This window comes from Streptomyces kaniharaensis, assembly GCF_009569385.1.
Classification (GTDB): domain Bacteria; phylum Actinomycetota; class Actinomycetes; order Streptomycetales; family Streptomycetaceae; genus Kitasatospora; species Kitasatospora kaniharaensis.
This window is the reverse complement of sequence record NZ_WBOF01000001.1, coordinates 5,978,523-6,036,193: the sequence shown is the minus strand read 5'-3', so window position 1 is coordinate 6,036,193 and position 57,671 is coordinate 5,978,523. Positions and strand designations below refer to the sequence as shown.

37 protein-coding genes (2 of these 37 cut by a window edge) are annotated in these 57,671 nt (G+C 73.8%); 12 read left to right on the top strand and 25 right to left on the bottom strand.

Annotation, left to right across the window (positions count from 1 at the left end; all coding sequences use genetic code 11):
* From F7Q99_RS26915 to F7Q99_RS40500, 17 genes are all read right to left on the bottom strand, one after another.
* Positions 1-1,541, bottom strand: partial view of a serine/threonine-protein kinase gene (locus F7Q99_RS26915; RefSeq protein ID WP_153465507.1) — the 5' portion only. 127 nt of this gene lie to the left of the window's left edge; the window shows 1,541 of its 1,668 coding nt (coding positions 1-1,541); it begins with the start codon at positions 1,539-1,541; its stop codon lies beyond the left edge, outside the window.
* Positions 1,542-1,789: 248 nt separating this feature from the next.
* Positions 1,790-1,954, bottom strand: a complete 165-nt coding sequence (locus tag F7Q99_RS41535) for a hypothetical protein (RefSeq protein WP_230210330.1) — start codon at positions 1,952-1,954, stop codon at positions 1,790-1,792.
* Complete coding sequence (locus F7Q99_RS26910; RefSeq protein ID WP_230210329.1) at positions 1,951-3,045, bottom strand: MFS transporter; 1,095 nt, start codon at positions 3,043-3,045, stop codon at positions 1,951-1,953. Before F7Q99_RS26910 ends, F7Q99_RS41535 begins: the two co-directional genes overlap by 4 nt.
* Complete coding sequence (locus F7Q99_RS43300; protein WP_153465505.1) at positions 3,045-10,205, bottom strand: amino acid adenylation domain-containing protein; 7,161 nt, start codon at positions 10,203-10,205, stop codon at positions 3,045-3,047. The genes F7Q99_RS26910 and F7Q99_RS43300 overlap by 1 nt, the downstream gene beginning before the upstream one ends.
* A 39-nt stretch (positions 10,206-10,244) precedes the next feature.
* Positions 10,245-18,113 carry an amino acid adenylation domain-containing protein gene (locus F7Q99_RS26900; protein ID WP_153465503.1) on the bottom strand — a complete coding sequence of 2,623 codons (7,869 nt, stop codon included), beginning with the start codon at positions 18,111-18,113 and terminating at the stop codon, positions 10,245-10,247.
* A gap of 26 nt (positions 18,114-18,139) precedes the next feature.
* A complete protein-coding gene (locus F7Q99_RS26895) occupies positions 18,140-19,843 on the bottom strand; it encodes a condensation domain-containing protein (RefSeq protein ID WP_153465501.1) in 1,704 nt (567 codons plus the stop codon).
* 36 nt (positions 19,844-19,879) lie between these two features.
* Complete coding sequence (locus tag F7Q99_RS26890; RefSeq protein ID WP_153465499.1) at positions 19,880-21,400, bottom strand: AMP-binding protein; 1,521 nt, start codon at positions 21,398-21,400, stop codon at positions 19,880-19,882.
* A gap of 37 nt (positions 21,401-21,437) precedes the next feature.
* Positions 21,438-22,742 (bottom strand): aminotransferase-like domain-containing protein, encoded by a 1,305-nt coding sequence (locus tag F7Q99_RS26885; RefSeq protein ID WP_153465497.1) that lies wholly within the window; start codon positions 22,740-22,742, stop codon positions 21,438-21,440.
* On the bottom strand, positions 22,739-23,842 hold the full coding sequence (locus F7Q99_RS26880; RefSeq protein ID WP_326847147.1) for an alpha-hydroxy acid oxidase: 1,104 nt from the start codon (positions 23,840-23,842) through the stop codon (positions 22,739-22,741). Before F7Q99_RS26880 ends, F7Q99_RS26885 begins: the two co-directional genes overlap by 4 nt.
* Positions 23,839-24,900, bottom strand: a complete 1,062-nt coding sequence (gene hppD / locus F7Q99_RS26875) for a 4-hydroxyphenylpyruvate dioxygenase (protein WP_153465496.1) — start codon at positions 24,898-24,900, stop codon at positions 23,839-23,841. Before hppD ends, F7Q99_RS26880 begins: the two co-directional genes overlap by 4 nt.
* Positions 24,901-24,914: 14 nt before the next feature.
* Entirely contained in the window at positions 24,915-25,685 is a 771-nt protein-coding gene (locus tag F7Q99_RS26870) for a thioesterase II family protein (RefSeq protein WP_326847146.1), read from the bottom strand.
* Entirely contained in the window at positions 25,682-27,409 is a 1,728-nt protein-coding gene (locus F7Q99_RS26865) for a non-ribosomal peptide synthetase (protein WP_326847145.1), read from the bottom strand. Before F7Q99_RS26865 ends, F7Q99_RS26870 begins: the two co-directional genes overlap by 4 nt.
* Entirely contained in the window at positions 27,402-28,457 is a 1,056-nt protein-coding gene (locus tag F7Q99_RS26860) for a TauD/TfdA family dioxygenase (protein ID WP_326847144.1), read from the bottom strand. Before F7Q99_RS26860 ends, F7Q99_RS26865 begins: the two co-directional genes overlap by 8 nt.
* Positions 28,454-29,296 carry a dimethylargininase gene (gene ddaH, locus F7Q99_RS26855; RefSeq protein WP_153465494.1) on the bottom strand — a complete coding sequence of 281 codons (843 nt, stop codon included), beginning with the start codon at positions 29,294-29,296 and terminating at the stop codon, positions 28,454-28,456. Before ddaH ends, F7Q99_RS26860 begins: the two co-directional genes overlap by 4 nt.
* A gap of 4 nt (positions 29,297-29,300) precedes the next feature.
* On the bottom strand, positions 29,301-29,513 hold the full coding sequence (locus F7Q99_RS41530) for an MbtH family protein (protein WP_326847143.1): 213 nt from the start codon (positions 29,511-29,513) through the stop codon (positions 29,301-29,303).
* Complete coding sequence (locus F7Q99_RS41525; protein WP_230210328.1) at positions 29,510-29,833, bottom strand: hypothetical protein; 324 nt, start codon at positions 29,831-29,833, stop codon at positions 29,510-29,512. Before F7Q99_RS41525 ends, F7Q99_RS41530 begins: the two co-directional genes overlap by 4 nt.
* An 11-nt stretch (positions 29,834-29,844) precedes the next feature.
* Positions 29,845-30,024: a hypothetical protein gene (locus F7Q99_RS40500; protein WP_195911272.1), complete on the bottom strand. Its 180-nt coding sequence runs from the start codon at positions 30,022-30,024 to the stop codon at positions 29,845-29,847.
* Between the two features lie 250 nt (positions 30,025-30,274).
* Here F7Q99_RS40500 and F7Q99_RS26845 point away from each other — a divergent pair, with 250 nt between their 5' ends.
* Positions 30,275-31,252, top strand: coding sequence for a helix-turn-helix transcriptional regulator (locus tag F7Q99_RS26845; protein ID WP_153465491.1), 978 nt, complete (start codon positions 30,275-30,277; stop codon positions 31,250-31,252).
* Between the two features lie 116 nt (positions 31,253-31,368).
* Complete coding sequence (locus tag F7Q99_RS26840; protein WP_326847142.1) at positions 31,369-34,344, top strand: AfsR/SARP family transcriptional regulator; 2,976 nt, start codon at positions 31,369-31,371, stop codon at positions 34,342-34,344.
* Positions 34,345-34,492: 148 nt separating this feature from the next.
* Here F7Q99_RS26840 and F7Q99_RS26835 read toward each other — a convergent pair whose 3' ends face one another.
* Positions 34,493-34,678, bottom strand: coding sequence for a hypothetical protein (locus F7Q99_RS26835; RefSeq protein WP_153465489.1), 186 nt, complete (start codon positions 34,676-34,678; stop codon positions 34,493-34,495).
* A gap of 292 nt (positions 34,679-34,970) precedes the next feature.
* Positions 34,971-36,200, bottom strand: coding sequence for a serine hydrolase domain-containing protein (locus tag F7Q99_RS26830; RefSeq protein ID WP_153465487.1), 1,230 nt, complete (start codon positions 36,198-36,200; stop codon positions 34,971-34,973).
* Positions 36,201-36,670: 470 nt separating this feature from the next.
* On the opposite strand from F7Q99_RS26830, the gene F7Q99_RS26825 reads away from it, so the two are divergent.
* Entirely contained in the window at positions 36,671-38,569 is a 1,899-nt protein-coding gene (locus F7Q99_RS26825) for a glycoside hydrolase family 5 protein (protein ID WP_407697876.1), read from the top strand.
* A 75-nt stretch (positions 38,570-38,644) separates the two neighbouring features.
* Here the strand turns inward: F7Q99_RS26825 and F7Q99_RS26820 are convergent, their stop codons facing one another.
* Both F7Q99_RS26820 and F7Q99_RS26815 read right to left on the bottom strand, forming a co-directional pair.
* Positions 38,645-39,550: a hypothetical protein gene (locus F7Q99_RS26820; protein ID WP_153465484.1), complete on the bottom strand. Its 906-nt coding sequence runs from the start codon at positions 39,548-39,550 to the stop codon at positions 38,645-38,647.
* Positions 39,551-39,730: 180 nt separating this feature from the next.
* Complete coding sequence (locus F7Q99_RS26815; RefSeq protein WP_153465483.1) at positions 39,731-41,389, bottom strand: PLP-dependent aminotransferase family protein; 1,659 nt, start codon at positions 41,387-41,389, stop codon at positions 39,731-39,733.
* Between the two features lie 156 nt (positions 41,390-41,545).
* On the opposite strand from F7Q99_RS26815, the gene F7Q99_RS26810 reads away from it, so the two are divergent.
* From F7Q99_RS26810 to F7Q99_RS26780, 7 genes are all read left to right on the top strand, one after another.
* On the top strand, positions 41,546-42,037 hold the full coding sequence (locus F7Q99_RS26810) for an Lrp/AsnC family transcriptional regulator (RefSeq protein WP_153465481.1): 492 nt from the start codon (positions 41,546-41,548) through the stop codon (positions 42,035-42,037).
* A 111-nt stretch (positions 42,038-42,148) separates the two neighbouring features.
* Complete coding sequence (locus F7Q99_RS26805; protein WP_326847141.1) at positions 42,149-45,751, top strand: DUF4132 domain-containing protein; 3,603 nt, start codon at positions 42,149-42,151, stop codon at positions 45,749-45,751.
* Positions 45,748-46,833, top strand: coding sequence for an ATP-binding protein (locus F7Q99_RS26800; RefSeq protein ID WP_326847140.1), 1,086 nt, complete (start codon positions 45,748-45,750; stop codon positions 46,831-46,833). Before F7Q99_RS26805 ends, F7Q99_RS26800 begins: the two co-directional genes overlap by 4 nt.
* Positions 46,833-49,184 carry a DUF5682 family protein gene (locus F7Q99_RS26795; RefSeq protein ID WP_153465477.1) on the top strand — a complete coding sequence of 784 codons (2,352 nt, stop codon included), beginning with the start codon at positions 46,833-46,835 and terminating at the stop codon, positions 49,182-49,184. The genes F7Q99_RS26800 and F7Q99_RS26795 overlap by 1 nt, the downstream gene beginning before the upstream one ends.
* Positions 49,181-50,344 (top strand): VWA domain-containing protein, encoded by a 1,164-nt coding sequence (locus tag F7Q99_RS26790; RefSeq protein WP_153465476.1) that lies wholly within the window; start codon positions 49,181-49,183, stop codon positions 50,342-50,344. The genes F7Q99_RS26795 and F7Q99_RS26790 overlap by 4 nt, the downstream gene beginning before the upstream one ends.
* A complete protein-coding gene (locus F7Q99_RS26785; RefSeq protein WP_153465474.1) occupies positions 50,341-52,350 on the top strand; it encodes a hypothetical protein in 2,010 nt (669 codons plus the stop codon). Before F7Q99_RS26790 ends, F7Q99_RS26785 begins: the two co-directional genes overlap by 4 nt.
* Positions 52,347-52,493, top strand: coding sequence for a hypothetical protein (locus F7Q99_RS26780; RefSeq protein WP_153465472.1), 147 nt, complete (start codon positions 52,347-52,349; stop codon positions 52,491-52,493). The genes F7Q99_RS26785 and F7Q99_RS26780 overlap by 4 nt, the downstream gene beginning before the upstream one ends.
* 75 nt (positions 52,494-52,568) lie before the next feature.
* On the opposite strand, the gene F7Q99_RS26775 is transcribed toward F7Q99_RS26780, so the two are convergent.
* A complete protein-coding gene (locus F7Q99_RS26775; protein ID WP_153465470.1) occupies positions 52,569-53,474 on the bottom strand; it encodes a tetratricopeptide repeat protein in 906 nt (301 codons plus the stop codon).
* 231 nt (positions 53,475-53,705) lie between these two features.
* On the bottom strand, positions 53,706-54,725 hold the full coding sequence (locus tag F7Q99_RS26770; protein ID WP_153465468.1) for an ArsR/SmtB family transcription factor: 1,020 nt from the start codon (positions 54,723-54,725) through the stop codon (positions 53,706-53,708).
* Positions 54,726-54,867: 142 nt separating this feature from the next.
* Between F7Q99_RS26770 and F7Q99_RS26765 the strand changes: the two genes are divergently transcribed.
* The gene (locus tag F7Q99_RS26765) at positions 54,868-55,431 is read left to right on the top strand and encodes a hypothetical protein (protein ID WP_153465466.1); all 564 of its coding nucleotides are present in this window, start codon (positions 54,868-54,870) and stop codon (positions 55,429-55,431) included.
* 41 nt (positions 55,432-55,472) lie between these two features.
* On the opposite strand, the gene F7Q99_RS26760 is transcribed toward F7Q99_RS26765, so the two are convergent.
* The gene (locus F7Q99_RS26760) at positions 55,473-56,615 is read right to left on the bottom strand and encodes an erythromycin esterase family protein (protein WP_153465464.1); all 1,143 of its coding nucleotides are present in this window, start codon (positions 56,613-56,615) and stop codon (positions 55,473-55,475) included.
* 90 nt (positions 56,616-56,705) lie between these two features.
* On the opposite strand from F7Q99_RS26760, the gene F7Q99_RS26755 reads away from it, so the two are divergent.
* On the top strand, positions 56,706-57,428 hold the full coding sequence (locus tag F7Q99_RS26755; RefSeq protein WP_153465462.1) for a TioE family transcriptional regulator: 723 nt from the start codon (positions 56,706-56,708) through the stop codon (positions 57,426-57,428).
* Between the two features lie 93 nt (positions 57,429-57,521).
* Here the strand turns inward: F7Q99_RS26755 and F7Q99_RS26750 are convergent, their stop codons facing one another.
* Positions 57,522-57,671 carry the 3' end of a carbohydrate ABC transporter permease gene (locus tag F7Q99_RS26750; RefSeq protein ID WP_153465460.1) on the bottom strand. The gene runs 765 nt beyond the window's last position, so only the last 150 of its 915 coding nucleotides appear in the window; the start codon falls outside the window, past its right edge — the gene reads right to left on this strand; it ends in the stop codon at positions 57,522-57,524.

Below are 57,671 nucleotides of genomic sequence, written 5' to 3'. Positions count from 1 at the left end.
TTGAGGAAGCGCATGGTCGGGTTGGGGACGTTGAGGGTGTCCTGGGCCTTCTGGAGCAGGGACGGGATGACGTCCCAGTTGTAGGCCTGCAGGTCTATGGGCTTTTCATCGCGAATGTTCTCGCCGCCGGGCTTGCGGGTGGCCTTGCCGTCCCGGTACGTGATGTCGTCGTAGAGCTTGGCACCGACGGGCACCTTGGCGGTGGCGAAGTCCGGGTAGATGACGAGCTCGTAGACCTTGCCGTCGGAGGCGTAGGGCTGGAGGGCCTGAATCGTACGGCGGACGCCGTCCGGGGTCATCAGGTCGCCCTTGGCGGTGGAAGCGGCCGCGGACGGCACCTTGGACGGCAGCCCCGCCGCCGAAGGCAGCGCCGCGGCAGGCGCGACGGACGTGGTGACAGACGCGGTGGCGCCGGAGGTGGCTGTCCTGCCGTCGGGCCTCAGGAGTACGAAGGTGCCGGCGCCCACCACCGCCACGGCGGCGACGGCCGCCACCACCGCGACCGTACGGCCCCGGCCGGAGGTCGGCGGTGCGGCGTAGCCCGTGGGAATCCCGTCGACCACTGGCACGGGCGCGGCGTAGCCCGTGGGTATGCGGTCGGCCACGGGCACAGGGGCGGCATAACCCGTGGGAATCCGGTCGGCCACGGGCCCAGGGGCGACGTAGGCCGTGGGAGTGTGTTCGACCGCGGGCACGGGGGCGTCCTGCTCGGCCGCAGCGAGCAGCCGGTCGAGCTGGTCGGCGTCCGGGCGGGTGGCCGGGTCCTTGGCGAGCAGCGCGGTCAGCATCGGACCGAGTCGCCCGGCCCGCTCCGGGTGTGGCAGCGGTTCGTCGAGGACGGCGGCGAGCGTGGCGAGGGTGGTCGCGCGGCGCAGCGGGTGGCGGCCCTCGACGGCGACGTACAGCAGCATGCCGAGCGACCAGAGGTCTGAGGAGGCGTTGCCCTCCTGACCGCGGATCCGTTCCGGGGCGATGTACTCGGGCGAGCCGATCAGCGCGCCGGTCGCGGTGAGGGCGGTGGCGTCCTGCATCGCGGCGATGCCGAAGTCGGCGAGCACCGGCGTGCCGTCGGGCCGCAGCAGCACGTTGCCGGGTTTGACGTCCCGGTGCTGGATGCCGACGGCGTGTGCGGCGCGCAGGGCGGCGAGCACGCCGCGGCCGATCCGGGCGGCCTCGGCGGTGCCGAGGGGGCCCTGGGCCAGGCGGTCGGCGAGGCTGCCGCCGGTCACCAGCTCCATGACCAGCCAGGGGTGCGGGTGCTCCGGGCTGTCGACGATGTGGTGGATGATCACCACGTTGGGGTGCTGGAGCCGGGCGAGCGCCTGCGCCTCGCGCAGGACGCGCTCGCGCAGTTCCCGCGCCGCGGCCGGGTCGGCGGCCGCCATGGCCGGGTCCATCGGGCGGACCTCCTTGAGGACCACCTCGCGCTTCAGCGCGGTGTCGCGCGCCCTCCAGACCAGGCCCATGCCGCCGCCACCGAGCTGCTGGAGCAGCTCGAACCGGCCGTCGATGAGGCGTCTCTCCGCCTCCGCTGAATTCATGGCGGTCATCGTAGGAGACGCCGGGGACAGCCGTGTACGCACCCCGATCGGCATGCGGTCCGCCCCCTGGGCGGCCGCTGCCGGGCGGTCCCTCAGATCACGTGCGCTCCCCCGGTTCCGGGATGTCCGGCCGGGGCACCGGGGCCGGTCGAGCAGGACTCGACCGGTACCCGGCAACCGTGCCTTCCGCTTCACGTCGGGGCGGGCCCGGGACGAGGCGGCCATGGCGCCCGTTCGGGCCCCTCGCCTCACGGCACCGGCAGCTCCCGTCGGGTGCGCAGGGGGCCCATGAGGAGCAGCAGCGCGCAGAGCGCGTTGCCGGTGTAGAGGAGCCACAGGGCGCCCCGGACGCCGAGGACGGTGCCCAGGGTTCCGCCGAGGAGGCTGCCGATCGGAATCGTCCCGTACATCACGAAGCGGATGCTGGAGCTGACCCTGCCGAGCATGTCCGGGGGCAGTAGGCCTGACGGAAGCTCACGATGATCACGTTGCCCGCGACGACCCCGGTCATCAGGCAGAAGTCTCCGACCAGGAAGGCCAGCAGGCCCGTGCCGTCCGTGGTGAGCGGGATCAGCAGTCCGAACGGGCCGCTGCAGAAGGCGCAGAGGACGACCGCTCGGGCGGTGCCGACCCGGCGGGCCAGGCGGGGCGAGATCACCGCGCCCAGGACGCCGCCGAGGCCGGTCAGGGCGATCAGGACGCCGATGACGCCGCCGCCGGCGCCGACCGTGCGGCTGAGGAAGACGATCGCCAGGCACTGGGCGCCGCCCAGGAACAGGTTCATCGCCGCATCGCACGCCAGGATCGTCCGCAGAAACGGGTCCCGGGCGAGGAACGCGAGGCCCTCCCGGATCTCGGAGACCAGGGACCGGTCGGCTCCCGACCGCTCCTCGCCGCCGGGCGGGCTCTCGCGGGCGCGGATCCGGGTGAGGAGCACGGCCGAGAGCAGGAAGCTCAGGCCGTCGGCGAGGAAGCCCAGGGCCGCGCTCGCCGTCTGGGCCAGCACGCCGCCCACTCCCGGGGCAACGACCTCGGCGGCGGACTCGCTGGTCTGGAGCTTCGCGTTGCCGTCCGCCAGTTCCTCCTGGGGCAGGAGCGCGGGGAGGTACGCGCTGTAGGCCGCACGGAAGAACACGTCGGCGGTGCCGGACAGGAGGGCGACGAGGAGGACCTGACCGGTCGTGAGGAGGTCCAGCCAGTCCGCCGCCGCCAGGGAGAGCATCAGTACCGCCGACACCGTGTTGCACACGATCATCACCGGTCGGCGTCGCATCCGGTCCGTCCAGGCTCCTACGGGCAGGCCGATCAGGAGCCACGGCACCCAGGCCGCGGCGCCCAGCAGGCCCATGGTGAAGGAGTCGGCGTCCAGTGTGTTCACCGCGATCAACGGCAGGAGCACGCGGGTGGTCGCACTGCCGAACTGACTGACGGACTCGCCTGCCCACAGGAGGCGGAAGTCGCGGCGGCGCAGGGCGCGGGGTGTCGTGCTCGTCGTCGTGCTCATTAGAGGACCGCGCCCTCGCACAGCAGCGCGGCGATCTGCGAGGCCGGCTTCGCGGCCATCATGTCGCCGTGCGTGCACGGTGCCTCGTGGTGGTCGATGCGGCCCGAGGCGTAGGGCTGCCAGGTTCCGGGCTCCGGTGCGTCGGCCTCGTGTGCGGCGCCGACGAGCGTGAGGTCGCCCCGGAAGACGCCCGGGCGGTGGGCGGTGGCGAGCGTGTCGTGATGGACGTACGCCTCTCCCAGCGCGGCGATGGTCTCCTCGTCGAAGGCCGCCAGCGGGCCGTCCGCCGTACGGGCCACGCGGACGAGGTCGGCGAGGGTCATCGGAGCGGGCCCCGTCGTGCCGGACGGCTCCTGCACCGGGTAGCCGAGCGAGTCCAGCAGGTCCCGCAGGGGGTCCGCCGCGGCCGTCCCGGTCGGTGGCTGCGCCTCGGTGGCCGGGTAGCCGTCCAGGAGCACGAGTTGCGCCACGTCCTCGCCGTCCGCCTGGAGCCGTACCGCCACCTCGTGGGCGACCAGCGCGCCGAACGACCAGCCCAGGAGGTGGTAGGGGCCGCTCGGCTGGACCGTGCGGATCAGGGTGGCGTAGTCGTCTGCCATCTCCGCGACGCTCGCGGGCCGCGCCCCGGGCTCGCTGAGGCCACGGGCCTGCAGCGCGTGGACGGGCCGGGCCGGTTCGAGGTGGTCGAGGAGGGCCCGGTACACCCAGCCGGTGCCGGCGCCCGGGTGGACGCAGAACAGGGCGGGCTCGCCGGCGGCGCCGGACCGCAGGGTGATCAGGGGGGCGAGCGCGTCGTCCGTACGGCCGGGCTCCGCGGTGCCGCGCTCCGGTACGCGGGCGGCGAGGCCCGCGACGGTGGGGGCCGCGAAGAGGTCCTGGACGCCCAGGTCCTCGCCCAGGGCCTGCCGGACGCGGGACATCAGCCGGGCGGCCAGCAGGGAATGGCCGCCGAGGTCGAAGAAGCCGTCGTCGGCGCCGACGGCGTCGCGGGGCAGGCCCAGCGCTTCGGCGAACAGGACCGCGAGGACTTCCTCGCGCCTGGTCAGGGGTGCCCGCGGTGCCGTTGCCGCCGTGTGGGACGGCTCCGGTGCCGGCAGCGCCGCGCGGTCGAGCTTGTCGTTGGGTGTGCGCGGGAACGCGTCGAGCACGACGATCGCGGACGGGACCATGTGGGCCGGCAGGGCCTCCGCCACGTGGGCGCGGAGCGCGGCGGGCTCCACGGCCGCGCCGCCCTGGCCCGGGACGACGTACCCGACCAGCCGCTGGCCGCCGCCCGGACCGTCGGACCGCAGGGTCACGGCGGCCCGGGTGATGCCCGGGGCGGCTGCGAGCACCGCCTCGACCTCGCCGAGTTCGACGCGGAAGCCACGGATCTTCACCTGGTCGTCGGTGCGGCCGAGGTACTCCAGGCGCCCTTCGCGGTCCCAGCGCACCAGGTCACCCGTGCGGTACATCCGGGCGCCCTCCTCGAACGGGCACGCCACGAACCGCTGGGCCGTCAGCCCCGGCCTGCGGTGGTAGCCCCGCGCCAGTCCGGCGCCCGCGAGGTACAGCTCGCCCCGCACGCCCGGCGCCACCGGGCGCAGCTCCGCGTCGAGGACGTACGCGCGGGTGTTGGCGACGGGGCCGCCCACCAGGGGGCGTTCGCTGCGGGCCGTGTCCCACCACAGAGCGTCGACCGTGCACTCGGTGGGGCCGTAGAGGTTGTGGCAGAGCATCCCCGGTGTGGCGCGCAGGCGGCTCCACAACTGTTCGTCGGCTGCTTCGCCGCCGATGAGCAGCATGCGTGGCGGGGCGTCGAGCAGTCCTTCCTCCACCAGTTGGGCGGCGTGGGTGGGGGTCACGTCGACGACGTCGAGGGCCGAGTCGCCGATGTACCGGACGAAGGCTGCGGCGTCGCGTCGGACGTCGTCGCCGATGAGGTGCAGCTCGTGCCCGGCGACCATCCACATCAGGGCGTCCCAGGAGGCGTCGAACGACAGGGACGCGGTGAGCGCCACGCGCAACTGCCTCGCGTCGACGGCTCGTTCGGCGACGGCTCGTTCGGCGGCGGCGATGGTGTGGGCGCGGTGGAAGGCATGGAGGTTGCGCAGGGCCGCGTGGTCGACGACGACGCCCTTGGGGCGGCCCGTGGATCCGGAGGTGTACACCAGGTACGCGGCGTCGGCGGGGCGGGGCACGCGGGCGGGGCTCTCGCAGGACTCGGCCGCGGTCGCGTTCTCGTCGTCGGTGAGGACGAGGGGGACGTGTGCGGCGGCGTCCAGCGGGAGCCGGCCGGTGGTCTCGCCGTCGGTGACGAGGAGCGCCGGGGCGCAGTCCGTCAGGATGTGTGCGATCCGCTCGGCGGGCTGGTCCGTGTCGACGAACACGAACGCCGCGCCCGTCCTGAGAACGGCGAACAGGGCGCACACTGCCGCGGGCGAGCGGGGCAGAGCGAGCGCGACCACCTGCTCGGGGCCCGCGCCGGCCCGTGCGAGGCGGTGGGCCAGGCGGTTCGACCGGGCGTCGAGGTCGGCGAAGGTGATCTTCGTGGCGCCGTGCACGAGGGCGGTGGCCTGCGGGGTGCGGGCGCACTGGGCCTCGAACAGTTCGGGGAGCGTGGCGGGCAGCACCGGCAGTGCGGTGTCGTTCCACTCCGTCAGCAGGCGCTGCCGGTCGGCCCGCGTCAGGGGGTCGGCCGCGCCGACGGGCCGGTCGGGTTGCGTCGCGAGCAGGTGCAGCACCCGTTCCAGGGCGGCGGCGATGTCCTGGGCCGTGGCGTGGTCGAACAGTTCGGCCGCGTACTCCAGGAAGCCGCCGATCCCGGCGGGCGCGCCGTCTGCAGCGCGGCGCTCCTGGAGGTCGACGGTCAGGTCGAACTGCGCGACTTCGAAGCGGAACGGCTCGCTCCGGACGTCCAGCCCGGCGAGTTCCAGCGCGGCGTCGGCCCCGTCCTGCACCTGGAGCAGGACCTGGAAGAGGGGGTGGCGGGCGAGCGAGCGCTCGGGGTTGAGCGCCTCGACGACCCGCTCGAAGGGGACGTCCTGGTTCTCGTACGCGGCGAGGTCGGCCTCGCGTACGCGGCGGAGGAGTTCGCCGAACGTGGGATCGCCGGAGACGTCGGTGCGCAGCACCAGGGTGTTGACGAAGAAGCCGACCAGGTCGTCCAGCGCCTCGTCCGGTCGGCCGGCGACCGGTGTGCCGATCGGGAGGTCGGTGCCCGCGCCGAGGCGGGACAGGAGGACGGCCAGGCCCGCCTGGAGCACCATGAACAGGGTGCAGCCGTGTTCCCGTGCCAGGCCCAGCAGGCGGGCGTGGAGGTCGGCGTCCAGTTCCACCGGCACCGAGCCGCCCGCGAAGGTCGCCGTCGCCGGCCGGGGCCGGTCGTAGGGCAGGGCGAGTTCCGCCGGTGCTGCGATCAGCTCCTCGCGCCAGAAGGCGAGCTGGCGTGAGATCAGGCTTTCCCGGTCGTCCTCCTCCCCCAGGACCTGCCGCTGCCACAGGGTGTAGTCCGCGTACTGCACCGGAAGCGGCGACCAGTCGGGGGCGCGTCCCTCGGTCCGGGCCCGGTAGGCGTCGGCCACGTCACCGAAGAGGGGGCCCCAGGACCAGCCGTCGAGCGCGATGTGGTGGACCACCAGCACCAGCACCCACTCGTCCGCGCCGACGGCCAGGAGCGCCGCGCGTACGGGCGGGCGCCCGGCCAGGTCGAAGGGACGGGCCACCAGGGCGTCGAGGGCCTCGGCGGTGCCCTCGGGGCCGCACGGCACGACGTCGAGGCGCACTGCGGCCTCGGCCGGCAGCACCTGCTGGTAGGGCTCGCCGTCCTGCTCCGGGAACACCGTCCGCAGTCCTTCGTGGCGGGCGATGACGTCGGCGAGGGCCCGGGACAGCGCGTCGGTGTCCAGCCGCCCGCGCAGCCGCAGGGCGAACGGGCAGTGGTAGCCGGTGCCCTGGCCCGCGCGGCTCAGGAACCACAGGCGGCGCTGGGCGGGCGACAGGGGCAGGGTGTCCGGGCGGTCCGGGGCCGCGGTCAGGGCGGGACGGGCGCGCCCCGGGCCGTCGGGGTCGCCGAGGCGGGCGGCGAGCCCGGCCACGGTGGGGTGCTGGAAGAGGTCCCGGATGCCGAGGTCGTCGCCGAGGGTCGAACGGATGCGGGAGAGCAGACGGGTGGCCAGCAGGGAGTGTCCGCCGAGGTCGAAGAAGCCGTCGTCGGCGCCGACGGCGGACAGGCCGAGCACCTGTGCGAAGAGCTCCGCCAGGATCTCCTCGCGGGGCCCGCGCGGCGCCCGGGAGGAGGCCTGCGCGGTGAGGTCCGGTGCGGGCAGCGCGGCACGGTCCAGCTTCCCGTTGCGGTTCATCGGGAGCGTCTCCAGGACCACGAAGGCCGAGGGGACCATGTGGTCGGGCAGGCTGCCGGCGAGCCGCTTGCGCAGGACGCCGGCCTCCGGGGTGCGGCCCGCGGCCGCGGTCACGTACGCCACCAGGCGCTTGCCGCCGGGGCCGCCGTCCAGGGCGATCACCGCGGCCTGGGCCACCTCGGGGCAGCCCCGCAGCGCGGCCTCCACCTCGCCGGGTTCGATCCGGAAGCCCCGGATCTTGACCTGGTCGTCCGCGCGTCCGAGGTATTCGAGGCGGCCCTCGCGGTCCCAGCGGACCAGGTCACCCGTGCGGTACATGCGGGCGCCGGCCTCGAAGGGGCAGGCGACGAAGCGGTGGGCGGTGAGCGAGGGGCGGCCGAGGTAGCCGCGGGCCAGGCTCGGGCCGGCCAGGTACAGCTCGCCGGGTACGCCGGGGGCGACGGGGCGCAGCCCCGCGTCGAGCACGTAGGCGCGGGTGTTGGCGATCGGACGTCCCACCAGCGGTTGTTCGCTGTGGGCCGCGTCCCACCACAGGGTGTCGACGCTGCACTCGGTGGGGCCGTAGAGGTTGTGGCACAGCATCCCGTCGGCCGCGCGGACCCGGGTCCACAGGGCTGCGCCCGCCGCTTCACCGCCCAGCAGCAGCACCCGGGGGCGGTGTGCGGGGTCGTCGAGCAGTCCCTCCTCGACCAGTTGCTCGGCGTACGTCGGGGTGACGTCGAGGGCGTCGATGCCCGCTCGGGCGATGTGCCGGACCAGGGCGGCGGCGTCGCGGCGGGTGTCGTCGTCGATCAGGTGGAGTTCGTGGCCCGCGACCATCCAGAGCAGGCCCTCCCAGGAGGTGTCGAAGGAGAGCGCGGCGGTGAGCGCCATGCGCATGCTGCGGCCCCGGCCGATCTCCTGCGCGCGGGAGATGACGCCGGCCCGGTGGAAGGCGTACAGGTTGCGCAGTCCGGCGTGGTCGATCACCACGCCCTTGGGTTCGCCGGTGGAGCCGGAGGTGTGGATGACGTAGGCGGCGCTGCGGAGGTGGATCTCGCGGCCGAGGGGCGTGTCCGGGAAGTGGCCGGGGGCGTCGGCGAGGACGTGGGCCGCACCGGTGTCCGGGAGGGTCGCCGCGGTGGCGAGGTCCGTGACGACGGTGGTCGTGGTGCGCAGCAGGTGGGCGATGCGCTCGGGCGGGTAGTCGGTGTCGACCGGGACGAACGCCGCGCCGGCCTTGAGCACCGCGAGGAGTGCGATCACCGAGGTGGCGGACCGAGGCAGGGCCAGGGCGACGAGGTGCTCGGGGCCGACCCCGTGGTCCGCGAGGCGGTGCGCCAGCGTGTTGGCGCGTGCGTCGAGTTCGGCGAAGCTCAGTGCCGTGTCCTGGAAGACCAGGGCGGTCGCGTCGGGGGTGCGGGCGGCCTGCGCCTCGAACAGCTCCGGGAGGGTCTGCGGGGGGACGGGGGCCGCGGTGTCGTTCCACTGGGCCAGGACCTGCTCGCGCTGCTCGGCGGAGAGGGGGTCGACGTGGGAGAGCGGCGCGCCGGGGTCGGCGGCCAGGCGCTCCAGCACGCGGGCTATCCCGTCCGCCAGGTCCGCGGCCGTCTCGCGGTCGAAGAGGTCCGTCGCGTACTCCAGTGCTCCGGTGACCCCGGCCGGGGCGCCGTCGGTGTCCGTCTGCTCGTGGAAGTCCACCGTCAGGTCGAACTTGGCGATGTCCCAGCCGACCGGTTGCTCGGCGCTGTGCGTGCCGGGCAGGGTGAACGCCGGGCCTTGTCCGCTCTCCAGCGTCATCATCACCTGGAAGAGGGGGTGGCGGGCCATGGAGCGCTCTGGGTTGAGCGCCTCGACGACCCGTTCGAAGGGGACGTCCTGGTTCTCGTACGCGGCGAGGTCGTCCTCGCGTACGCGGTGGAGGAGGTCGGTGAAGGTGGGGTCGCCGGATGTGTCGGTGCGCAGCACCAGGGTGTTGACGAAGAAGCCGACGAGGTCGTCGAGTGCTTCGTCCGAGCGGCCGGCGACGACCGTGCCGACGGGGATGTCGGTGCCCGCGCCGAGGCGGGACAGCAGGACGGCCAGGCCGGCCTGGAGGACCATGAACAGGGTGCAGCCGTGTTCCCGTGCCAGGTCGAGCAGCCGTGCGTGCAGTTCGGCGTGCAGTGTGACGGGGACGGAGCCGCCCGCGAAGCTCGCCACGGCCGGCCGGGGCCGGTCGTGGGGCAGGGCGAGTTCCGCGGGGGATCCTGCCAGCTCCTCCTTCCAGAAGTCGAGTTGGCGGGTGATCAGGCTGTCGGGGTCGTCCGCCTCCCCCAGGACCTGCCGTTGCCAGAGCGTGTAGTCGGTGTACTGCACCGGCAGCGGCTCGAAGCCGGGCTTGCGGCCCTCGCGGCGGGCCGCGTAGGCGGCGGCCAGGTCGCCGAGCAGCGGTCCCCACGACCAGCCGTCCGTCGCGATGTGGTGCACCACCAGCAGCAGCACCCAGTGGTCGCCGCCCAGCTCGAACAGCTCTGCCCGGAGCGGAAGTTCGGTGGTGAGGTCGAAGACGTGCCCGGCCTCCTCGGCGAGGGCGGGCGCGAGGCCCGCCTCCGTCGTCGGGGTGACCCGAAGGTGCGGAAGGCGGTCCGACACCTGCTGTACGGGTTCTCCGTCGATCTCGGGGAACACAGTTCGCAGCACGTCGTGCCGGGCGGCGAGATCGCCGAGCGCCGCACCGAGGGCGGCCGGGTCGAGCGGGCCGTGCAGCCGGGTGGCCAGCGGGCAGTTGTACGCCGAGCCGGTCTCGCCCATCTGGTTGAGGAACCACAGCCGCCGCTGGGCGAACGAAACGGGAAACACAGGACCTCCTGGGACGTGCGGGTGTGCGACGGTGCGGGTTCAGGACTTCGCGGGGCGCAGCGCGGGGCGTGCCCGGGGCGCGTCGTCCAGCCGGGCGGCGGTCATGGCCGGTGTGGGGTTCTGGAACAGGTCGCGGATCTTCAGCTCGCGGCCCAGCTCCGCCCGGATCCGGCTGATGAGGCGGGTCACCAGCAGCGAGTGGCCGCCGAGGGCGAAGAAGTTGTCGTCGGGGCCGACCGACTCCTTGCCGAGCACCTGCGCGTACAGCTCGCGGACCCGCTGCTCGGTCCCGTCGCCGGTGTCCGGTTCGGCCGTGCTCCCGGACGGTCGGTCGTGGGCGGGGTGCGGCAGGTGTGCGACCGCGCCCACCGGCTGCTCGGGGCCGGCCGCGAGGTGCCGCAGCACGGCGGCCAGGTCCTGCGCCAGCCGCTCGGCGGTCCGGTGGTCGAACAGTTCGGTGGCGTAGGTGAGTTCGCCCACGAGGCCGAGCGGGCTGCCGTCCGCCGCGCGCTGTTCGCCGAGGTCGACTCCCAGGTCGAACTTCGACACCTGCCACTCGACGGGGTGCGACTGCGCGTCGAGGGCCGCCAGGCGGGGCAGGGCCGGGGGTTCGGTCTGCACCTGGAGCAGCACCTGGAAGAGGGGGTGGCGGGCCAGGGACCGTTCGGGGTTGACGTCGACGACGACCCGTTCGAAGGGCACGTCCTGGTGCTCGTACGCGGCGAGGTCGCTCTCGCGCACCCGGTGCAGGAGGTCGGTGAAGGTGGGGTCGCCGGAGACGTCGGTGCGCAGCACGAGGGTGTTGACGAAGAAGCCGACGAGGTCGTCGAGTGCTTCGTCCGAGCGGCCCGCGACCACGGTGCCGATGGGGATGTCGGCGCCCGCGCCGAGGCGCGACAGCAGCACCGCGAGGCCGGCCTGGAGCACCATGAACAGGGTGCAGCCGTGCTGCCGTGCCAGCTCCAGCAGGCGGGCGTGGAGGTCTGCGTCGAGCTCCACCGGGACGGAGCCGCCCGCGAAGCTCGCCACGGCCGGCCGGGGCCGGTCGTGGGGAAGGGCCAGTTCGGCCGGGGCGCCTTCCAACTCCTTCTTCCAGAAGTCGAGTTGGCGACGGATCAGGCTGTTCGGGTCGTGCTCGTCGCCGAGCAGCTCGCGTTGCCACAGGGTGTAGTCGGTGTACTGCGCCGGGAGCGGCTCGAAGTCGGGCGCGCGGCCTTCCCGTCGGGCCGCGTAGGCGGTCGCCAGGTCGCCCAGCAGGGGCGCCCATGACCAGCCGTCCGTCGCGATGTGGTGCACCACCAGCACCAGCACCCATTCGTCGCCGCCCAGTTCGAACAGCCGGGCGTGCAGGGGCAGGTCCTGCGCGAGGTCGAAGTGGTGGCCCGTCGCCTCGCGTACGGCCGCGGGCAGGTCCGCCTCGGTGACGCGCTCGCACTCCAGCGTCACCGGTGCCTGCGCCGCGGTGCGCAGCCGGATCCGGGGCTCCCCGTCGATCTCGTCGAACAGCGTCCGCAGCACGTCGTGCCGGGCGGTGAGATCGCCGAGTGCCGCGCTCAGGGCGGCCGGGTCGAGCGGGCCGTGCAGCCGGTAGGCGAAGGGGACGTTGTGGTTCGCGGACCGCTCCTCGGCCTGCTGGGCGAACCACAGCCGGTGCTGGGCGAAGGACAGCGGGGGCTCCTGCCCGCACGACGTGCGGCGCAGTGGCGGCCGGGCCTGTTCGGCGCGGCCCGCCAGCTCGGCGAGCGCGGCGACGGTCTGCGCCTGGAAGACGTCCCGCAGCGACAGTTCGACGCCCAGGGCCGTGCGGACGCGGCTGACCAGCCTGGTCGCGAGCAGGGAGTGGCCGCCCAGGTCGAAGAACCCGGCGTCGGCGGCGACGGCGTCGAGGTCCAGGAGTTCCGCGAAGAGACCCGCCAGGATCTCCTCCCGCGGGGTGCGCGGCGGGCGGCCGCCTGCGGCGGACGGCGCGGGTTCGGGCAGGGCCCGGTAGTCCACCTTGCCGTTGGCGGTCAGCGGCAGGGCGTCCAGGACGACGAGGTGCGCGGGGATCATGTAGTCCGGCAGCAGGCCGGCGAGCCGGGCGCGCACGTCGGACCGGGAGACCGCGCCGACCACGTAGCCGACCAGCCGCCTCTCGCCGTCCCCGGCCGCCCTGGCGGTGACCACGGCCTGGCGTACGCCCGGGCAGGCGGCGAGCGCCGACTCCACCTCGCCCGGCTCGACCCTGAAGCCGCGGACCTTCACCTGTTCGTCGGCCCGGCCGAGGAATTCCAGCAGGCCGTCCGTCCGCCGGCGGGCCAGGTCGCCGGTGCGGTACATCCGGGTCCCGGGTGCGCCGAAGGGGTCGGCGACGAACCGCTGCGCGGTCGCTGCCGGGCGCCGGTGGTAGCCGCGCGCCACCCCCGCTCCGGCGACGTACAGCTCGCCGGGGGTGCCGGGCGGCACCGGGCGCAGGCGGTCGTCGAGCACGTGGACGCGGGTGTTGTCCAGCGGCCGGCCGATCGGCACCGGGCCGTCGGCGCGGCTCGTGACGAGGTGGGAGGTCGCGCAGAGGGTCACCTCGGTCGGACCGTACAGGTGGCGGATGGCCGTGGCCGGACAGGCGGCCTGTACCGCCCGTACCGCGGCGGGGCTGACCACGTCGCCGCCGGTCAGCACCTCGCGCACGGTGGCCAGGATGCCGGGGTGCTCCTCGGCGACCACCCGGAACAGTCCGGCGGTGAGGTGGAGGGCCGTGATCCGCTCGTCGCGGACCAGTGCGCCGAGTGCGGCGACGGTGAGCTCGCCCTCGGGGGCGACGACCACCTGCCAGCCGGACAGGAGGGCCACCCACAGCTCGTAGTCGGCGATGTCGAAGGCGTGCGGGGCGTGGAACAGCACGCGCCGGGGTCCGCCCGTGTGCCAGCCGCGGTCCGCCACCAGGTCCAGGACGTCCCGGTGGGTGACGGCGACGCCCTTGGGCTCGCCGGTGGAGCCCGAGGTGTGCATGAGGTAGGCCAGCTGGTCGGGGCGGCACCGCACCGGCGGGGCCGTGTCGCCGCTGTCGCCGGTTCCCGCCGGGCCGTCGGCTCCGGCGCCGCTCACCAGGACGGTCTGCCCGCAGCCGAGCCCCAGCCGGTGGAACTCCTCGTCCACCAGCAGGACCGGGCAGCCGGCGTCGTCGAGGATCCGCTGCAGGCGCGTGACGGGGTGGCCGGTGTGCAGCGGCACGTACGCGCCGCCGGCCTTGAGGACGGCCAGCATCGCCACGACCACGCCGGGGGAACGCCCCATCAGCACGCCGACCGGGGTCTCGGTGCCGACACCGAGCCGGGTCAGCCGGTGTGCCAGCCGGTTCGCGCGCTCGTCGAGCTCGCGGTACGTCAGCTCGACCGGTCCGGCCTTGAGCGCGACGTCGTCAGGGGTGCGCGCCGCCTGGCGGGCGAACGCCAGGTGGACACCCTCGAGGGCGTCCGGGCGCGGCGGCGCGGCCGGCAGCCGGTCCCCGACCAGCCGGGCGTGCTCCCCGGGCAGCAGCAGCTCCAGGTCCGACACCCGTGCGCGCGGCCGGGAGACCGCCGACTCCAGGACCGTGCGCAGCCGTGCGCCGAGCGTGCGGACGGTGTCGCGGTCGAAGAGCTCGGTGCGGTACTTGGCCACGGCGCGCAGTCCGCCCGCCGCGCCGGCCCCCTCGGTGAACTGGAACGCGAGGTCGAACTCGGCCTCGGTGACGTCGACTTCCGCGGTGTCGGCGGTGAGCCCGGCCAGCTCCAGGGCGGCCGTGGACGCCGCGCGCCGCAGGGTCAGCGCCACCTGGAAGAGGGGGTGACGGGCCAGCGAGCGCCGCGGATTGACCGCCTCGACGACCTGTTCGAAGGGCACGTCCTGGTGGGCGAACGCGGCCAGGTCACTCTCCCGCACCCGGTGCAGCAGCTCGCCGAAGGCGGGGTCGCCCGAGACGTCGGTGCGCAGGACCAGGGTGTTGACGAAGAAGCCGACCAGGTCGTCCAGCGCCTCGTCCGAGCGCCCCGCGACCACCGTTCCCACCGGGATGTCCGTGCCCGCGCCGAGGCGGGACAACAGCACCGCGAGCGCCGCCTGCAGCACCATGAACAGCGTGCAGCCGTGCCGGCGGGCCAGCGCCTCCAGCTCGCCGGTGAGCGCGGCGTCCAGGTCGAAGGCGACCGCGTCGCCCGCCGGGCTCGCCACCGCCGGCCGGGGCCGGTCGGCGGGCAGCGCCAGCTCCTCGGGCAGCCCGGACAGCGCCTCTCGCCAGTAGGCGAGCTGCTCCGGCCCCGCGCCCTCCATCAGTTCCCGCTGCCAGAGCGTGTAGTCGGCGTACTGCACCGGCAGCGGTGCGCAGTCCGGCTCCCGGCCCTCCCGCCGGCTCGCGTACGCCGCCGCGAGGTCGCCGAGCAGCGGCCCCCAGGACTCGCCGTCGGTGGCGATGTGGTGGAGCGCCAGGACCAGGGTGTGCTCGGCCGGCCCGGCCGTCAGCAGGGCGGCGCGGACCGGGGCGGCCGTGGCCAGGTCGAAGGCGCGACCCGCCACCTCGGCGGCGTCGGCCCGGGCCGCGTCGAGGACCTCCAGCTCCGGCGCGGCCGCGGGCAGCACGCGCTGGCACGGCTCGCCGTCCACCTCCGGGTAGACGGTGCGCAGGATCTCGTGCCGCTCGGCGAGGTCGGCCAGCGCGGCGCGCAGCGCGGGCACGTCGATCGGGCCGCTGAGCCGGACGGCCACCGCGCTGTGGTAGGCGGGGTTCGGCCCGTCGAGGCGGTCGAGGAACCACAGCCGCCGCTGGGCGGCGGAGAGCGGCAGTCGGGCGGGGCGCTGCGCGGGCCGCAGTGCCGGGCGGGCGCCGCCCGCGCCGTCGAGGCGGGCGGCGAGGCCCGCGACCGTGGGGGTGTTGAAGACCTCGCGGACCCCCAGCTCCACGCCGAGGGCGCCACGTACCTGGGTCACCAGGCGCATGGCCAGCAGGGAGTGGCCGCCCAGTTCGAAGAAGTCGTCGTCCACGCCGACCTTGGGCAGGCCCAGCACTGCGGCGAACAGGCCCGCCAGGACCTCCTCGTGGGCGGTGCGCCCGGTGCGGCCGCCCGTGCGGTGGCCGGGTGCGGGCAGGGCCCGCCGGTCCAGCTTGCCGTTCGGCGTCACCGGCAGGGCGTCCAGGACGACCACCGCCGGCACCATGTGCTCCGGCAGCGCGGCGGCCAGGGCGCGGCGCAGCGCGGCGGGCGTCGGGTCGGCACCCGTGGCGGGTACCACGTAGGCGACCAGCCGCGGATCGCCCGGCCGGTCCTCGCGGACGACGACGGCCGCGCGGGCGACGCCGTCGCAGCCCGCGGCGGCGTTCTGCACCTCGCCGAGCTCGATCCGGAAGCCGCGGATCTTCACCTGGTCGTCGGTCCGTCCCAGGTATTCCAGGACGCCGTCCGGGCGCCAGCGCACCAGGTCACCGGTGCGGTACATGCGCTCGCCCGGTGCGAAGGGGCAGGCCACGAATCGCTCGGCGGTCAGGCCGGGCCGGCCGAGGTAGCCGCGTGCCAGCTGGACGCCGGCCAGGTAGAGCTCACCGGCCGTACCGGGCGCCGTCGGTTCGAGCCGGCCGTCGAGCACGTATGCGCGCGTGTTGGCGGCGGGGCGTCCGATCGGGACGGGGCCGGGGCCGGGCCGGCAGGCCCAGAGGGTGACGTCGACGGCGGCCTCGGTCGGGCCGTAGAGGTTGTGGAGCTCGGTGTCCGGGAGGGTGCGGAAGAACGTCTCCTGGGTGTGGGGGGAGAGCGCTTCGCCGCTGCTGATGACCCGGCGCAGCGAGCGGGCCCGCGACGCGTTCGGCCCGCCCAGGAACGCGTCCAGCATGGACGGCACGAAGTGCGCGGTGGTGACGGACTCGCGTTCGATCAACTCGGCGAGGTAGGACGGGTCCTGGTGACCGTCGGGCCGGGCCACCACCAGGGTGGCGCCGGTCAGCAGCGGCCAGAAGAACTCCCACACCGACACGTCGAAGCCGCACGGCGTCTTCTGCAGCACGCGGTCGTCGGGACCGAGCCGGTAGGTGCGCTGCATCCACTCCAGCCGGTTGACGATGGCCTCGTGGGAGACGAGGGCGCCCTTGGGGCGGCCGGTGGAGCCCGAGGTGAAGATGGCGTAGGCGGGGTGGCGGGGGTCGAGGGCGGGCCGGGGAACGGCCTCGGCCGCGGGCAGCGGGGCGTCCAGGCGCAGGGTCGGTGTCCCCGGCGCCTGCCAGCCGGAACTCAGCAGCAGCGCCGGAGCGGCGTCCGCCATGATGCCGAGGTTGCGCGCCTCGGGCTGGCCGAGGTCGACGGGCAGGTACGCGGCGCCGGCCTTGAGCACGGCGCACAGCGCGACGATCAGGTCCACGGAGCGCGGCAGCGCCACCGCGACCAGGCTCTCGGGGCCGATGCCGCGGCCGGTCAGCACGGACGCCAGGCGGCCGGCGCGTTCGTCCAGCTCGCGGTAGCTCAGGTGCTGCCCCTCGAAGACGACGGCGGTGGCCTCGGGGGTACGGGCGACCTGGGCCTCGATCAGATCGGGCAGGGCTGCGGCGGGGAAGTCGGCGGCGGTGTCGTTCCAGTCCGCGAGGACGCGGCCCCGCTCCTGGTCGGTGAGGGCGTCGAGGGCGCTGACCGGGGCGTCGGGGTCGGCCGTCCACCGCTCCAGCAGTCGCACCAGCCGGGCGCCGAGCTCCGCCGTCCGCTCCCGGTCGAGCAGTTCGGGGTGGTGGCTGAGCCTGAGCCCGAGGGCGGCGCCCGGCTCGACCACCAGGGTGAGCGGGAAGTGCGTGGTGTCCCGGAACCGGATCCGCACGTCCAGATCGACGCCCGGCAGGTCGAGCGCGTAGTCGCTCATCGGGAAGTTCTCGAAGACCAGGTTCGTGTCGAAGAGGGCGGCCGGGGAGCCTGCCAGGCGCTGGAGTTCGGTCAGTCCGAGGTGGTCGTGGTCGACCAGGTCGGCGCGCTGGCGCTGCAGCGCCTGGCACGTCTCGCGCAGCGGGGCGGCGCCGTCGATCCGGGCGCGGACCGGCACGGTGTTGATGAGCATGCCGATCATCTGGTCAACCCCGGCCAGTTCCGCGGGCCGGCCGCTGACCGTGCAGCCGAACACGACGTCGTCGTGGCCGGTGCTGCGCGCGAGCAGGACGGCCCAGGCGCCCTGGATCACGCTGGTGAGCAGCAGGCCGCAGTCCCGGGCCCGGGCGGTCAGGGCCGCCGTCTGCCGCTCGCCCAGGTGCAGGACCACGTCCTCGGGGGTGGCCCCGGGCGACACCTGGCCGGCCGGAGCGAGCCGGGTGGGCTGGTCGAGACCGGCCAGTGCGGTGCGCCAGGCCCGCTCGGCCGCCGGGCGGTCGCGCTGCGCCAGGTGGTTCAGGTAGGTGCGGTACGGCCGTACCGGCGGCAGCTCACCGGTCCCGTAGAGGGTGAACAGTTCGCGGAAGAGCAACCCGAACGACCAGCCGTCCAGGAGCAGGTGGTGGGCCGTCACCAGGAGCCGGTGCCGTGCGGCGCCGAGCCTGACGAGGGTGAAGCGCAGCAGCGGCGGGCGGCGGCTGTCCACGCCCAGTGCCCAGTCCTGCTCGGTCAGTTCGGCGGTGCGGGCTTCGGCGGCCGGCGCGTCGAGGCCGCCGAGGTCGTGCTCCTGCCAGGCCAGCGGCATGTCCCGGCGGACCACCTGGACGGGGTCGCCGTTCCTGCGGTTCGTGAAGGCGACCCGGAGGTTGGCGTGGCGGCGCAGCAGGGCGTCGGCGGCCTCCTTGAGCCGGGCCCGGTCGAGCGCGCCGTCCAGGTCGACCGTGAACTGCGCGATGTAGAGGTGCTTCGACTCCGGGTCGTATCCGGAGTGGAAGAGCATGCCCTCCTGCAGCGGGGAGAGCGGCAGGACGTCCTCGATCGCCGGCTGGCTGGTGTTCATGGGCTGGGTTCGCTTTCTGGAGTGCGTCAGAGGACGTCGAGGGCGGCTGCGAGTTCGTCCAGCTCGTCCTGGTCGATCGAGGAGAGCGTGAGATCGGCGGCGACCGCGGCGCCGGTGTCCGGACGGTCGGCGTGGGCGACGAGGGCGGTGAGCATCCGGAACCAGGATTCGGCGAGGGCGCGCACCTGCGGCTCGTCGAGCACGCCCGGCGCCCAGGCCCAGGCGGCGTGCAGGACGGGCCCGTCGGCCGAGTCGAGGACGAACGCGTTGACCTCGACGGCGTGCGCCATGGGCATGCCGGGGCCGGGGGCGTCCAGCCGGGCACCGTACTCAGGCAGCAGCTGCCAGTCGGCGCCGCCTGCCCCGCCGAAGCGGCCGAGGTAGTTGAAGCCGAGCTGCGCCGGGTCCGTGGCGGCCAGCACCTGGCGGGCGTGCGGGTCGAGATGGCGCAGCAGGCCGTAGCCGAGCCCCTTGCGGGGGATCGCGCGCAGCTGTTCCTTCACCCGCCGCAGGGCGAGGGCGACGGTGGGGCCGCCGTGCTCCGCGTCGGATGCGTCCAGCCCGTCCAGCGCGAAGCGGGTGGGGAAGAGGGTGGTGAACCAGCCGACCGTGCGGGAGAGATCGGCCTCGACGGAGATCTCCTCGCGGCCGTGCCCCTCCAGGTCCACCAGGAGGCTCGCCCCGCAGACCGGCCAGCGGGCCAGGGCGAGTGCGAGGCCGGTCAGCAGCAGCTCGTTGGTGTCCGCGCCCAGCCGGTCGGCCACCGACGTCAGCAGCGGCCCGACCGTGGCGGCGGGAAGGCTCAGGGCGAGGTGTGCGGCCAGGTCCTCGTGGTCGCGGGCCGGGTCGAGCGGACGGCGGCCGACGGGGTCGGATCCCGGCCGCAGCACGTCGCTCCAGTACGGGAGTTCGGCGGCGCTCCGGTCGCCGGCGGCTTCCGCCGCGAGCAGTTCGGACCAGCGGCGGAAGGAGGTGGGCACGGGATCGAGGCGCGGGGCGCGGCCGGCCGTGACCGCCGCCCACGCCTGCGCCAGGTCGCCGGTCAGCACCCGCCAGGAGATTCCGTCCACGACCAGGTGGTTGACGACGAGGGCGAGGCGGCCGGGCCGGTGCGGGCCCGCGTCGAACCAGACGGCCTGGACGAGCACGCCGTCCGCGGTCGACAGGCGGTCCCGGGCCGCGTGCACCTCCCGTTCGACTTCCCCGGCGGTTCCCGCGCCGTCCGTTCGGACCCGGACGAGACAGTCCTCGGCCCTGACCGTGCCGGCCGCCCGGGTGTGCGGCACTCCGTCGACGGTGTGCAGCCGAAGCATGTCGTGCCGGTCGAGGACAGCCTGCAGCACCGTGTGCGCGGCCTCCTCGGTCAGTTCCGCCGGGGTGCGCACCACCAGGAACTGGTAGTAGCTGTCGGCCGGTCCGCCGCGCTCACGCAGCCAGTGCATGATCGGCGTCGGACGGATCGGCCCGGTGCCGTCGTCCTCGCCGGCCGGGCCGGCGGGCGCCAGCGGTCGGGCGGTGGCGGCCAGGGCCGCCACGTCCGGCTGGGTCAGCACGTCGCGGACGGTGACGGCCAGTCCGGCCCTGCGGGCGGCGCCGACGACCTGGACGGCGATGATGCTGTCGCCGCCCAGCCGGACGAAGCCGTCCTGCGGTCGGACCTGCGGCACCGCGAACAGGTCCGCCAGCACGCCGCACAGGATCTGCTCCGGCGTTGTCACGTCGATCTCCATCGTTGTCTGCCTTGTTCTCGTTCTGTCGCGGGTTTCTCAGGCGGTGCGGACCGTGCCGAACAGAGCGCGCAGCCCTGCCCGGTCGACCTTTCCGTTCGCGGTCACCGGCAGTTCCTCCAGCGCGTGGAAGTGCTTGGGCACCATGTACGCGGGCAGGTGCGCGGCGCAGTGCGCGGCCAGCTGTTCGGGCTGCGTGCCGTCGGTCGCCGTTCGGGTGTAGGCGGCGGCGAGCCGGCGGGAGCCGGCGACCTCCACGGCCACCACCACGGCCCGGCGCACGCCCGGCAGCGCGTTGAGGACCGCTTCGACCTCACCGGGCTCGACGCGGTAGCCGTTCACCTTGAGCTGGTCGTCGGCCCGTGCCACGAAGTGGAAGTCGGTGCCGTCGAAGCGGACCAGGTCACCGGTGGCGTAGCAGCGGCGCGGCGCGCCGTCGTCGTGCGGCAGGGTGCGGAACCTGGCGTCGGTGAGCTCCTGGTCGCCGAGGTAGCCGATGCCGACGCTGCCGCCGGCGACCATCAGTTCGGCCTCCTCGCCCGGGGCGAAGGGCCGCAGCACGCCGTCCGTGTGGCGCAGCAGTTCCGCTCCGGCGATCGCGCGTCCGATCGGCGGATGGTCGGGCCAGTCGGCGGCCTCGTGGGGGGCCAGCCGGTACTGGGTGACGACATGGGTTTCGCTGGGCCCGTACTCGTTGACCAGCGTGATGCCGCCCGACGCGCAGAACCCGCGGACCTCGGCGTTGACGACGAGGCGCTCGCCCGCCACGGCGATCTCCCGCAGGTCGGGCATCGCGTCCGGTTCGAACGCGGCGGCCGTGGCCAGCGCGTGCAGGCCCACCACCGGCAGGAAGAGCCGGGCCACCCGGTGCTCGCGGATCACGTCCATCAGCGTGAAGGGGTCCTGCCGCTGGTCGTCGTCCACCACGACCAGCCGGGCTCCGGCGAGCCAGGTGGCGACCAGTTCCTCGTAGCCGACGTCGAAGCCGATGGACGCCACCTGCAGGGTGTGCGGCGGGCGGTCGTGCGACCAGTGCCGGACGTGCCAGTCGCCGAGGGCGGCCAGGACTCCCGGCGGCACGGCCACCGACTTGGGCTCGCCGGTGGACCCCGAGGTGGGAATGACGTAGCCGACCGGGCCTTCCCTGGGCACCTCCAGTGGGTTGCCGCGCACCTCGTCGACGGTGAGCTCGGTGCCCCCCGGGCCGGTCGGCCCGGCCCCGTCGGCGTGCAGCACGAGGTCGCTGAACCGGGTGATCTTCGCGGCCCGGGGCGCGGGCATGCCGGGGTCGACGCAGACCACGCCGGCGCCGGCCCGCCAGGCGCCGAGCACGGCGGCGCAGCGTGTCCAGGACCGGTGGCCGTGGACGGCGACCAGGCTGCCCGGTCCCAGGCCGCGTGCGGCGAAGCCACCGGCGATCTCGCCGGACAGCCGGTCGAGTTCGGCGTAACTGTGCTCGACGCCGCGGTCGACGACCGCCACCGAGGAGTGGTGGCGGCGTACGGCGTCGAGCAGGGAGTGGATGAGCGACCACCGTGAACCGCTCGCTTCGGTGTACATGGGAGTCCCTTTTCTCGGGTCGTGTCCGCCGCGGGTGTCAGGCACCCGGCGTCGAGGTGCGCTCGGCGATCAGGGCGGCCAGCCGGTCCAGCCCGGTGTCGATCTGGTCAGGGGTCAAGGAGCTGCAGGAGAGGCGGAGTTGGTGGCACGTGCGGTCGTCGTCGCTGAAGTGGCGCATCGGGGTGAAGAGCACGCCGTGCCGTACGGCGGCGTGTTCGACCAGTTCGTCGGTGACGGCGAACGGCACGGTGAGCACCACGAAGAAGCCGCCGGCGGGGGTGTTCCAGTGCACCCCGGGCAGTTCGGCGAAGCGCCGGTGCAGGCCCTGGACGAGACGTTTGAGGTTGCGCCGGTAGATGCCGATCTGGCGCCGGTTGGCGCGGAGCAGGCTGCCGCCGTGTTCCAGCAGCATGCCTCCCACCAGGGCCTGGCTCACCGGCGAGGTGTTGACGGTGACCATGCTCTTGGCCCGCGACAGCTCGTCGGCGAACAGGGTCTCCTCCGGGCCCGCGACGCGCTGGTCCGCCACGGCGAATCCCACCCGGGCGCCGGGGAAGCAGGTCTTCGCCAGCGACCCGAGGTAGACCACGCGCTGCCCGGTGTCGAGTGCCTTCAGGGTCGGGGGCCTGCCGCTCCCGGCGGCCCGGAAGTAGCCGTAGGGGTTGTCCTCCAGGAGGAGGATGTCCTCCTCGGCGGCGATCTCCAGCAGCCGGTGGCGGGTCCGCACGTCCATCGAGTGGCCGCTGGGGTTGGAGAAGTCGGGCACCAGGTACAGCGCCCGGGGCCGCTCCCCCGCCGCGCGGACCTCCCGGATCCGCTCCAGGACGTCCTCGGGGCGCACGCCCCGAGGGCCTTCGTGGACCGGCCGCACGGGCAGGTCCACCAGCCGGGCGGCGCCGGTCAGGCCGACGTAGGTGGGGTCCACCGCGAGCACGACGTCACGCTCGCCCGCCCGCAGGGCGCGCAGCACCAGCCACAGTGCCTCCTGGGCGCCCACGGTGACCACGACGGCCTCCGGGTCCACGGTGATGCCCTCGTCCTGTTCGAGCTGCCGGGCGATCAGCTCGTGGACGATTCCCTTGGTGCGGCCGTACTGGAACAGCTCCCGCCGCACCCGGGCCTCGTCGTAGCCCTTGTGCTCGGCCAGGTAGCGGCGGTAGGTGTCGAGGTAGCGGTGCAGATCGGCCGGGTCGAAGAGGTCCTCGGTGGGCCGGCCCGGGGCGAAGGAGACCGCCTCTGGGAAGCGGCCCGCCACCTCGTTGAGGAAGTTCATCGACAGCAGGGCGGGGTCGGCGAGCGAGGCGTGCAGATCCGCGCGGTCCAGTACCACGGGTGCGGTCATCGGGCCGCCCCCAGGACCGAGAGCCACGGTGCGTCGGCCGGGCCGGAACAGCCGGACAGTTCCAGGGCGGAGCGCAGCTCGGTCCGCAGCAGGCGCAGGACCCGGCTCACCCCCGGCCCGCCGTCGGCGGCCAGGCCCCACAGGACGGGTCGGCCCAGCAGGACGCCGCTCGCGCCGAGTGCCAGGACCTTGAGGACGTCGGTGCCGCTGCGGATCCCGCTGTCCACCAGCACCCGGCAGCGGGCGGGTACGGCTTCGCGCACGGCGCGCAGCATGTCCACGCTGGCCACCGCGCCGTCCAGCTGGCGGCCGCCGTGGTTGGAGACCACGATGGCGTCCGCGCCGAGGGAGGCGGCGGTGGCGGCGTCGCCCGGATCGAGGATCCCCTTGACGATCAGGGGCAGCCGCGTCTCGCCGCGGAGCCGGGCGAGGTCGTCCCAGCTCAGGGAACGGGCGAAGGTCTCGGCCGTGTGTTCCGCCACGGCCGAGACACCGGTCTGCCGGTCCCCGGCCCGGCGGTTGCCGGCCGGGTCGAGGTGGACGGCCGTCACGTCGGAGGGCAGCGCGAAGCCGTTGCGGAGGTCGCGCAGTCGGCGGCCCATCGAGGGCACGTCCACCGTGACCATCAGCGCCGCGCAGCCGGCTTCCTCGGCGCGCCGGACCAGGTCGGCCGTGGCCGCCGGGTCCTGCTGGCAGTAGAGCTGGAACCAGGTGGTGCCGCCCAGCGCGGTGACGGCCTCGACCGGTTGGCTGCTGAGCGTGCTCACGGTGAACGGCACGCCCTCGGCCGCGGCCGCGCGGGCGGTGGCGAGTTCGCCCTCGGGGTGGACCAGCCGCTGGTACGCCATCGGTGCGACGGCGACCGGCAGGGCCGCCCGGGCGCCGAGGAGTTCGGTTGCGGTCTCGCACGCCGTCCCGCCGACGAGGACCCGGGGCACGATCCCGATCCGGTCCAGTGCGGCGCGGTTGGCGGCCAGGGTCAGTTCCTCGCCGCTACCGCCCTCGATGAAGTCCCAGACCTCCCGGGGCAGTGTCCGGCGCGCGAGCTCGGCGAACTCCTCCAGCCGTACGGGGTCGTGGCCCGTGCCCTGATCGCTCACCGCGGCACCGCCCCGGCGTCCAGGCGCTCCGCCTCGACGGCTTCGTACAGCGCCTTGATGTTGCCGTTGCCGAAGGTGCGGGCGCCGAAGCGCTCGATCACCTCGTGGAACAGCGTGCGCCGCGGATGGGTGGAGCGGGTGAAGATCTGGAACAGCTGGCCGTCGTGGTCCTCGTCGACCAGGACGTTGATCTCGTGCAGCTCGGACGTGCTGTGCCGGGCCAGGTCGAGGCGGTCGGCGAGCATCGTGTAGTAGGCGTCGGGGACGCTCAGGAACTCGACGCCGCGGTCGCGCAGCGTGCCGACGGCCCGGACGATGTCCCGGGAGGCGAAGGCCACGTGCTGGACGCCGCAGCCGCCGTGTTCGGCCAGGAAGCGGTCGATCTGGCCGGGCTCGGCGCTCGTGTCGGGCTCTATCAGGGTCAGGGTGACCTCGCCGGTGCGGCTCTGCACCACCTTGGAGTCCATGGCCTGGGCACCGACCCTGATCAGCTCCTGGAAGACCATGCGGAAGCCGAGCACCCGCGTGTAGAAGTCCACCGTGCGCTCCAGCTCCCCGGGCAGCAGGCAGACGGCGAAGTGGTCGAGTTCCTCCAGGAGTTCGTCATCACGCTCCGGCACGGCGTCCGGCAGCGCGGTGAAGCCCGGCGGGAGTCCGGTGGGCCCGGGTTCGACGAGCGTGTGCACCACGTCGCCGAAGCCGGCCAGCACCGCCGTGGTCCGGCCGTCGGGGTGGCGGCGCGGCACGGCGAGCGGCACCGCCCCGCGGGAGACCGCCTCGTCGAAGACGGCGGGTACGTCGGTCACGGTCAGCGCGATGTCGGCCACGCCGTCGCCGTGGGCCAGCACGTAGTCGGCGCCCGGGTGGTGCGGCGAGCGGGCCTGGGTGAGCACGAGGACGATGCGGCCCTGGCGCAGCGCGAGGGACTGCGCCTGCGCGGAGGCGGCGCGGGCCACCGGGCGGAAGCCGTAGCGGTCGGTCAGCTCGGCCGCGGCCGAGTCGACGTCGGCGACGTAGAACTCGACGTGGCTGATGCCGAATGCGGGAGAGAAAGTCATGGTTGAGCCGTTCGTCAGAGGGCGGCGGTGGCGGGAGACGTGAGCGAGGCGATCCGGGTCGGGAGGTCGCGCCAGACCTCGGGCGTGTAGAAGTGGCCTCCCGGCAGGACGTCGTGGCGGAACGCGCCGTCGGTCAGGCCCGCCCAGCGGGAGCCGACATCCGCCCCGATCACCGGATCCCGGTCGCCGGAGAACACCTGGAGCGGCACGTCGACCCGGGTCCCCGGGGTGTAGTGGAAGGTGTCCCGGGCGCGCAGGTCGGCGCGCATCAACTCCACTGCCATCTCGGTGAGTTCGGGTTCGTCGAGAACGTGATCGGGCAGCAGGCCGTGGGTTCGCATCCAGTCGAGGAGTTCGTCGTCGCGCTGTCCCTGGGCCAGGAACCGGTCCCGGTCGGTCACCCCCCGGTCCGGGGCGTTGCAGGCGGAGACGACCAGTGCCTGTGGCGCGGGGGCGCCCGCCGCCGCGAGCCGGGCGGTGACGTCGAAGGCCATCCAGCCGCCCATGCTGTGGCCGAACAGGACGTACGGCCCCTGCGCCGCGACCGAGGCGACGCCCTGCGCGGTGTCCGCCGCGAGCTCGCTCCACGTCTGCGCGCACTCCTCGGCGAAGCGGCCTTCGCGCCCCGGATAGCAGATCGCCACCAGGTCGACGTCGTCCGGCAGCACCGGGATCCAGGAGTGGTAGGTCGCGGTGCCGCCGCCGCAGAAGCCGAGGCACACCAGGGTGCGGGCCGGGTCCAGGCTGCTCTTCAGCCGCACCACGGTGGTGTCCGGGGCGCTCACGAGGCCGCTTCCGCACGGACCGACTCCGCGTGGCGGGCCAGGTCCCTCAGCCGGGGGAACCGGTAGACGTCCTTGGTCCGCAGCACGATCCCGGCGTCCCGCTTGAGGCGGGAGACCACCCGCAGCGCCACCAGCGAGTGGCCGCCGAGGGCGAAGAAGTTCTCGTCCGCGTGGACGGTGTCACGGCCGAGCACATCGGCCCAGACTCCGGCGATCAGCTGTTCGAGCTCGGTCTCGGGGGACCGTCCGGCGGTGTCCGGCACCGAGGTGACGGCGGGCAGCGCGGCGGTGTCCACCTTGCCGTTGGGGGTCAGGGGCAGCGCGTCCATCCGTACGAGGGCGGACGGTACGAGGTGTCCGGGCAGCCCGGCGGCACAGTGGGCGCGCAGTTCGTCGCCGCTCACCGTCCCTTCCGGCGCCAGGACGTAGTAGGCCGCGAGGAAGGCGTCCCCGTCCGGGCCCGAGCGCGGCGCGGCGACGGCGGCGGTGACCTGGGGGTGAACGCGCAGCCGGTCCTCCAGCTCGCCGGGCTCCACCCGGAAGCCGCGGATCTTGATCTGGCGGTCGGTGCGGCCGAGGAACTCCAGCGTGCCGTCCGGCCGGCGCCGGACCTCGTCCCCGGTGCGGTACATCCGGGTGCCGTCGGCGGCGAAGGGATCCGCGACGAACCGCTCGGCGGTCAGTCCCGGCCGCCCGACGTACCCGACGGCCACGGCCGGACCCGCCAGGTACAGCTCTCCCCTGGTGGCGGGCCTCAGCGCCTCGTCGAGCACATGGGCGCGCACATGGGCCAGGCCGTCGCCGAGGCGCGGTGCGTCGCCGGTGATCCGGGTCGCGGTGGCGTCGACGGTGCATTCGGTCGGACCGTAGAGGTTCCACGCCTCCAGCAGTTCCGCCCGGGCCAGCGACCGCCACAGCCGCTCGGGCACCGGCTCGCCGCCGAGCAGCAGCCGCAGGGCCCGACCGGGCCGCAGCCGCGGACCGACCAGCTGCCAGTGGGACGGGGTGAAGTCGAGGTCCGTCACGGCGTGCTCGTCGAGCAGCGCGTCCAGCCGGCCGGGGTCGGTGCGGTCCTCGTCGGTCAGGACGACCAGGGTGTCGCCCCGGCAGACCCGGACCCACTGCTGCACGGACGCGTCGAAGGACAGGCTGGCGTTCCATCCGACCACCCGGTGCCCGGCCGGGTAGACGCCGCGCTCCTCCAGGCCCGCCACCAGTGCGGCGACGCTCCCGTGCGCGACCTCCACCCCCTTGGGGCGTCCGGTCGACCCCGAGGTGTAGATGACGTACGCCGGGGCGCGCGAGTCGCCCACGCCGTCGTGCGGTTCCTCGCCGGGCCGGTCCGGCTGGTGGGAGCTCAGCACCGGTAGTCCGTCCGCCCACGAGGGCCGGCCCGTGTCCGAGACCACCGCGCGCAGTCCCGCGTCGGCGGCGACGAAGGCGAGCCGATCGTCGGGGTACGCCGGATCGAGCGGCACGTAGGCGGCGCCCGCCCGCCAGACGGCCAGCGGGGCCACGACCCAGTCCGCTCCCCTGGGCACGCTCACCCCCACCCGGTCGCCACGGCCGATGCCGAGCGCGCGCAGCGCCCCGGCCAGCCGGGCCGTGCGCTCGCCCAGTTCGGCGAAGGTGAGGGTCCCGTCGGCGCCGTGCACCGCGGCCCGGTCCGGGAACGACCGGACGCTCTGCAGGAATCGGCCCACCAGGGCCTGCGGGTCAACCACGGGACACCGCCGTGGCGGCAGTCGCGCTCGGGGCGACGGTCGGTGCGCAGTCGTACACCGAGATCGGCTCGCCCATGGCGACCACGATCCGGCGCTCACCCCGGAAGGGGTCGCGGGCGTGCGCGGTCAGGATGTTGTCGACCAGCAGGAGGTCGCCCGGCTGCCAGGCGCGGCGCACGGTGGCGTTCTCGTACGCGGTGTTGACGGTCTCCAGGTCCGCCGCGGTCAGCGGGATGCCGTCACCGAGCCCGGTGTTGAACGGCAGCCCGTCCGGCCCGAGTTCGTCCAGCAGGACGTCGCGGATCTCGCCGTCCAGGGAGAACTGGCTCCAGAACGCCAGGTGGTTGAACCACACGTCCTCCCCGGTGTGCGGGTGCCGGATGATCCCGGGCCGCACCTGGCTGGTGCGCAGCCGGCCGTCCGCACCCCAGGTGCAGGAGATGTGGTTCTCGGCGCAGTACCGCTCGACCTGATCGGGGAGCTCCGTCCCGAACGCGGACTGCCAGGCGACCGAGAGGCTTTCCGAGTAGTTACGGGTCAGGATCCAGCCGGATGCGCGCATCCGCTCGACCAGCTCGGCCGGAAGGGTGCGCAGCACCTCGCGGCAGTCGGCGACCGGGGTGGCACCGCCCTCCTCGGGCGCGGTCAGGCAACCGAAGAGCAGCAGCCCCGGAAAGGTCAGGGTGTAGCTGTTCTCGTTGTGCGGCCTGATCGCCTGCCCGGCGGGCAGGTCCGTGGAGGAGAAGACCCCGCCGCCGAAGTCGCTGCGCGGAGTGGCCTTCTCCCGGTACGGGGTCGCCCGCGGGATCAGCTCGTCGCGGACCAGGGCGAAGTCCTCCACGCTGTGCACCGGCAGTCCGCGCAGGTACACCGCCCCGTACCGGTGCAGTCCGGCCCGGAGCTCGCCGTGGTGGTCCGCGAGCCAGGCGCGGGCTTCGGCCGCGTCGGCCAGCTCGGGTGCCTGGACGGTGGCGGGGGCACCCGGCTCCGTGTGCCAGTCGAGGGCGCCGCCGCCCACCGGTGAGCCGTTCGTCGGTGCGTCGGTCACTGCGCACCGCCCGGGGCCGGTGCGGCGTGACGCAGCTCCAGGGTGCAGCACTTGACGCTGCCGCCGCCCTTGAACAGCTCGGAGAGGTCGACGCCGATCGGCTCGAAGCCGCGCTCGGCCAACCGGTCCGCGAGGTCGCGCGCGGTCTGGGACAGCAGCACGTGGCGCCCGTCGGAGACCGCGTTCAGCCCGAACGCCTCGGCGTCGGCCTCGGTGGCGATGAGCGCGTCGGGGTACAGCTCGCGCAGGGTCGCGCGGGACTCCGCCGAGAAGGCTCCCGGGAAGTACATGATCTCGTCGTCGTCGAGCACGGCGAGCGCGGTGTCCAGGTGGTAGAAGCGCGGGTCCACCAGGGTGAGGCTCACGACCGGGGCGCCGAGCACGTGCTCGGCCTCGGCGTGCGCGGCCCGGTGGGTACGGAAACCGGTGCCGGCCAGGATGCGGTCGCCGGCGACCAGGTAGTCGCCCTCGCCCTCGTTGACGTGGCGGGCGGCGTGCACCTCGGTGTAGCCGTTGCGCTCGAACCACGCCTGGTAGGCGGGCGCCTCTGCGGCTCGTTCGGCGTGCCGGAAGTTGGCTACCAGAACGCGGCCGTTCAGCACCGTGGCACCGTTGGCGGCGTAGACCATGTCGGGCAGACCGGGTACGGGCTCCACCAGTTCGACGGTGTGACCGAGCTCCTGGAAGAGGGCGTACAGCCGCTCCCACTGCAGGACGGCCAGCGCCGTGTCGGTCGGCTTGGCCGGATCCATCCACGGGTTGATGCGGTAGTCGACGGTGAAGTGGGAGGGGCGGCACATCAGGTAGTGCCGGCGACGGGCCGTGCGCTGGATCGGCATCGGATCACGCCTCCTTGAGGGCGGCGATCAGGCTCGCCGGGCGCAGGTCGGTCCAGGTGTTCTCGATGTGGTCCAGGCAGTCCTGCCGTCCGGCCGGGCCGTGGGTGACCGTCCAGCCCGCGGGGACCGCGAGCGAGGCGGGCCACAGGGAGTGCTGGTTCTCCTCGTTGACCAGGACGAGGTAGGTGGCTTCCTCGTCCTCGAAGGGGTTCGTCACGGATGCTCCTGTCGCGTCGTGTTGCGGATGACGTCTTGTCGAAGGGATGGTTCGCCGGCGATGCGCCAGCCGCTGAGCGGAGGGGAGGTCGCGAGCGCTCGCCGGCAGATGGCCAGCGCGGCGGCTCTGGCGGTCAGTTCGGGTGTCGCCACGGCGAACATCCCGAGGCGGATGCCGCGCGGGTTGACCTGCACACTGACGTGCTCCAGGCGCTCCCCGGGGGCTGCCGCGGCCCAGAGCAGGTCGACGATGCGGCGGCGGTCCGGCAGGCGGACCGCGACCGGGTCGGCAGGGGTGAGGGCGATGAGGGTCAGCTCCACGCCGGGCTGCGTCAGTCCCAGATGAGGCCGTGGGCGGCCACGGCCGGTGCTGCGGCGTGAAGCGCCCCCGTGGCGCGCACCTGCGGGTGCTCATCCCCACCGGACTGCCCACCGGACTGCCAGCCGGCGGCGGTCGCCAGGACGATGGCAGCGGCGCAGGCCGCACGGACGACGTGGATGCGAGAAGTCATGGCGGTGCCCTCGTCAGAAGTGGGAGAGAGGTGGCCGGGTGAGCACCCGGCGGGCGTCCGGCGCCTGCCGGAGCGACGTGTCCATCCTCGCCGGCCGGCTTCCTCCGGGGAACAGGTTCAGGACCGGCAAAAACGTCCAGGCCGCTTTGTGACACCCGCTCACCTGCGTAGAGCCGGGCATGTATCTCTCGTAGATGGCCGGCGTGCAGGCTGCTCGCAGAACCACGGGGTGACCGCAGGAGGGAAGGCGATGTCCGTGACGCTCTGCCTGGAGACGCTGGATCAGACAGTCTACGAAGAGATGCTCAGCCACACGGCGCTGGGCGTGGACGAGCTCGCGGCCAAGCTGGACGTCGAGCCCGACCGCATCCGCGACTGCCTTGACAGGCTGTTCGCGCTGCAGTTGGTCCAGGCGTCCTTCGAGGCACCCAGCAGGTTCACCGTCGTGGACCCGGTCCTCGGGATGAAGCGGCTACTGGAGCAGCAGCACGAGGAACTGGTCCGCAGCCACCGCCAGGCGGCGGGCAGCCAGCAGGCCCTGATCAGGATCCTGGCCGGCGCGGGCGGCGGCGCCCAGCAGGCGGACGGTGTCGAGCGACTGGCCGGACTCGACTCGGTGCAGGGGCGATTGGAGCGTCTGGCCCTGGAGGCTGGGGACGAGATCCTGACCTTCATGCCCGGCGGGCCCCAGTCCCCCGCCTCGCTGGAGGCCGCCGTGCGCAACGACGCCCTCGTCCTGCAGCGCGGCGTGGCGATCCGCACCATCGGCCTGGACTCCGTCCGCGGCGACGCCGCTACCCTGCGTTACACCCGCGCGCTGGTCGGGCAGGGCGGTGAGTTCCGTACGGCCGCCGCGCTGCCGACCCGCATGGTGGTGGTCGACCGGACGTACGCCCTGGTGCCGATCGACCCCGCGGACAGCCGCAAGGGCGCACTCTTCCTCTCCGCGCCGGGCATGATCGCCCCGCTGCTCGCCCTGTTCGAGCGGGAGTGGGGAGCGGCCGTACCGCTCGGCAGCGACCCCTCCGACGCCTCGTACGTGCCGAGTGAGCAGGAACGTTCCCTCCTCGCCCTGCTGGCGCAGGGCCACACCGACGAGTCCGCCGCGGGCCAACTGCACATCTCGGCCCGCACCGCCCGGCGGATCATGGCGGCGCTCATCGAGCGGCTCGGCGCCCGCAGCCGCTTCGAGGCGGGCCTGCGCGCGGCCCGGCTCGGCTGGGTGTGACCCCGCCCGACAGTGAATGTCATGATCTTGCCCCTTAGGATGACGTTCCGTACACCGGCGTGGACACCAGACGCCGATGAGAGCCGCGCGGCCCCGGGGGGACTGTGGAATTCTTCGTGCTCGGATCCGTGGGCATCCGCATCGGCGGGTCCGTCATGTCCGGTGGTCCGCCGCAGCAGCAGGCGACCCTGGCCGCACTGGCTCTCCGCTCGGGCCATGTGGTTCCCCTGCACGAGCTGATCACCGCCGTGTGGGGCGAGGCGGCGCCGGATTCCGCGGTGATGATCCTGCGGACGTACGTGTGGCGGTTGCGCAAGCTCCTGGAGGCCGGTGGCCGCGACCCGCAGGTGCTGGCGTCCGCGAACGACGGGTACCGGCTCTTGGTGCCGCCGACGTCGGTCGACGCGCTCCGGGCCGAACAGCTGGCCGCCGACGCGGCGCGCGCTCGCGAGGCGGGCCGCTACGACGCGGCCGCCGAGTCGCTGGCCGAGGCCGTTTCGCTGTGGCGGGGCGAGCCGCTGGCGGGGGTGCCGGGGCCGTTCGCGCAGAACCAGCGCTCCCGCCTGTCCGAGCTGCGCCTCCACCTGCTGGAAGAGCGCTTCGACGTCGACGTCGCGCTGGGGCGGCACGCCCAGGTGGTCCCCGAACTGACCGGCTTCATCCGCGAGGAGCCGCTGCGCGAGCGGCCGTACGGGCTCCTGATGCGCGCGCTGTACGCCGCCGGGCGCCAGGGCGACGCTCTGGCGGTGTTCGGCAGGGCGCGCGAGGTGCTGGCCGACGAACTCGGCCTGGACCCGGGCCCCGAACTCCGCGCGCTGCACGGCCGGATCCTGGCCTGCGACCCCGAACTGGTCGCGACGGTACGGGCACCCGCCGCCACCGGGGCCGCGCCGGCGCGGGCGGAGGCCGGCGAAGCCGGCGAGCAGGGACCGGCCCCCTTCGTCCGGCCGGCCCAACTCCCCGCCGGAATCGCCGACTTCACCGGCCGGACCGCCGAGCTCACCGCCCTGTCGGACGCCCTCGCCGACCGGGACCGTACCGCCCTGGCCGTCGCCACCGTGAGCGGGATGGGCGGTATCGGCAAGAGCGCACTGGCCCTGCGGGTGGCGCATCGGGTCAAGGAGGAGTACCCCGACGGCCAGCTCTACGCCGACCTGCGCGGCACCAGCACGGACCCGGCCGATCCGGGAACGGTCCTGGCCAGTCTCCTGTCCGCCCTGGGGGTGCCCCGGCGGGAGGTACCCGGTTCGCTGGAGGACCGGGCCCGGCTGTTCCGTACGGTCCTCGACGGACGCCGGGTGCTCCTGCTGCTCGACGATGCGCGCGACACCGCCCAGGTCAAGCCCCTGCTTCCGGGGTCCGCCCACTGCGCGGTGGTGGTGACCAGCCGGGCTCGCCTGGCCGGCCTGTTGTCGGGCAGCCACGTCCAGCTGACGGAGTTCAGCCCGGCGGAGGCCCTGGCCCTGCTGCGGCAGATCGTGGGCCCGGAGCGGGTGGACCGGGAGGAGTCCGCCGCGGCCGCGCTGGTCGGCGCGTGCGCCCACCTGCCGCTCGCGGTGCGCATCGTGGCCGCACGGCTGGCGGCCCGGCCGGGCTGGACGGTGGCGCACCTCGTGGTCCGGCTGGCCGACCAGCGTCGACGGCTGGCCGAGCTGCGGGCCGACGACCTGGCGGTCGCCGCCGTCTTCGAACTCGGCTACCGCCAGCTGACGGACGGTCAGGCGGCGGTGTTCCGTCAGCTGGCCTCCGTGGCCCGGCCGAGCATCGGCCTGGCCGCAGCGGCCGCGGCGCTGGACCTGGCGGAGGCGGACGCGGAGACGCTGCTGGAAGCGCTGGTCGACGCCGCGCTGCTCGAATCGCCGGAACCGGGCCGGTACCGGCACCACGAGCTCGGCCGGGACTTCGCGCTGAACCTGACCGGACCGGACACCACTGCCCCGGACGAAGCGGACTCCGCGGTGCAGCGCCGCCTGCTCCACCACCTGATGGGTATGGCCGCCGAGGCCTTCCAGTGGATCGTGCCCGGGGACCCGGTGCACAGCACGATCACCGCCACGGCCGCGGAGCCGGGCGACGCACGGCTCGGGGACCTGGCCGAGGCCAGGGCCTGGGTCGTCGCGGAGTTCGACTTCGCCCTCCATGCCGTCCAGCTCGTGCTCCGACGGCAGGGCGACGCCGAAACGGAACTGCTGACGGTGGCCGCCGACCTCCTGGTGGCCCTCAGCTCGTTCGGCCAGGACATCCCGTACGCACGCATAGCCGTCACCGCCGAGACGCTCGCCCGGGCCGCCACGCTGAGCGGGAACCACCGCGCGGCCGGGCGCGCCCGCTTCATCTGCGGCAACGCGGCCCTCCAGGCCACCCAGTTGACCCGGGCGCGCACCAACTCCCACCTGGCGGTGGACGCGTGCCGCCGGGCCGGCGACCGCGCCATCCTCCAGCAGGCGTACAACGACCTGGGCGTCATCGCCCAGTTCGAGCAGCGCTACGACGAAGCGGCCGAGTGTTTCGACCAGGCGCTCGCACTGGCCCGGGAGCAGGGGCACCGCTCGGGCGCACTGACCATCACACTCAACGCCGCACTGGCCAGGATCCGCGGCGGCCGCGCCGACGAGGCACTGCCCGCCTGCGAGGAGGCGCTGGAGGCCCTGCGCGCGCTGGCGGACCACCACGGTGTCGCACACGCGCTGTGCGTCCGCGGCCAGGCCCTGCACGAACTGGGCCGCCTGCACGAGGCGCTGGCCAGCTACGAGGAGTGCCTCGACCTCTGCGAGGCCGTGCGGATCCCGGGCCAGCAGGCACAGGCGCGCTACCGGTGCGCGGCCACCCTGAACGATCTCGGCCTCACCGAGCCCGCGCTCGACGCGGCGGCCAAGGCGGTCGCCCATCTTCGGACCGTACCCGACCGCGACCGCGACCAGGGCTACGCCCTGCTGATCCACGCCCGCGTCTCGCTCGACGCCGGTCACCGTGACGATGCGCTGGCACATTCCCGCGAGGCGCTGGCGGTCTTCACCCGGGCCGGACTGCCCGAGGCCGCACAGGCGCGCCTGATCGTGGACACCGCCGCCACCCCGAACCCGGCGACCTGAGCGGGAGATCGCAGCAGGCGGCCCTTTCCTGGGTCCCGTCGGCGGCCTCCGTCCCGCGGGACGGAGGCCGGGTCGTCGTTCCGGTCGGCGAGCGGTGTCGCCGGGAGGAACGGCACCGGCCCCACCGCCCGCCCGCGCCCGGGTGCCGTCAGGCCTTGGTGTTGAACTCGGTGTGCCCGATGGCCTTGCCGGGCCGGTCGGCCGCGGAAGCCGGTCGCGCGTCACCGGAGTGGGTCGCGCCGGCCACGGTTCCCGCAATGGCCAGGACGGCGGCCAGGGCGGCGGGAACGATGAAGGCCAGACGGTGCATGACCGACTTCTGGATGCGCTGCACGGGAGACCCCTGTCTGTTCGTCCAGGAGCCCGTGGACGGCACCTGGCTTGCGAGTTGTTCTGAGACCGACTGTCGCAGGGCCCCATCTACATCTCATATACGCGCCCAGCACGGTCGTCGCCGGTCTGGATGTCCCGGACCAGCTCGTCACCTGCTGCTACCTCGTCATCGCTCCGGACACCCCGGAGGTGACCGTCTGCTCGGCCGGGCCCGTGCTGGTCACCGGCCACCAACGAGCTGGAAGCCGCCGCCGATTCCCGTCTCGTCCACGTCCGTTGGCACCCTGCCGGTGTCAGTCGTCGATCGCCTGGTAGACCGTGGTCCAGAAGTCGTGGATGAGGCGCGCCGAGTCCGGGGTGGACATCCCGACCTGGGTGAGCAGGATTCCGGTGAGCCGGTTGACCGGGTCGGCGTAGGTCGAGGTGCCGGTTCCGCCGTCCCAGCCGAACTGGCCGACGGGCGCGTAGTCGCCGCGGTAGGTGCGCACGGCCATCCCGAAGCCCCAGCCTCCGTGCTGCCCCTGGCCGAACCCCACGTGGACGTTGTCGCGGGCCATGGCGGTGCGGGCGGCGTTCTGATCGGGCGTGAGGCGGTTGGTGGTCATCAGCTCGACGGCGGGACGGGACAGGATCCGTCCGCTCCCGTGCATCCCGTGGTTGAGCAGCATCCGGAAGTAGGCGTGGTAGTCGTCGACGGTGGAGACCAGCCCGCCGCCTCCGTCCTGGAAGGCCGGAGGCCGGCTGAACCGTCCGCCTGCCGCCTCGTCCCACACGATGAACTCCCCGGTCCGCGGGTCCGGGGTGTAGTTGGTCGGCAGCCGGTCGATCTTGTCGGCGGGCACGTGGAAACCGGTGTCCTTCATCCCCAGCGGGTCGAAGACGCGTTCGCGCAGGAACGTCCCGAACGGCTGGCCCGTGACCCTGGCGACGAGCACACCGAGCAGATCGTTGCTGATGTGGTACTGCCAGCGCTCTCCGGGCTGGGACATCAGCGGGAGCGTGCCGAGGCGGCGCATCCACTCGTCCGGCCCGGGCATCGGCTCCGGCAGATTGGGCGTGAGCCCCTGCTCGAAGATCGCGTTCATGATCGGAGTGCCCAGCGACGTCAGATCCATGCCGAGCCCGAACGTGGAGGTCAGCACGTCCCGTACGGTGATCGGCCGTCGTGCCGGCTCGGTGTCGTCCAGCGGGCCGTCGATCCGCTTCAGCACCCGCCGGTCGGCGAGTTCCGGCAACCACGGCTCCACCAGGTCGTCCAGCCGCAGCCTGCACTCGTCCAGCAGGACCATCGCCGCGGCCATTGTGACCGGCTTGGACGTCGAGGCCATCCGGAAGATCGTGTCCCGGCGCATCGGTGCGCCACCGTCGTGGCGCATCGTCCCGACCGCTTCGACGTGCGTCTCATCGCCCCGGCCGACCAACGCGACGACTCCGGGAATCCTCCCGGACTCCACATGCCGCTCCAGCACGTCGCGTACCTTGCGCAGCCCTGCTTCGGAGAAGCCGCTGTCGTTCCGTCCCATCGTGAATCTCCTTCATTGGCGTTTCCGACTCCGGAAACGCTACGTTGCTTTCCACTATCTTGCAACATGTACATTGCGCTAAATATGCATCTATGCAGGTGGAACCGAGGAAAGTGTTGCAACGACACTGAAAGGAACGCAACGACGACTGCCCCGATCATTGCAATGGGTGAGAAGTGAACGCTATGACGGGGAGTGGGGACCACCACGGCGCGGGGGCTGGCATGTGGTGGCCGACGGCGGCCATCCGTGCGTCGAACGCCTTCGGCACCCGTTCGCCTGATGACATGCTTTCAGATGGCATGCGCCGGACAGCGGGGGAGCGACGTGGTCCACCAAGGGAGTTCCAGCCGGCCGGATCCGGCCCGAGCGTCCGACATCGCCGAGTTCACCCCGTAACGGCATCCACCACCACTCACTGATTCGGGATCATCATGAGAAGGCTTGCGTTCCGTCTGCTGTCCGTCGCAATGGCCTTGTCCGCGTTGGCGGTTGTGCCACCCGGAACCGCCTCGGCGGACCCGGGCCCGGCCGCCGCCCCCGTACCGCTGACCGGCGCGCAGCTGGCGGCCTCGTGGGCGGGGCCGTTGAGCACCCGTGGGCGGTACGTCGTCGACGCGTCCGGCAACCGCTTCAAGCTGCGGTCGGGCAACTGGTCAGGCGCGCAGGGGACGTGGCAGGGCAGCGGCTCCACCACGGACCCGGCGAACAACCAGGCCGGCCAGGTCTCGTACAACCTGCCGCTCGGCCTCGATCGGGCTCCGCTGGCCGAGATCCTGGCCGGCTTCCACAGCCTCGGGCTCAACAGCGTCCGGCTGCCCTTCGCGGACGCGATGATCCGCGACACCACGGTCGTGCCGGACGCCGCCGTCGCCGCCAACCCGCAGCTGCGCGGCAGCACTCCGCTCCAGGTCTACGACGCCGTCGTGGCGGCCCTCACCGCCGACGGGTTCGCCGTCATCCTCAACAACCACACCACCACCTACCGGTTCTGTTGCGGCCTGGACGGCAACGAGCGCTGGAACAGCAGCCAGTCCACCGGGCAGTGGGTGGAGGACTGGCTGTTCATGGCGAACCGGTACCGGGCGAACCAGCGCGTCGTCGGCGCCGACCTGCGCAACGAGGTCCGCCGCGACGTCTGGGACGACCCCAACTGGGGCATGGGCGACGGCCACGACGAGTACGCCGCCTTCGAGGAGGCGGGCAACCGGATCCTCCAGGCCGACCCCGACCTGCTGATCATCATGGAGGGCATCAACTGGCAGGGCATCCCGCTGGCCGGCCTCCCCCACGGCCGTCCGATGCTCAAGCCGGTCGCCACGCTCTCCAACACCCTGATCGACTCCGGCAAACTGGTCTACTCGGCGCACTTCTACGCCTACACCGGCTCGGCCAACACCGGCGCGAGCAGCGGGATGGGGGCCACCGGCGACCCGCGCTACCAGGACCTGACGCCCGAACAGCTGGCCGCCGTGGTCGACGAGGAGGCGCTCTTCGTCACCCGCTCCGGGCAGCACTTCACCGCGCCCGTCTGGATCAGCGAGTTCGGCGCGGGCGGACGCGGCTCGACCGACGCCAAGGAACACGCCTGGCTCGACGACTTCACCGCGATCCTCGCCGCCCACGACACCGACTTCGCCGTCTGGCCGCTGGTCGGCTGGCACAACGGCGGCGTGCCGCAGGACAGTTGGGCACTGCTCCACTACGACCGGGCCGGCCGGCGGCTCAGCATCGAGGACCCGGGCGACTGGCGCGCCGACGCCTGGAACCGGCTGGTCACCGCCCCGTCCTACACCGGCCCGGTGCCCGAGGCTCCGCGCTGGAACCTGCTCGACCTCGACCACACCGACCAGAACGTGTCCCGGCACATGCTCGCCCTGCCCGACTGGAGCAGCGGCAACCGCAAGGGTGACTGCCCCGACGGCCAGCGCCTGATAGGCCTCGGCCGCAGCGACAGCCGCGGCCTGTGCACCGACGCCGGGCAGCCCGCCGCCGGCCCGGGCGAGTGGGTCACCGTGACCGACGAACGCTACGTCACCGACGGCGACTGGGCCTCCGGCTACAACAAGCTCCAGTGCCCGGCCGGCCACCTCGCCGTCGGCTACGGCGTCCACAACAACGCGATGGCGTCGCTGCTGTGCGCACCGGCGGCCACAGCTCTGCCGGCGACGGCACGGGTGCTCTGGTTCGAACACGGCGACAACCGGCCTCCGGCCTCCACCGGCGCCGACTCCGCGGCCAGCGACTGGGCACCGGGGTACTACAAGGGCCAGTGCGCCTCCGGCGAGTACGTCGCGGGCGTGGCCATGACCTGGCGCTGGCTGCACGGCGGCGTCCCGGACGCGCTGCTCTGCCGCCCGGTGGCCTGAGCGGCCGGCGGGAACGGACGGACGCCCGCGGTCCGAGGACCGCGGGCGTCCGAACGCTTCTGCTCCGATACCGCGTCAGCGGCGGGAGGCCCGGCGGCGGGAGACCACCAGCGCGCCAGCGCCGACCGCGAGCAGCGCGGCGCCACCGGCGGCGTAGGCGATCATCTGGCCGCTGTTGCCACCGGTGCTGGCCAGGGTCTCGGCGGGCGTCGTCGAGACCGGCTTGACCGTGGGCGTGCCGACCGGACCGGCCGAGTCCGTCGAGGCGGACGGGGCCGGCGCGGACGGGGTGGCCGCCTGGCTCGGGGTGGCCGACGGAGTCGCCGAGGTCGACGGCTTCGCGGTGGCCGTGGCCGTGGTGGTGGCCGTGGGCGACGCGGTCGGTTGCGGCGTGGCGGTGGCCGTGGCCGTGGGGCTCGGGGTCACCGAGGCCGTGGCGGTCGGCACCGGGACGGTCGGCGTGCCGGTCGGGGTCGGCGCGCAGGCGTGGCCGCCGTTCCAGGCCGAGATCAGGTTGTCCGGGAAGACCCCGTGCGGGTACTTCGGCGCCGGGTTGGCGACCCCGTCGAACTTCTTGTCGCCGTTGTACAGGTCGATCTGGCCGAAGCACTTCGGCAGGTGGGCGGTGACGTCCAGGGTCGCCTGCCGGTTCCCGTGGTTGAGCGTGGCGGTCGCCCAGCCGAGGAAGGTCTGGGTGCCCGAGGTGGCCCAGGTCGGGCCCTCGGTGCTGTAGGAGGCCAGCGAGACCTTGTAGTCGCAGCCGTCCTGCGACTCACCGGTCAGCCGGACCTCGATGACGCCGTGCGGCTCGGACATCCGGCCGCCGTTGATCCAGTTCTTGCCGCCGTCGACCGAGTACTGCACGGCGGCGTCGCCGCAGCGCACGCCCTCGGCGTGCGCGGTGCCGGCGGTCAGGAGCGGGGCGCCGACGGCTATGCCGAGGGCGGCGAGGGCCGGAAGGGTCCGGCGCGGAGAATGCACGATGTAGCTCCCTGTAGACGTGTGCACAGTGAGGTGGGGCTCACCGCTCCGCCGGTCCGGCCCGGATTCGTCTGCGCCGGGCCGGGGCTGAGCGCATGTGAGATCCGTGACGCTACCGGACCGTAGCGGAACCGCGGCGGCCGGGTCGGCAGCTGCGCGTCACGGGCCGGTCAGCGACCGTCAGGGGGTGTACGCACGGATGGCCGGGTCCTCGGCGAGTTCGGCGAGGAGGGCGTCCAGCTTGGCGCGGTCGACCGAGGGCATCACGAAGACGTGCACGTAGCTGCGGCGGGTGGACTCGTCGCCCGGCACCGTCAGGACGTCCTGGGAGGACAGCGACCACTTCGCCACCAGCTCGGGGCTGGGCTTGCGGAACCGCACGGTGACGGCGCCCGGGGTGCGCGCCGGCCAGAGCTCGACGCCGAGCTCCTGCTCCATGGCCAGCAGGCGCCGCTCCAGGTAGTCGGCGAGCTCCTGGGCGGTGCGGATCCGGTCCACCTGGTCCTGGTAGGAGTACCGGGACAGGTGGTCCCAGAGGATGAGCGGGGAGAAGCCGTTGCGGGAGCCGGCGAAGGTGGTGTCGGGCGCGCCCGTGTAGTCGGGCTGGGACGGCGGCGAGATCTGGTACTTCACCTTCGTCATGTAGATGCCGCAGGGCCACGGCGCGCCGGCCCACTTGTGGCCGCTCATGGCGATCGAGGAGACCATGTCGACGTCGCCGGACTCGGCGGTGGGCAGGGTGAGCCCGAAGTCGAACTCCGGCAGCTCGGTCTCCGGCGTCCAGCCGTACGACGGGTCCTGCGAGGCCATCCGCAGGAACGGCGCGTAGCCGGCGCCGAGGGCGCCGTCCACGTGGATCCAGAAGCCGCGGCGCAGGTCGGCCAGCGGCTCGCCGGTCTGCGGGTCCGTGCCGTACACCACCTCGCGCTGCACCAGGCCGTGCCGCTCGAAGATCGGCAGCAGGCGCTCGCAGACCTCCCGCACGTTGTCGTGGGCGCCCTTGAAGGTGCTGCCGAGGTTGAGGTTGACGAAGATCGGGTGCCCCTTGGCGGCGAAGAACTCGACCAGCGCCGCCAGCGCGTCGACGTCTATCTCGCCCGGCCCGTCCCAGGGCAGGCCCGACGGGCCCGGGCGGGACGGCACCTCGGTGGGCCACTCGCGCCGCCCCGTCACCGGGTCGACCAGCGGGCACTCGTCCGCGTACTTCTCCAGGCCGACGGCGTGGAAGGTCTCGACGCCCAGCACGCGGACGGCCTTGGCGAAGGAGTAGTGGGTGTCCTCGGAGTAGAAGGCCACCGGGTGGTGGGCGTTCGGGTTGCTCCGGTCGGGCGCGGCCTTGACGTAGCGCAGGGCGTCGAACGGGGCCGTCGGCGGCTGGATCAGCGCCTTGCCGCTCAGGTAGTCGCGGGCGTTCCAGAGCGCGTACATGTTGCCCTCGGTCGAGCCCATGGACAGCATGTAGCCCCAGTACGACTCGGGGTCGGCGGGGTCGTGCGGGCGCTTCGCGTTCCACAGGGTCGCGTAGTAGTCGAGGACGGCGCACTCGATGACCTTGGTGTTCGGCTTGTAGCCGCCGCTCTGGAACGGGTCGCCGAGGTTGTTGATGTTGTTCGGCATGAACCGGGCCAGGTCGAGCGCGGTGCCCTGCATGTCCTGGGTGGCCTGGTAGCCGACCAGGTGCTTGCGCTTGCGCGTCAGGTACTCGTCCACCGTGTCGAGCGCGCACAGCCGCTGCTCGTCGTCCAGCCCGCCCGCGGGGAGCACGAAGTCACCGCCGTCCAGCTCCGGCCCCGGGTCGGTGGCCGTCGGAGCGAAGGTGGCGGACGCGGTCGGGCTCATGGTGCGGACACTCCAGGCGGTGGGGGGCTGAGGGCGTTCGCCGCTCGCGGAAAGGATGGAACTTTCCGGCGCTTTACGGAAGCTTGCTCGAACAAAATTCGGCAGAAGCTGATCAAATCTTGCACATCAACGAAAACGGATGGGATCCTGGCAGGTATGCCGAACAATCCGCAGGCCCGGAGGGCGCCCATCGACGACGTGGACCGGGCGATCATCCGCGCGCTGGCCGACAACGCTCGCCTCCCGAACAACGCCCTGGCCGAGACGGTGGGCATCGCCCCCTCCACCTGCCTGGCCCGCGTCCGCGCACTCCAGGAGCGTGGCATCATCCGCGCCTTCCGCGCCGAGGTCGACCCCGCCGCGATCGGCCTGCCGCTCCAGGCGATGATCTCCGTCCGGCTCCGCGCCCACACCCGCGAGCAGAACGAGAGCTTCCGCGGCACCGCGCCCGACCTGCCCGGCGTCCTGGCCGTCTTCCACATGGCCGGCTCCGACGACTACCTCCTCCACGTCGGCGTCGCCGGTCCCGAGGCCCTCCGCGACTTCGTCGTCGACCACCTCACCACCCACCCCGCGGTGGCCCAGACCCGGACCAACCTGATCTTCGAGCAGATACCGGGCCGCCGGTACCTCGCACCCCCGCGCTGACCTCCCCGGGGGCCGTGCCGGATTTGTCGGTGGTGATCGCTAGGGTTTCGCCTGTTGATCACCGGATGGACGAGTCACCCGGTGGCTGGCCACGGCATGCGAGGAGAGGCTGTGCGGCGCTGGGAGTTCGTCGGTGACGGGTCCGCGAAGTTCTGGGAGGCGGAGGTCAAGGGCGCGTCGGTGCGCGTGCGCTACGGCCGCATCGGCGCCGAGGGGCGCCTGCAGCTGAAGGAGCTGGGCTCCGACGACGCGGCGCGGGCGCAGTTCGACAAGCTGGTGGCGGAGAAGGAGCGCAAGGGCTACGTCGAGGTCGCGTCAGGCGCGGTCATCGCGACGGCCCCTCAGCCGGAGCCCGAGCCCGCCGGCCTGCCGGACGAGGACACCTTCGTCCTGCCCGCCGCCTGGCGGAAGCTGGTCCGGCCGCGCCGGGGCGGCAGGGTGCGCGCCGTGACACCGCCGCGGCCGGAGGCCGGCGAGCAGGAGGAGCGGCGCATCGCGTCCGAGCGGGACTGGATCGAACAGGTGCTGACGGACCGGCACGCCGACCCGGCGCTGGTCCGGGCCGCCCGCGCCTACCTCGCCGGAGAGGCCGATCCGGTCGGTGCCGCCGTGCTGAGCGGGCTGCTGCCGACCGCGTGGTACTCCGACAAGCGTGAGGACTCGCCGTACCCCGACGCCTGGGTGACGCGGCACGGGCTCGCGTTCGCCGCCCGCGCGGTGGTGGAGCTGCTCGAGGTCGAGGTGGGCTGGCAGGAGCGCAACTCCGTCCGGACCGAGCCGCGGCTGCGGTTCCGGGGCCCGACGGAGTCGGTCCCCCGGCACATCGGCTTCCTGGCCTCGAAGCTGGTGCGGGAGCTGCTCGCCGCGGCAGACGACGCGACGTACGAGGAGGCCGTCGCCGCGCTCGCGGAGTGCCGCACCACCCCGCGCCGCCGGGTCATGGCGGCCTACCTCGTGCCGGGCACGCCGGGGTGGGCCGACGACTGCATCGACGACGAACCCGGGTACGGCGACGGCGGGGACGTGCTGCGGTCGCTGCTGATGTACGCGCTCGACGACCCGGCCCAGGTGGAGCGCCTCGGCCCGGCCCCGAGGCTTCCCTGGAACAGCTGGACGACGGAGCTCATCGCCTCCCTCGCCGACGTCCTCGGGACGGCCTGTGTGCCGTTCCTCGGCGAGGCGATCGAGCGCGTCTACGGCTCCGACGGCGTGCGGAGCATCACCTCGGCGGTGGCGCAGTTCCCGACCGACGACGCCTTCCGTCTGCTGCTCGCCCGGCTGGACGACAAGCACACCCGGCCCGCCCTCCAGGAGGCCATGCAGCGCTACCCCGTCCGGGCCACCCGGCTGCTCGCCGCCGCGGCGTCCCGGGAGGGCAAGAACGCGACGGCCGCGCGGCAGCTCCTCACCACCCACGTCCTGATGAACCGGGCCATCCTGCCCGAACTGCTGGCCCAAGTCGACGAATCCACGGCCGAGTTGGTCCGCTCGCTGGACGGTGTCCGGGAGCGCGTCGCCGACGCCGCGCCGGAGGCGCTGCCGCCGGTGCTGGTCTCGCCGCCGTGGACGCGCAAGCGCACGGCCCGCAAGCCGCGCGTACTCGACCTCCCGCGGCCGGAGGACGAGCCGCAGCTGATGTGGCGTTCCGGCGAGCGCGAGCGCTGGGCGGCCCGGGAGGACGACTACACGGGGTGGCCGTTCTCGGAGCCGATGGACTGGGAGGCGGAGGCGGCCCGAGTCCTGGGCAACGAGTACGGCGGCCTCTGGTACGCGGCCCGGCTGGTGATGCAGGGCCCCGAGGAGCTGCTCACCCCCTTCGTCCAGGCCTGGCGGCCCACCGACGTGTACTGCGGTCGCGAGATCCTGAGCCCCGTCGTCGCCAAGTACGGCCTGGCCGCGCTGCCGGCGGTGGTGTCGGTCGCGCAGGCCAAGCCGGGCGCCCACGCGGAGCTGTTGATGCCGTACCTCGACGTCCCGGTGGCGCGGATCATGGCCGACGGCATGGCCCGGCTCAAGTCGCTGCAGACGACCGCCCGTTCGTGGTTCGCCCGGCACGGCATACCGGCCGGTCTGCTGCTCGTCCCCGACGCGGTCGGCCCGGTCGGCCGGGACCGCAACGCCGCCGAGCAGGCGCTGCGCCTGGTCGCTTCCGCCGAGGGCGCGGAGGCGCTGCTGGCCGCCGTGACCGACCGCTACGGCAAGGAAGCAGCGGAGATCGTCGCGGACGCACTGGCCGCCGATCCGCTGGAGAACGCCCTGCCCGCCAGGATGCCCGTGCTGCCCGCCTGGGTGCAGCCCGCCGTGCTGCCGCAGCTGCTGCTGACCGAGGGCGGGGCGCTGCCGGAGGAGTCGGCCCGGCACGTGCTGATGATGCTCGCCCTGTCGAAGCCCGGCGATCCGTACCCCGGGCTCGCCGCCGCCGTCGACGTCTGCCGCGCCGACTCACTGGCCGCCTTCGCCTGGGCGCTGTTCGAGGAGTGGCGGCAGGCCGCCATGCCCGCCAAGGAGAGCTGGACGCTGTCCGCGCTCGGCTTCCTCGGGGACGACGAGACGGTCCGCCGGCTCACCCCGATCCTGCGCGACTGGCCCGGGCAGGGCGCGCACCACCGCGCCGTCGAGGGCCTGGGCGTCCTGGCCGCGATCGGCAGCGACGTCGCCCTGCTGCACCTGCACGGCATCGCCCAGCGGGTGAAGTTCAAGGCGCTCAAGGAGCGCGCCCACGACAAGATCGCCGAGGTCGCGGAGGGCCTGGGCCTCACCGGCGAGCAGCTGTCCGACCGCCTCGTCCCCGACCTCGGGCTCGACGCGGACGGCACCACGGTCGTCGACTACGGCCCGCGCCACTTCACCGTCGGCTTCGACGAGCAGCTGCGCCCCTTCGTCCTGGACGCCGACGGCAAGCGGCGCAAGGACCTGCCCACCCCGGGCGTCAAGGACGACCAGGAGCTCGCCCCGGCCGAGCGCAAGCGCTTCGTCGCGCTGAAGAAGGACGTCCGCACGATCGCCTCCGACCAGATACGCCGTCTGGAGGCGGCCATGGTCGCCGGGCGCGGCTGGACCGCGGCGGAGTTCCGCGAGCTGTTCCTCCAGCACCCGCTGGTCTGGCACCTCGTCCGGCGGCTGGTCTGGCTCGCGGACGACGCGGACGGTGCGACCACCGCCTTCCGCGTCGCCGAGGACCGCACCTTCGCCGACGTCGACGATGACGAGTTCACCCTCCCCGAGGACGGGACCGTCCGGCTCGCCCACCCGCTGCACCTCGGTGAGGCCGTGACGGCGTGGTCGGAGCTCTTCGCCGACTACGAGATCCTGCAGCCCTTCCCGCAACTCGGCCGCGCGGTTCGGCGGGTGACGCCGGAGGAGGCCGCCGTCAGCCACCTGCACCGCTTCGAGGGCTGCACCGTGCCGGTGGGCCGCCTGCTCGGCCTGACCAAGCGGGGCTGGGAGCGCGGGACTCCGCAGGACGCCGGTATCGAGCGCTGGTTCTCCAAGAAGCTCACCGACGGCTGCTACCTGGTCATCGCGCTCAACGAGGGCATCGCGGTCGGCGTGCTCGACATATTCCCCGACCAGACCTTCGAGACGGTCTGGCTGGCCCCGGTGCCGGGCGACTTCTGGCGCCGGAGCGCTCGGTACCCGATGACCTTCGGCGAGCTCGACCCCGTCCTCGCCTCCGAACTGCTCGTCGACCTGGAGGAGGTGACGGCCAAGTGACCGCCGTCGAGGAGACCACGCTCCAGCGCCCGCCCGCCGAGGTCCGCTACGCGGACGAACTCGCCGCCCTGCGGGCCTCGGACGACGCCCCGCGCCCGCCCGGCTGGCAGCTGAGCGTGCGGGCCGCGCGCCGGTTCGTCGTCGGGGACGAGGACGCCGGGATCAGCCGCAAGTTCGTCGGCAACGCCGCCCTGGTCGAGCGGGCACTGGTGACGCTGGCGACCAGCCGCGGCCTGATGCTGGTCGGCGAACCCGGCACGGCCAAGTCGCTGCTGTCCGAGCTCATCGCGGCGGCGGTCAGCGGCACGTCGACGCTGACCGTCCAGGGCGGCGCGGCCACGACCGAGGACCAGATCAAGTACTCCTGGAACTACGCGCTGCTCGTCTCCGAGGGGCCCTCCGAGCGCTCCCTGGTGCCGGCGCCGATGCTGCGCGGCATGGCCGAGGGCCGGATCGTCCGCTTCGAGGAGATCACCCGCTGCCCGCTGGAGGTGCAGGACTGCCTGCTCTCGCTGCTCTCCGAACGGGTACTGGCCGTACCGGAGTTGGACGGCCCGGAGGGCATGGTCTTCGCCCGCGCCGGGTTCAACGTCATCGCCACCGCCAACACCCGGGACCGCGGCGTCAACGAGATGAGCGCGGCCCTCAAGCGCCGGTTCAACTTCGAGACGGTCTTCCCGATCGCGGACTTCGACACCGAGCTCGCCCTGGTCGAGGCCGAGGCGAGTGCGCTGCTGCGCCGCTCCGGCGTCGAGGCGCCGCCGGAGCGCGACGTGCTGGAGGTGCTGGTCGGCACGTTCCGCGAGCTGCGCGGCGAACGGGCCTCCGGCGAGCGGGTCTCCGCCGTGATGAGCACGGCGGAGGCGGTGTCGGTCGCACACGCGGTCGGCGTGCGCGGGTGGTTCCTGCGCGGGGAGCCAGGCAACGCCGCGGACGTCGTCACCTGCCTGGCCGGTACGGCGGCCAAGGACAGCCCGGAGGACCTCGCCCGGCTGCGCCGGTTCCTGGAGCAGCAGGCGGCCCGCCGTCGCGGCACGCAGTGGCAGGCCCTCCACGAGGCGCGACACCTGCTGGCGGACTGATGACCACCGAACTCCCCACCGGCTCGGCCGTGTTCATCGGGGTCCGCCACCACTCGCCGGCCTGCGCGCGGCTGGTGGCGGACACCGTCGAGGCGCTCCGCCCGGCCTACGTGCTGGTGGAGGGCCCGGCCGACCTGAACCCCCGGCTCGACGAACTGCTGCTCGGCCACGAGCTGCCGATCGCCGTGTTCAGCCACTACCGCGACGAGGAGCGCACCGCGACGTCCTGGACGCCGCTGTGCGACCACTCCCCGGAGTGGGTCGCCCTCACCCGCGGTCAGGCGGTCGGCGCGCAGGTGCGCTTCATCGACCTGCCGGCCTGGCACCCGGCGTTCGTCGAGCGGGCCGTGCCGTTGGCCAACCGCTTCGCCGACGCCGAGGCCCGGTACGCGGAGGCGACGCGGCGGCTGTGCCGGCGTTTCGGCACCGACTCCGTGGACGCCCTCTGGGACCGGCTCGTCGAGGTCGCCGACCCGGAGGGCCTGCCGGAGCGGCTGGACGCCTACTTCGACCTGGTCCGCGGAGACACCGAGGCCGAACCGGGTGACCGGGCGCGGGAGGAGTACATGGCCCGGTGGATCCGCGCCGCACTCGCCCGGGCCGGCGGGCGGCCGGTCCTCGTGGTGACCGGCGGCTTCCACACGCCCGCCCTCCGCGCGCGGGCCGCCGGGGCCGGCCCCGCCGAGGAGTGGCCGGCCGTGCCGGAACCGCCGGACGGGGCACTGGGCGGCAGCTACCTGGTGCCGTACTCCTTCCGCCAGTTGGACGCCTTCGCCGGCTACCAGTCCGGCATGCCCTCGCCCGGCTACTACCAACTCCTATGGGAACGCGGGCCGTCGGCGGCCGCTGACGCGCTGTCGGAGCAACTCGTCCGGCGGCTGCGCGCCCGGCACGTCCCGGTCTCGACGGCCGACCTGATCGCCGCCCGGAGCCTCACCGAAGGCCTCGCGGCGATGCGCGGCCACCCCGTACCGGCCCGCACCGACGTGCTCGACGGCCTCGCGAGTGCGCTGATCAGCGAGGCGCTGGAGCAGCCGCTCCCGTGGAGCGGAGGCGGCACCCTCGCGCCCCGCACCGATCCCGCGGTGGTCGAGATGGTGGCGGCGAGCACCGGCGACCGGGTCGGCCGCCTGCATCCGGCCACGCCCGCACCACCGCTGGTGCACGACGTCGAGGCCCAGTTGGAGCGGTGCGGCGTCGTGCCCGGTCGCGCGGCGACGGCCGACCTGACCGACCCGGACGGGCTGCTGCGCAGTCAGGTGCTGCACCGGCTGCGGATCCTCGGCATCCCGGGCCACGCCCGCAGCTCCGGCCCGACGGCCGGGGCGGACCCGACCTTCACCCAACACTGGGAGCCCGGCCCGGCCTACGGCCGCGAGGCGGCGCTGATCGAGGCGGGCGCGTACGGCGCACGGCTGGACGAGGCCGCCTCCGTCGCCCTCGCCGAGCGGGCACGCGCCGCGACGGCAGCGTCCGGCACCACGAGCACCGCACCTGACGAGCTCTCCCGGGTCCTCTTCGACGCCGTCCTGTGCGGGGCGAACGCCCTCTCCGCCGAACTGCTGGCCGCGCTCGCCTCCCGTGCCCGCACCATCGCCGCCCTCGGCCCGACGGGCGAGGTGCTGGCCACCGCCCTGCACCTGTGGCGGCACGACCGCGTCTACGGCATGGCGGGCGACCCGTTGCTCACCGAGGTCGTGGACGCGGCCGTCGACCGCGTCTTCTGGCTCGCCGAGGGACTGCACGGCGGCAGCGGCGTCGACCCCGGACGGCTGCGGGCGATGGCCGTCGCCCGGGACGCGCTCCGGCACGCGGACGGCCTGCTGACCCTCCCCCGCGCGGCCGCCGTCGACGCGGCCCGCCGGATCGCCGCCGACCCCGCCGCCCCGCCCGACCTGCGCGGAGCCGCCCTCGGGCTGCGCTGGTCCCTCGGCCACGGCCACGGTGAGGCCGCCGACCGAGCGCGGTCGCTCGCGGCGGCGGACCCGCGGGAGTTCGGCGACTGGCTGGCCGGGCTGTTCGCCCTGGCCCGGGACGAGGTCACGGGCCAGGGCGACGACTCCGGTGGCTCGTTGCCGGACGAGCTCGACGACATCCTCACCGCCATGACCGACGGCGACTTCCTCGCCGCCCTGCCCGCCCTGCGGCAGGCCTTCGCCTACTTCCCGCCCCGCGAGCGCGAGCGGATCGCCGAGCGCCTGCTGGCCCGGCGCGGCCGCCGCGGCTCGGCCCGCTCGCTGCTGCGCACCTCGGCCGACCCGCTGGACCTGGCCCGTGCCCGCACCCTGGAGGACCACGTGAACCGACTGCTCGACCGGCACGGTCTGCGCGCCCGGGACACGGCCCGATGACCGGCGTCCCCACCACCGACGAGGGCCTGGAGCGCTGGCGGCTGGTGCTCGGCGCACCCGCCGAACGCGCCACCGGCCCGCTCGGCCCGCGGGCCGCCGCCCGGGACGCGGCGCTCGACTGGCTCTACGGCCGGGACCCGGACCTCGAACGGCGCGGCATCCGCGGCGGCCCCGCCGCCGGGCGCGCCGACACCGGACGCACCGGCGGCGCCGGCCCGTCCCAACTCACCGCCGTGGACTGGCTCGACGACATCCACCGGCTCTTCCCCAAGGAGACCGTCGAACGGCTCGAACGGGACGCCGTCGAGCGGTACGGCATCGACGAGATCGTCACCGACCCCGACGTCCTCTCCCGGGTCGAGCCCGACGCCACGCTGCTCCGCGCCGTGCTGCGCACCAAGCACCTGATGAACCCCGAGGTGCTCGCCATGGCCCGGCGCATCGTCGAGGCGGTGGTCCGCGAGCTGATGGACCGGCTCCGCCCGGAGCTGCGCCGGGCCTTCACCGGCACCCGCTCCCGCCGCCCCAGCCGCCTGCCGCTGGCCCGCGACTTCGACTTCCAGGGCACCGTCCGCGCCAACCTGGCCCACTACCAGCCGGAGCAGCGCCGGGTGCTGATCGAGCGGCCGCGCTTCCACTCGCGCACCCGGCGGCACCTGGAACAGTGGCAGCTGATCCTGCTGGTGGACCAGTCGGGTTCGATGGTGGGCTCGGTGATCCACTCCGCCGTCACGGCCGCCTGCCTGTGGAACCTCCCGGGCCTGCGCACCCACCTGGTCGCCTTCGACACCTCCGTGGTCGACCTGACCTCCGACGTGACCGACCCGGTCGAGCTGCTCATGAAGGTGCAGCTCGGCGGTGGCACCGACATCGCCCGCGCCGTCGACTACGCCGCCGGCCTGGTCGACAACCCGCGCCGCAGCATCGTGGCGATCGTCTCCGACTTCTACGAGGGCGGCGACCGGTACCGGCTGGTCCGCACGGTCCGGAGCCTGGTCGACCAGGGCGCCACCGTCCTCGGCCTGGCCGCGCTCGACGAGGAGGCCGACCCCGTCTACGACCGCGACCTCGCGGGCCGGCTGGCCGCGGCCGGCGCCCACGTCGGCGCGATGACCCCGGGCCGGCTCGCCGAGTTCGTCGCCGAGACGGTGGGCCGATGACCGGCCCGGCCCGGCGCGAGGACCTGCTCGCCCTCACCCCGGACACGCTCGCCGCGCTCGCCAACCGCGGCCTGGTCAAACGCGCCGCCAAGGACCTGGAGGCCGGTGCCGGGCCGCAGATCGAGCTCGGCGAGGACGGCAGCGTCCTCGGCACTTACCCGGACGGCAGCCGGACCCGCCTGCCATCGGGCGTCGGCCTCGATACCGCCGAGTGCAGCTGCGCCGCCACCGGAGTCTGCCGGCACCGGATCGGGCTGGTGCTGGCCTACCAGGAACTCCACACGGCGGCCGAACCGGCCGAGTCCGCCGCGGAGCCCGTCATCGCCTGGTCCCCGGGCGCGTTCGACGACGAGCAGCTGGAGGCGGCGCTGGGCCGGGTCGCGCTGACCGCCGCGCGCCGTGCCGTCGACCGCGGGTACACGGCGACCGTGCACCGCGGCGGCGAGGACCAGCCGGTGCCCTGGGTCGAACTGGCCTCCTGCACCGTACGCTTCCCCGTCCCGCACGAACTCGGCTACGCGCTGACCGACGCCGCGACCCCGCGACGCGGGGAGACCATCGCGCTCGCGGTCTGGGCCTTCCGCGCGGCGGACACGACCGCCGAGGGCGGCGCAGCGCACGTCCAGGTCTCCGTCGGCGGCCGGGCGCCCGCCGCGCCCGTCACGGACCAGACCCTCGACCAGGCCGTCGCCCTCGCGGACGAACTGCTGCTGGACGGCGTCGCCCACACCACCCCGGTGTTCGCCGCACAGCTGGACCGTGCCGGTGCCGCGCTCTCCCGAGCCGCGCTGCACTGGCCCGCAGCCGCACTCACGGAACTGCGCGACCAGGTCGACTCCTACGCGGCACGCGACACCCGCTACGCGGCCGCCCACGTCGCCGAGCTGGTCGCCGAACTCCACGCCCGCCGCCGGGCCGGCGCGCTCGACCGGCCGGGCGTGCTCGGCACCCGCGAGCCGGCCGAGACCCCGCTGCGCCGGGTGCGGCTGGTCGCCCTCGGCTGCCGGATCTCCGGCCGGGCGACGACGGAGCGCACCGCCGAGGTGTACTTCGCGCAGCCGGACGCCGGCATCGCCCTGGTGCTGCGCAAACGCTGGGAGCCGACGGAGGACCAGCGCCTCACCGGCGCCGACCTCGCGACCCGGCGCCTGCTCGGCTCACCGCTGCGGGCCCTGGCCGGGGCCAACGTCGTCAGCGAGACCATCTCCCGCAGCGCCGGCCGGACGGTGACCATCGGCCGCGGCCGGGTGGCCGCGACGAGCATCACCCCGGTCGGCTCGGCCTGGGCCGACCTGCCCGGCTCGCTCCTGGTCCGGGACACGGCCGCGCACCTGCGCGCCTGGGACGACCGGCCGCCACGGCTGATCCGGCCCCGGGTGGCGGCCGACACCGCGCGGGTGCTGGCGGTCGCCTCCGTCGACTCCCTCGGCTACGACCCCGCCCGGCAACGGCTGGAGGCGGTCGTCCGCGACCCGTCCGGCACGACCGTGCTGATCCACGCCGAGCACGACCCCGCCTGCCCGGGCAGGCTCGACGCCCTCGCCGAGACGCTCGGCGGCGGGCAGGTCCGGTTCGTCAGCGGCCTGCTGCGCCCGGAGGGCGGCCGCCCGGTGCTCGACCCGCTCGCCGTCCTCACGGCGGACGGTCTGGTCGTCCCCGACCTCGCCGCAGGCGCCGGCACCCTCCCGCTCGCACCCGCCGCTCGGCGCCCCTCGGATCCGATCGGCCACGCCCTCGAATCCGGCGTCGCCGCTCTCGCCGAGCTCGTTCACACCGGTCTGCGCGCCTCCACCCGCTCCACCCGTGACCAGCTCGCCTCGGCGGCCGCCGACCTCCGCCGCATCGGCCTCACCACCGGCGCGGCCGTGGTCCAGACCCTCGCCACCACCCTCGCCACGGACACCGTGACCGCGGCGATCGGCCCCTGGGCGGACGCGGCCATCCACCTCCTGACCGCCCTTGAGCTCCACCAGGAACGCGACACCGCTGAGGAGTCGCTCCGATGAACGAACCGGGGTGGAGTGGCCCCAGGACGAGCGGGAAGCGGTCACGCTCGTCCACCGCGCCGCTCGTCCACCGCGCCATCGCCGACGAGGTGCTCCCCTGGCTCCGCGGCACCTGGGATCCGGTCGGTGAGGCTCGCGCGTGAAGAGCGAAGACCCCCCAGCACAGGCGTCGGGGCCCGCACGGCTGCCGTGCGGGCCCCGTCGTGGCGGGCGTGGTGTCAGGCCAGTGCCTTGGCCTGCCAGTAGCCGAACTGCTGGATCGGGTCGCCGCCGACTGACCACGGCCACGCGGTGACCATGTCCCCGATCAGCTCGAACGTGTCGGCGCTCTCGCGCACGCGGCCGGCCTGGATCAGGGCGAAGGCGAGCAGGTTGAGGTCGGCCAGGGCCGCCGCGTGCCGCAGGTGGCCCTGGCGGGGCCAGTCGAGCAGAGCGGCGTCGAGCGCGCTGGTGGCCCGGTTGTGCGTCCACTGGCGGCGGATCAGCAGCGCCTCGACACCCCCCTGGGCGGCCGTGCGGGCGTGCTCGTCGACCAGCGCGGTCAGCCCCACCCCGACGGCCGGCGCGTTCGAGGGGACCGAGGCCCGGACGGTCTCGACGAAGTCCAGCTGGCTGCTTCGCGAGCCGCACTCCTCCGGCGACAGGTACCGCAGCATCTGCAGATGGGCCTCGCGGTTCCAGGGGTCGCGCGAGACCACCTCGTGCCACACGGCGAACGCGTTCTGCGAGTCGGCGCGCATCACGCGCAGGATCCCGAGCAGCACCACCCACGGCGTGGGGTCCGCGGGGAAGAGCTCGGCGGCGCGGTAGCAGTTGTCGGCGGCCGCGCGGGCGTCCTCCATCCGCCCCGCGTGCCGGCCGCGGCACAGCTCGACCCACGCCTCGAACACCAGCGCGTCCGCGCTGTGCGAGCGGCGCATCCGCCAGGACCGGGCGATCGCCGAGGGCGCGGCGGCGTCGGCGAGCACCGCGAAGCGGTGCGTCCGGCGGTCCCAGTCCGTACCGGCCTCCCGGAGAAGCCGCTCGACCTGGTCGATCTGAATATCGTCCGGGCCCAGCCTTCCGGAGGAATTTAGTTGCCGCCGTACGCGGCCGAGATTGACGTCGTCGAGTTCCGGTCGCACGCGCGGACCGGAAGCGCGAAGCTTTCGGAAGATCGACACGCGCCGCAGCCTAGGGCCCGGCCGGAATTTCAGACAGACCCCGGCGGGAATTGTTATTTCCCGGTGATTCCGGTGAACCCGCCGCCCCGCACGGCCCTCGAACACAGCGGGTGACCGGCGGAAATACGAAGAGGAATAGAAGGCGGAAGAGATGCGCCCCACCGTGATCATTTTCCGATAATTGACTGCCGGTCAGGAGTTTGTCATCCGCACGACGGAATTCCCGTCCGATCCGGCGAGCAGGCGATGACCGAGCGGGGTGCAGCCGTGCCGGACCGCCCGGCCGGTGCGGACGGTGGCGACCAGGCCTGCGCGGCGCAGCGCGCGGGCGTGCTCGGAGGCGGAGGCGAGGCTGATTCCCAGCAGTTGGGCGAGTTGACTGGTCGTCGGTTCACGGCTGGTCAGCCGCAGGACGGCGGCGCGGGTGCGGCCCAGCAGTGCGGCGATCGGGTCGTCCGGGGCGGCGCCCGGGGCGGACGCGAACGCGGACTCGGGCTCGGGGAGGTACGGCAGCGCGGTGAGGGCCGGGTAGACCATCAGCTTGCCCTGCGGGTACGAGCCGACCAGTGGCCCGCCGGTCCACTGTGCGGAGGGCATCAGCACCAGCCCGGCACCGTCCAGCCGGACGTCCCTGTCCCGTTCGGACGGGACCTCCAGGGTACTGCCCCGCCACCGGCTGCCCGGGTGGAGGCCCGCGAGCATGCCGCGCAGGCCCTGTTCGCGGTGGACCCTTCCGCGCCAGGCGAGGTCGGTGTCGAAGCCGGCCCGCAGGCGCGGCCAGACGGTTCCGACCAGGTCCGGGTAGGCGGTGCGCATCGCCGTCTCCAGGTACTGCCAGGCGTCCCGGTCCTGTTCGGCCAGCCGGCGCATCAGGGCGGTGACGGGCAGTCCGGCCGTGGTGATCCGGGTCAGCTCGGCGCGCACCAGCGTGGCGGTCGATCGGCGCACCAGTTCCATGCCCTGGTCGAGGTCGTCGCTGGGCGGGTCGAGGAACAGCGGTCCCGCGCCGCTGGGCGGCACCAGCTGGCGCAGCGGTGCCACGGCGGCCCGGGTCCGGGCGGTGCCCAGCAGGCGGCGCCGACGGACGAATCCCGGGCCGCCGTCGCCGCGTTGCAGCATCGCCACGGCCAGTCCGAGCTCCAGCAGCGGCGCGGGCGCGTCGGCGAACCGGACGCCGAGCAGGTCCTCGGCCGTGAAGTGGATGCGCAGCACCGTTCCTCCCCCGATCCCGCCGGATGGTTTCGGCCTGTGCCGAAAGCCTCGCCGGCGCGGACTCCGCCGTTCGACGATAGCCGCGCGCCCCCCGTCGGGGGAGGGGGGCGCGCACCCGTCCGTCGTCGCGAGGAGGCGACCCATGTCCGTACACTCCGTCCGTCCGCTCGCGCGCCTGCGCCGCCCGGCCGCCGTGGTCGCGGCACTGGCCGCGGTCCTGCTGGCCGCCGCCCCCGCCGCCCAGGCCCGATCGGGGAGCGGCGAGGGCGGTGACGGAGGCTGGCAGCCGTACCGCAACACCCCGAAGGACTACCCGGCGGGCGCACTCTGCCCGTTCCACCTGCACATCGGGATCGTGACGGACGAGGAGGAGACCAGGACGGCGGCCAGCTACCCGGACGGCTCGCCGTCGAAGGTGCTGTTCCGCGGCCCGCTGGTGCTGCGCTACACCAACGTCGACAGCGGGCGCAGCGTCGACCGCGACCAGAGCGGCCGGGCCACCCTCTACTACCTGCCCGACGGCAGCCGGCTCTGGCTGGTCCCCCGCAGCTCGCACATCAGCGCCCGGATCTTCGCCGGCAACCCGTACCACGCTCCCGGCGACTTCGTGTTCAGCGGCGGCGTCACGCTGCTGATCCACCCGGACGGCCAGCCGCAGGTGCTGGAGCAGCACCAGGTGGAGAACCTCTGCGAGACGCTGACCTGAGGCCGGCGTCCCGCAGCGCGGTGCCCGGTAGGCGGTGCGCGTCAGCGGCCGACCGGGCGGCCGGCGTCGGCGATGTGCAGGATCGCGTCGGCTCCGTCCACGGTCTGGTGGTGGAGCGGGAAGTAGCCCTGCTGCGGGGTGGTGTCGGTACGGACGGAGGCGGACGTGACCGTGGTGGCCGCCACCAGGCCCCAGGTGGTGACCCGGCTCTGCAGAAGGCCCTCGTAGGTGTCCGGTTCGGGCTCCCCGAGCCCGAGGGCTTCGCTGCGGCCCAGGCTGCCGGCGACGAAGCTGTACCGATCGCCCAGCAGGGCCCCGGCGACGACGCCGACACCGATCCAACTGAGGTTCCAGGCCTCCCAGTTGCTCGGGTTCTTCTGCAGGTGGAGGTTCTGGGCGTGGACGAGCGTCGGTCCCCGTCGGGCCTCGGTGGTCCGGATGTCGAGGAGGTTCTGGGCCATGAGCGCGCCGCGGACGGCCATGAGGTCGGACAGGCGCGCACTCCGGTCGAGGCACCGGGCCGACTGCCGGTGGTAGCGGAGCAGGCCGAGGCCGGCGGTGAGGTGGGTCCTGACCCGCTGCCACTCGGCACGTGAGGTCGTCGCGATCAGCTCCGGCGCCCGCGTGTCGAGCGAGTCGAGCATGTCGTCGGCGATCGACCGCAGTCGCTCGGCCTCGGCGGTGTCGCCGGGCGACGCGGCCGGGTCCATGACGGCCTCCGGGCGGCTCCAGCGTTCGTCGTCGCCGGCGAGGCTCGCGACGTCCACGTCGAACCGCAGGTAGTCGCGCGCGAGTTCGAGGTAGCGGCGTGGGCTCGGTGCGCCCATGGTCTCCGTCGGGGCGTCGAAGCCGTGGAACGCCAACCGCTCCTCCGGCGGCCGGTTCCGGTTGAACTCGCGCATCCAGGCGACGAGTTGCCGGTTGGCAGCCAGCTCTCCGAAGCCGTGGGAGAAGCTGTCGCCCAGTGCCGTGTCGAGCGTCCCCGCTCCTTCCCGGACGTAGTCGTTCACGGCGAGTGCGGCGACCCGGTCGGTCTCCAGGGCGATCGACCGGAAGCCGCGGCCGACCAGTTGGGCGAACAGTTCGTTGCGGACCCGGGCGAAGGCCGGTTCCCGGTGCGTCGGCTCACCGAGTGCCAGCAGGTCACAGGGCGAGGTCACGAAGTCTCGAATGTCCTGACTCATGGACCTCAAGCGTATCCTTGAAAGAACGGTTGAGACTTTTCCCGGCTCAGCCCGGTTTTCCTCCTACGAAGTCTCAAATCGACGGCAACCATGCGCCCCTCCGACCTCGCCCGCGAACACGGCATCTCGACCCAGGCGGTCCGCAACTACGGGCGGGACGGCTGCCTCCCACCCGCCGAGCGCTCCCCCAGCGGCTACCGGATCTACACCGAGCTGCACGCGGCGGCGCTCCGCGCCTACCTCGCCCTCGTGCGGGCGTACGGTCACGCGGCCGGTCGACGGATCATGAAGGCGCTCCACGGCGGCGAGCTCGACGACGCCTTGACGGCCGTCGACCGCGGCCACGGCCAGCTCCTCCGCGACCGGGACACCCTCGACGCCGTCCGGAAGGCGGTCGAGCACCTGGCAGAAGCCGAGTCGGGAGCCGGCCCCGCCTCGTCAACGGTCCCGGGCGTCCGTACCATCGGCGAACTCGCCCACCACCTCCGCGTCACCCCGGCCACGCTGCGCGCCTGGGAAGGCGCCGGCATCCTCACCCCGGCACGGGACCGGGCCACCGGATACCGCGTCTTCCGCGCCGACGACGTCCGCGACGCCGAACTCGCGCACCTCCTCAGGCGCGGCGGCTACCCGCTGGACCACATCGCCACCGTGGTCCGGCAGATCCGGACGGCCGGCGGCACCGAGGCCCTGTCCCGCGCCCTTTCAGACTGGCAGCACCGGCTCACCGCCCGGAGCCTCGCCATGCTCGACGCCGCCGCCCACCTCGGCCGCTACCTGACCCTCCTCGACCACACCCACCCTCCCGGGTGAACCGGTCGCGCCCGGCCGCGGTGGCGACGCGGCCGGGCGCGGGCACGGGCTCGGGCGCGGGCGCGGGCACCGCCACGAGCACGCCGGGAGGCCTCACTTGACGGAGCCCGCCATCGCTCCCTGGACGAAGAACCGCTGGAAGCAGAGGAACACCCCCACGGGAACCAGGAGGGACAGGAACGCGCCGGGCGCGAGGATGTCCATGTTGCTGCCGAACTGCCGCATCTGGGACTGGAGGTAGAC

Coding starts and splice junctions, on each gene's coding strand:
- F7Q99_RS26910 (WP_230210329.1), bottom strand. CDS start 3,045: ATGAGCACGACGACGAGCACGACACCCCGCGCCCTGCGCCGCCGCGAC.
- F7Q99_RS26900 (WP_153465503.1), bottom strand. CDS start 18,113: ATGAACACCAGCCAGCCGGCGATCGAGGACGTCCTGCCGCTCTCCCCG.
- F7Q99_RS26895 (WP_153465501.1), bottom strand. CDS start 19,843: ATGGAGATCGACGTGACAACGCCGGAGCAGATCCTGTGCGGCGTGCTG.
- F7Q99_RS26890 (WP_153465499.1), bottom strand. CDS start 21,400: ATGTACACCGAAGCGAGCGGTTCACGGTGGTCGCTCATCCACTCCCTG.
- F7Q99_RS26885 (WP_153465497.1), bottom strand. CDS start 22,742: ATGACCGCACCCGTGGTACTGGACCGCGCGGATCTGCACGCCTCGCTC.
- hppD (WP_153465496.1), bottom strand. CDS start 24,900: ATGACTTTCTCTCCCGCATTCGGCATCAGCCACGTCGAGTTCTACGTC.
- ddaH (WP_153465494.1), bottom strand. CDS start 29,296: ATGCCGATCCAGCGCACGGCCCGTCGCCGGCACTACCTGATGTGCCGC.
- F7Q99_RS40500 (WP_195911272.1), bottom strand. CDS start 30,024: ATGACTTCTCGCATCCACGTCGTCCGTGCGGCCTGCGCCGCTGCCATC.
- F7Q99_RS26845 (WP_153465491.1), top strand. CDS start 30,275: ATGTCCGTGACGCTCTGCCTGGAGACGCTGGATCAGACAGTCTACGAA.
- F7Q99_RS26830 (WP_153465487.1), bottom strand. CDS start 36,200: ATGGGACGGAACGACAGCGGCTTCTCCGAAGCAGGGCTGCGCAAGGTA.
- F7Q99_RS26825 (WP_407697876.1), top strand. CDS start 36,671: ATGGCCTTGTCCGCGTTGGCGGTTGTGCCACCCGGAACCGCCTCGGCG.
- F7Q99_RS26815 (WP_153465483.1), bottom strand. CDS start 41,389: ATGAGCCCGACCGCGTCCGCCACCTTCGCTCCGACGGCCACCGACCCG.
- F7Q99_RS26810 (WP_153465481.1), top strand. CDS start 41,546: ATGCCGAACAATCCGCAGGCCCGGAGGGCGCCCATCGACGACGTGGAC.
- F7Q99_RS26795 (WP_153465477.1), top strand. CDS start 46,833: ATGACCACCGAACTCCCCACCGGCTCGGCCGTGTTCATCGGGGTCCGC.
- F7Q99_RS26790 (WP_153465476.1), top strand. CDS start 49,181: ATGACCGGCGTCCCCACCACCGACGAGGGCCTGGAGCGCTGGCGGCTG.
- F7Q99_RS26785 (WP_153465474.1), top strand. CDS start 50,341: ATGACCGGCCCGGCCCGGCGCGAGGACCTGCTCGCCCTCACCCCGGAC.
- F7Q99_RS26780 (WP_153465472.1), top strand. CDS start 52,347: ATGAACGAACCGGGGTGGAGTGGCCCCAGGACGAGCGGGAAGCGGTCA.
- F7Q99_RS26765 (WP_153465466.1), top strand. CDS start 54,868: ATGTCCGTACACTCCGTCCGTCCGCTCGCGCGCCTGCGCCGCCCGGCC.
- F7Q99_RS26760 (WP_153465464.1), bottom strand. CDS start 56,615: ATGAGTCAGGACATTCGAGACTTCGTGACCTCGCCCTGTGACCTGCTG.
- F7Q99_RS26755 (WP_153465462.1), top strand. CDS start 56,706: ATGCGCCCCTCCGACCTCGCCCGCGAACACGGCATCTCGACCCAGGCG.